Origin of the sequence: Siccirubricoccus deserti (assembly GCF_014283215.1) — a bacterium.
Classification (GTDB): domain Bacteria; phylum Pseudomonadota; class Alphaproteobacteria; order Acetobacterales; family Acetobacteraceae; genus Siccirubricoccus; species Siccirubricoccus deserti.
This window is the reverse complement of record NZ_JACOMF010000001.1, coordinates 277,555-332,384: the sequence shown is the minus strand read 5'-3', so window position 1 is coordinate 332,384 and position 54,830 is coordinate 277,555. Positions and strand designations below refer to the sequence as shown.

Below are 54,830 nucleotides of genomic sequence, written 5' to 3'. Positions count from 1 at the left end.
GCGGCGCTGAGCCGGCGGCTCGGCTCCAACGCCTATGGAGAGACGGCATGAGTGACAGGCTGGCGACGCGCATCGGCGACCTCGCCCTGGCGAACCCGATCATCTGCGGCTCGGGGGAGCACACCATGACCGCGGCCGGGCTGCGCGCGGCGCTGGCCAGCGGCGCGGCCGGGGTGATCTCGAAGTCGATCAACGAGACGGCGGCGGCGGCGGCGCAACTCGACATCGCCGACTACGCGCTGGTCTCGCCCGACAACCGGGTGGTGCCCTGGGGCGCGCCCGAGGCGGGGGCGGCAGGCCTGCTCTGCCGGTCCGGCCTGCAGCAGATCCCGGTCGATGAATGGCTGGCGACCGTGGCCGTCGCCGACCGGCTGGCTGCGCAGGACGGCCGCTTCGTCGCCGCCAGCATCGTCTATGGTGGGCTGGAGGGCGCGCTGGAGCTGACGCGGAGGATCCACCGCGCCGGCATCCGCGTGCTGGAGTTCAACGTCGGCTCGCCGCAGGCGACCGAGGTGAAGCCCGGCGTCGTCACCATCGAATCCGATGCGGCGCGGTTGCGTGCCATCGTCGCCGCGGTCAGGGCCGAATTCCCCCGCACCCTCTGGGTCAAGCTGCCCGGCATCGGCGGCGACATCCTGCCGCTGGCGCGCGCTGCACGCGAGGGCGGGGCGGAGGCGGTGGGCATGGTCGGCCGCTTCGTCGGGATGCTGCCGGATGTCGAGACCCTGGCGCCGGTGCTCGGCACCGCGGCCGGGTTCAGCGGACCCTGGGCGCTGCCGATCTCCTGCCGCTGGGTGGCGCAGGCGCGGGCGGCGCTGGGCGGGGATTTCCCGATCATCGGCACCAATGGCGCCCGCAACGGCCTCGATGTCGCGCGCTTCCTGCTGGCCGGGGCGACCGCGGTGGAGATGACCTCGGCGGTGCTGCAATCGGGCTTCGGCGCGCTCACCGCGGCGCGCGACGAACTGGCCGCCTATCTGGATCGCAAGGCGCTGACCGCGCCAGCGCTGGTCGGCCAGGCGGCGGATCGGATGCAGGGCTATGCGCAGCAGGTGGCGCGGCCCGGACATTGGCGGGGCTTCGTGCCCCAGGAGACGCTCGCACCATGAGAACCACACGCCGCACGTTGCTGCTCGGGGCGCTGCCCGCGCTGTCCCTGCCCGCATTGGCCCTGGCGCAGCCTGGCTGGCGGCCGGACCGGCCGGTGCGCCTCGTCGTCGCCTTCGCGCCCGGCGGCAATGTCGATTTCACCGCCCGGCTGCTGGCGCCGATCATGGCGGAGCGGCTGGGCCAGCCGGTGGTCATCGAGAACCGCGGCGGCGCCGGCGGCGTCATCGGCCTCGACCTGGTGGCGAAGGCGCGGCCGGATGGGCTGACCTTCGGCATCGGCTCCTCCGGCACGCTGACCATCAGCCCGCTGACCACGGCGCGGATGCCGTGGGACACCTGGACCGACTTCACCTTCATCGCCCTGGCCTATCGGGTGCCGATCGTACTGGCGAATTCGGCCACCCTGCCGGCGCGGACCCTGCAGGAGTTCCTGGCCTATGCGAAGGCGAACCAGGGCAAGGTCTCGGCCGGTTCCTCCGGCATCGGCACCGGGGCGCATCTCGGCATCGAGCTGTTCAACCATGGCAGCGGCGCCGGGCTGACGCATGTGCCCTACCGCAGCAGCGGCGCGGCCTATCCGGACCTCGTCGCCGGCCATTTGCACTGCATGTTCGACCAGCTTTCGGCGGCGCTGCCGCTGCACCGCGACGGCAAGTCCCGCATCCTGGCGACCGGTTCGGCGGTGCGCTCGCCACAGGTGCCGGAGGCGCCGACCCTGCGCGAGGCCGGCATCATCGATGCGGAGCTGTCCACCTCGATCGGCCTGCTCGGCCCGGCCCGGCTGCCGCCGGAGATCCTGGAGGCGCTGCGATCGGCGATGGCCGCGGCGGTGGGAGATGCGACGGTGCAGGCGCGGCTGCTCGACCTCGGCGCCGAGGTCGCCACGCCAGCGCAGATGAATGGCCGGCATTACCTGGCGGTGACGCAGGAGGAACTCGCGCTGTCGCGCCAGGCGGTGGAGATCGCCGGACTCAAGCCGGAGTAGTGCGTGGTTAGGCGGCCGGCCGCGCCGGATCACGTCCCAGCAGCCGCAGCACCGCCAGCCCCGCCAGCGTCACCACGGCGAGATGCGCGAAGCCGAGGCCCCAGCCCACCACCGCATCCTCGCCGGCCAGGTCGAGCGCCATGCCGACACCGAGCGGCCCGAGGAAGCCGCCGGCATAGCCCACCATGCTGTGCAGCCCCATGGTCGCGCCGCGCAGCCCCGGCCCCGCCGCCTGCACCGTACCGGCGGTGAGCGCCGAGCTGTCGAGGTAGATCGCCGCGTTCCAGGCCAGCACCAGCAGCAGCGCCAGCCAGAAGGACAGCCCGACCATCCAGCCGGTGAGCAGCGACAGCACCGCCGCCACCGACATTGCCCAGGTCACCACCCGCTGCCGCCCGTAGCGCTGCGCCGTCTCGTTGCCGGTGATGGAGACGGCGATGCAGATCAGGCCGATCGCGGTGATCAGCACCGTCGGCCCCGGCACCCAGAAGGGCGGCGCATTCCTTGTCGCGGCGATGGCGAGGAAGGTCACGCCCCAGGCCCGCAGCGCCGCAAGCTCCCAGGTATGCACCGCATAGCCGGCGATCCAGGCCATGGCGCGGCGGTTGCGGAACACCGGGCGGAAATCCAGCAGCGCCCGTGGCGGTCCGGCCACTGGTGCGGGGCGGGTGTCGGGCATGATGATCAGCGCGATCAGCACCGCGCCGCCACCCGCCGCCGCGCCGAACAGGAAGGCGGCGGCCGGGCCGCCCAGCGCGGCGAATGCGCCGGCGGTGGCGAAGGAGGCGGTGCCGGCGATGCCGACGCCGGCCGCGTGCCAGGAGACGGCGCGCGATTGCGCGTCGCCGGACAGCGGATCGGCGATCGCCTTCAGCCCTGGCATGTAGCAGCCGGCCCAGCCGATGCCGGCCAGGGCGCGCAGCGCCAGCCCCGACCAGAAGCCTTCCGCGATGGTGGCGAAGCCGAGGTGCGAAAGCGCCGTCAGCCCGGCGCCGGCCAGATAGATGCGGCGCGCCGGCAGCCGGTCGGTCAGCGCCACCAGAACCGGTACGACCAGGACATAGGCAGCGTAGAAGATGCCGATGAGCCAGCCGGCTTCCGTCGCGCTGAGCGCCCATGCAGCCAGGTAGTCCGGCAGCAGCGCCGGCAGGGTGAAGGCGCCGATCTGCACCAGCACCTGCGCCGCAACGATGGCGGCGACGAAGCCGCGGCTGCCGGGAGTCATGCCGCGCCGCGGATCCGGTCGGCCAGCGCCAGCGGCACGCCGCGCTGCCGCGCCGCTGCCAGCGGCTGCACAGGCGGCGTGCGGCATCCAGGCACGGTGGACGAGGTGAAACCGTACATCGAATAGGCCGGCGCCGGGCCATCATGGGCGCGGATGGCATCGCCCACCGGCTCCGGCATCTCGATGTCCGGCGGCACCGCGCCGCGCTGCCGGGCGACGGCGATGGAATGGTTCATCGCGTCATGCGAGACCTGCGCGGTGATCGGCAGCCGCTCCGCCTCATGCGCCTCCAGCAGGCGGGGGCCACCCCAGCCCTGGAGTGTGGCGGCGCGCAGCCAGCCGAGGTTCGCCGGGTCGCGCACCGCCGGGCCGGCGGATCGGCAGCCCGCTTCACGCCTCCGGTGCCCGGCTCCGCCTGCGCCCTCCCGCGATCGGGTCGCTCACCCGGCAAGCTTGTAGAACCGCTGCGCCGTGCCGCTGAACAGCGCCGCCTTCTCCTCGGCCGAGGCGCCCGCTGCCAGCTTCTTGCAGGTGTTCCAGAACACGCCGTAGCTGTAGCTGCCCTTGTCCACCGGGAAATTGCTCTCGAACATGCAGCGCCGCGCGCCGAAGAGGTTGATGGTGGTGTCGATATAGGGCTTCCAGGCGGCGGCCAGCATGTCGGAGGACGGCGGCTCGGCCGCATCCTCGAAGCCGAAGCCGTTGATTCGCATGCCGAGCCCGCCAAGCTTCACGTGCACGTTCGGGCAGGTTGCCAGCTCCGCCATCGCCGCGCGCCAATCGGCGAACACCTCGTCGCGCTTGCCGGCATAGCCGCGGATGCCGAGCGGCCCGCCGACATGGTCGAGCACGATTGGGGTTTCCGGGAAGGCCCGCGCCAGCGCCGTCAGGTCGGGGATCTGCGGATGGTACAGCCAGGCGTCGAAGCTGAGGCCGAGCGGCGCGAGCTGGGCGAAGCCGGCGCGGAAATCCTCGCGGAACAGGATGTCCTGCGGCGGCTGGTAGGCCGGGTTCATGATCACCGGGTCGGGGTTCCAGGCGGTGATGTGGCGGATGCCGCGGAACCGGCCGCCGCCAGCCTGGATATGCGCTTCCAGCACCTGCCGCGCCTCGGTGCCGATCTGCAGGTTCACATGACCGACGATGCCCTCGCAGACCCGGGTCGGGCCGTAGCCGCCGGAGGCGCTCATCGCCGCGATGCCGTTGACGAACTCCGTCTCGCCCACCGGCTTGAAGGCTTCCGGCCCGGCGGCGCGATGCATGGCGCGGCATTGCACGAAGACTGTGGCGACGATGTTGTGGCCCTGGTTGGTGTCGGCCAGGAGATCCGGCAGCAGGTAGCGCCACTCCGGCCGGTCCCACAGGTGGTGGTGCGGATCGACGATCGGCAGCCCAGGCTCAAGCGCATCCTCGACCCGGCGTGCGAGCCATTCGTCGCGGACCGGGACGTAATGCGCCGATGCGGTGCTGGTGCTCATGGCGTCTCTCTCCCCTGGAGTTTCCGGGCCGCAGGATACCCGTCTGGCCAGCCCGCGCCAGCCGCCCCTATGGTGGCGCCAACCACGCGGAGGAACCGATGACCCTGCCTCTTGAAGGATTGGTCGTGATCGAGGTGGGCCAGGCCCTGGCCGGGCCGCTGGCCGGGGTGATGCTGGCCGACATGGGCGCCGACGTCATCAAGGTCGAGAAGCCGGAGGGCGGCGACGATGCCCGCGCCTGGGGCCCGCCCTTCGGGCCGGATGGCGAGACCAGCCTCTATTTCCACAGCCAGAACCGCAACAAGCGCAGCGTCACGCTGGACCTGAAGTCGCCGGCTGACATCGAAGCGCTGCACCGGCTGTGCGAGGGCGCCGACATCCTGATCCAGAACCTGCGCCCCGGCGTGGTGGATGAGATCGGCATCGGGCCGGAGGCGATGCTCGCGCGGCATCCGCGGCTGATCTACTGCTCGGTCTGGGCCTTCGGCTACCAGGGGCCGCTGCGTCTGAAGCCCGGCTTCGACCCGCTGCTGCAGGCCTATGGCGGCATGATGAGCGTCACCGGGAGGCCGGAGGATCCGCCGACCTTCTGCGGCGCCTCGATCAACGACAAGGCGACCGGGATGTTCTGCACCATCGGCGCGCTGGCGGCGCTGCGCCAGCGCGACCGCACCGGGCGCGGCTGCATCGTCGATACCTCATTGTTCGAAACCGCGGTGCATTGGGTGGAGGGCCAGGTGAACAACCACCTGGCGACCGGTGATGTGCCGAAGCGCCACGGCACCGGCGGCGCGGTGATCGTGCCCTATCAGGTGTTCGAGACTGCCGACCGGCCGATCTGCCTTGCCGCCGGCAACGACCGGCTGTGGGTGCGCTGCGCCCGGGCGCTCGGCCGGCCGGAATGGGGCACGGACCCGCGCTTCGCGGTGGGGCGGCAGCGGGTGGCGAACAAGGCCGAGCTGATCCCGATGATCGCCGAGGTGCTGCGCGGCAACACCCGCGCGCATTGGCTGGCGGCGCTGGAGGCGGTGGGGGTGCCCTGCAGCCCGGTGAACGACATCGGCGAGGTGGTGGCGACCGAGCAATTCGCCGCGGTCGACCTCATTCAGACGCTGCCGGAGAGTGGGGTGCAGGTGGTTGGGCTGCCGATCAGCTTCGACCGCCAGCGCCCACGCTCCGCCCGCCCGGCGCCGAGCCCAGGGCAGCATACGGCGGAGGTGCTGGGCGGCCTGAAGGGGTGAAGCCGCCCGCCCGCGCGCCGGTCGGAACTGTCGCCTCCCGATACCCTTCGCGGCTTTGCCGCGGAAGGCTGTGCCGAAGCGCCGATCGGGAGGGACCGTCCGCGGTCCCCGCAAAACCGAGAAGCGGTTTTGCGGGGAGTAATCAGCCGCCCTCGAAGCTGATGCCGAGGCGGCGGATCAGCTCGCGCTCCACCGGAATGCGCGCAGCGTTCCAGGCGCGGTAGTCCTCGCCGGTCATGTACAGCACCGGCATGTCGTAGCGCTCCAGCACCGCGAGGTGCTGCGGGTCGAACAGCGCCGCCTTGAAGGCGTCGTGCAGGATGCGGGTGACCTCCGGGTCCATGCCCTTCGGCCCGGCCAGCCCATAGGGCGCGATGCCGCCGACATCGATGCCGAATTCGCGGATCGAGGGCGCGTCGGGGAAGCGCTTCGGCCGTTCGTTCGCCCAGACGGCAAGGATGCGCATGCGCCCCGCCTCGACATGCGGCGCCCAGCCGCTGCTGTCGGCGATCGCCTGCACCTGGCCGCTCAGCAGCGCCGTCGTCGTCTCGGCGACGCCGCGGTAGGGAACGTGCAGATAGGTCACCTGCTCCCGCCCGAAGATCTGCGAGATCACCAGGTGGCTGGCGCCGCCGACCCCGGAGGTGCCGATGGAGACGCTGCCGGGATTGGCCCGCATGTGCTCCATCAGCGACTTCCAGTCCTGCCAGGGCGCGTCGGCCCGCACCACGAGGCCGGAGAGATAGCCGGTGATGCCGAGGATGTAGGTGAAGTCGTTCACCGAATCCCAGGTGGCGGAGCGGGTCATGAAGGGGTGGCTCAGCACCCCGGCGTGGATCTGGCCGATGGTGTAGCCATCCGGCTTCGCCTGGCTGTGCAGGATGCTGGCGGCGAAGGTGCCGCGGGCGCCGGGCTTGTTCTCGATGACGACCGGCTGACCCAGGTGGCGGCTGGCGATCTCGCCCATGATGCGCATCTGCGTATCGGTGGAGCCGCCGGCAGCCCAGGGGATGATGAGCCGGATCGGCCGGTCCGGGAAACCGGCGGCGCGTGCTGAGCCGGTGTGAAGAAAGGGGCTGGCGAGGCTGGCGGCGGCAAGGCCCAGCAACGGGCGTCGTGTCGGGCGGGCAGCATCCTGCATGGCGTCTCTCCCATGGCCGGCCGCTTCCATGGCGCCGTGCCGTGGCGAGGATAGGCCAGGGTGATCGCAGGCGGAAACCGGCCGCGTGCGGGATGGCCGAAACCGGCCGATTCTGCTTCATCCTGTCCTTCCGGCGAACCCGCCCCGCCAACCCCTGTCCGGAGCGCCTGGATGAGCGATGCATCGCCCGATCTGGAACTGATCGGCATCGACAAGGCCTTCGCCGGCGCGCCGGTGGTGCGCGACATGAGCCTCGCCGTGCGGCCCGGCGAGTTCCTGGCGCTGCTCGGCCCCAGCGGCTCCGGCAAATCCACCCTGCTGAAACTGATTGCCGGCTTCGAGGCGCCGGACCGCGGCGTGGTGCGGCTGCAGGGCCAGGACATGGCCGGCGTGCCGCCCTGGCGCCGCAACGTCAACACAGTATTCCAGAGCTACGCACTGTTTCCGCACATGACGGTGTTCGACAACATCGCCTATGGCCTGCGGCGCAAGGGCGTGGCGAAGCCGGAGATCGCCCGGCGGGTCGCGGCGATGCTGCGGCTGGTGGCGCTGGAGGATTTCGGCCCGCGGATGCCGGAGACGCTGTCGGGCGGGGAGCAGCAGCGCGTCGCGATGGCCCGCGCCCTGGTCAACCGCCCCGCCGTGCTGCTGCTGGACGAGCCACTCTCGGCGCTCGACCTCAAGATCCGCCGACGGATGCAGCTGGAGCTGAAGCGCATCCACCAGGAGGTTGGCACCACCTTCATCCATGTCACCCATGACCAGGAGGAGGCGCTGGTGCTGGCCGACCGCATCGCCGTGCTGCGCGCCGGGCGCTGCGAGCAGATCGGCAGCGGCGAAGCGATCTACGGCGCCCCCGCTAGCCGTTTCGTCGCCGATTTCATCGGCCAGACCAACTGGCTGGTCGCCACCTACGGCGCCGCTGGGGGGCTGTTGCTGCCCGATGGCACGGTGCTGCGCGCCCCGCCGCAGAAGGGCTTCGTCGCCGGGCGTGTGGAGCTGGGAGTACGGCCGGAGCGCATCGGCCTGGCCGATCCCGCCACGCCGCCGGCGCCCGGCGTGAACCGCCTGCCGGCGCGGCTGCGCAAGGTGATCTTCGAGGGGCCGAGCCTGCTGCTGGAGGCCGAAACCGCCTGGCAGGCGCCGCTCGCAATCCGCCGCCAGCTCGCCGCGGCCGGGCCGCCGGCCCCCGGCCTCGTCCCCGGCGATGCGGTGCTGCTGGAATGGGAGGTCGCCTCGACCATGGTGTTCGCGGCTGGTTGAGTCAGCCGGCGGTGCCGGGCACCGATGGTTCCGGCGCGAAATGCGGGATCGCCGCCAGCAGTTCGGCGGTATAGGCGGCGCGAGGGGCGGCGAAGAGTGCATCGCTCTTCCCTTCCTCCACCACCTTGCCGGCCTGCAGCACGATGATGCGCTGGCACATCATCCGCACCAGGTTGAGGTCGTGGCTGACGAAGAGGAAGCTCAGCCCTTCCTCCCGCCGCAGCCGGTCGAGCAGCGCCAGGATCACCGCCTGCACCGAGACATCCAGCGCCGCCGTGGGCTCATCCAGCACCAGCAGCCGCGGCCGGGCGGCGATGGCGCGGGCGATCCCGACGCGCGCCTGCTGCCCGCCGGAGAGCTGGTGCGGGAAGCGTCCGAGCAACTCCGCCGGCAGCCCGACCCGCTCGGCGCATTCGCCGACCCGTCGCTGCAGCGCCTCGCCTTCACCGAGGCCGGCCAGCAGCTTCAGCGGGTCGGCGATGGACTGGAAGGCGGTGAAGCGCGGGTTGAGGCTTCCGCCATGGTCCTGAAAGACGAGCTGGATGTCGCGGCGATGCGGGTTGCGGTGGAAACCGCGCGCCGGGACGGCGCCGATGTCGGTGCCGTCGAAGCGGATGCTGCCCGCGGTCTGGTCCAGCAACCGGCAGACCAGCCGCGACAGCGTGCTCTTGCCCGAGCCGGACTCGCCGACGAGGCCGAGGCTCTCCCCGGCATCAAGGTGGAAGGAGACGTCATCGACGGCGGTGGTGCCGGCGAAGCGCTTCACCAGCCCCCGCACCTCCAGCAGCCGTCCACCGCGCGGCACGGCAGGCGCCGCGGGCGGTGCGGCCGATGCTTCCGGCAGCAGGCTGGCGATGGTCGATTGGCGGGTCGGCGAGGCGGCGACCAGGCGGCGCGTGTAGGCGTGGCGCGGCGCGCCGAACAGCTTGTGCGGCGGCGCCTCCTCCACCACCAGCCCCTGCTGCATCACCGCGATCCGGCCGCAATACTGCGCCGCCAAGCCAAGGTCATGGGTGATCAGCACCATCGCCATGCCGCGCCGCGCCGTGGTCTCGGACAGCAGATCCATCACCGTCTTCTGGGTGGTGGCGTCGAGGCCGGTGGTCGGTTCGTCCGCGATCAGCAGCGCCGGCTCGCAGGCGATGGCCATGGCGATCATCACCCGCTGGCACATGCCGCCGGAGAGCTCATGCGGATAGGCATCGAGCCGGGCCAGCGGATCGCGGATGCGCACCGCCTCCAGCAGCACCCCGGCGCGGTCCCGCGCCTCCCGCGCCGAGAGCGGTTCATGCGCCCGCAGCACGTCGGCGATCTGCAGCCCGACGGTACGGATCGGGTTCAGCGCGGCGCGCGGGTTCTGGAAGATCATCGACATCGCCGCGCCACGCAGCGGCTGCAACACATGCCGCGGGGCATGGGTGATGTCCTGACCGCGAAAGCTGATGCGGCCGGCGCTGATGCGCCCGGCGCGGTCCAGCAGCCGCATCACCGCCAGCGCCGTCACCGACTTGCCGGAGCCGCTTTCGCCGACGATGCCGAGCGTCTCCCCCACGTGCAGGCCGAGGGAGATGCCGCGCAGGGCTTCCACCAGCCCGTGCCGCGTGGAGAAGCCGACGCGCAGATCCTCGATGGAAAGCAGCGGCGCGGTCATGTGCGCAGCCGCGGATCCAGGATGTCGCGCAACCCATCGCCGAGCAGGTTGAAGCACAGCACCGCCAGCATCAGCGCCAGCCCGGGAAAGGTCACCAGCCACCATCTGCCGGCGGTGATGAAGCGCGCGCCTTCTGCGACCAATATCCCCCATTCCGGCGTCGGCGGCCGCACCCCGAGGCCGAGGAAGGACAGACCCGCCACGTTCAGAATGGCCCAGCCGAGGTTGAGCGAGATCTGCACCGCCATGGCCGGCAGCACATTCGGCAGCAGGAAGCGCAGCACCACCTGGGCATGGCTGTTGCCCGAGGCGCGGGCCGCCTCCACCCAGCCGACATTGCGGCGGATGTTCACCTCGGCGCGGGCGAAGCGGATGTAGAAGGGCAGGTTGATCAGCGCCGTGGCGATGACGATGTTCTCCACCCGGTTGCCGAAGGCGGCGACCATCGCCATGGCCAGGACGAAGAGCGGAAAGGCCATCAGCAGCTCGACGAGGCGGCCGACCCAGCGGTCCAGCCTGCCGCCGACGTAGCCGCAGAAGGCGCCGATCGGAGCACCGGCGGCGAAGGAGAGCGTCACCGCCGAGGCGGCGATCAGCAGGTCGAGCCGGGTCGCCACCAGCACCCGGCTGAACACGTCCCGTCCAAGCTGGTCGGTGCCGAACCAATGCGCGGCGGAGGGTGGTCGCAGCGCGACCGGCACGTTGGACGCCACCGGATCGTAAGGCACGAGTGCCGGGCCGAAGACGGCAAGCAGCACCATCAGGGTCGCGCCGAGGCCGGCGGCCAGGGTCACCGGATTGCCGCGCAGCACCCAGCCGGCGTGGCGCAGGGTCGCGCTCATCCGACATTCACCCGCGGGTCGGCGACGCCGTAGAGCACGTCGATGGCAAGGTTCACCATGACGAAGATCATCGCCATCAGCAGCACGAAACCCTGCACCGGCGCGTAATCCGAGGCCAGCAGCGCATCCAGCGCATAGGAGGCGACACCAGGCCAGGAGAACACCTTCTCAACCAGCACATTGGCGCCGAGCATGGTGGAGAAGACGATGCCCATGATGGTGATCACCGGCAGCAGCGCGTTGCGCAACGCATAGACCAGCACCACCTGCCGCCGCGACAGACCAAGCGCATCGGCCGTACGGATGAAATCGCTGGTCAGCACCGCGAGCATTGAGGCACGGGTCATCCGCGCCAGCGGCGCCAGCACGAACAGCGCCATGGTGGCGGCCGGCAGCACCAGCTGGCTGGCGGCGGCGAGCCAGGCTTCGGCATCGCCGGCGAGCAGCGCATCGACCAGCAGGAAGCCGGTCACCTCCGGCGGCTGGGAGACGAAGACATCGATCCGCCCGCTCGGATCCGGCGCCCAGCCCAGCAGGGTGTAGAAGGTGTAGATCAGCAGCAGGCCGGAGACGAAGGTCGGCATGCAGACCCCAAGCGTGCAGAGCAGCCGCACCGCATGGTCGGTCAGGGAGTTCGGCCGAAGCGCGGCGAGGATGCCGAGCGGCAGGGCCAGCGACAGCGCCAGCGCCAGGGCGCAGAAGGTCAGCTCCAACGAGGCCGGCATCCGGCGCCGCAGGTCGTCCACCACCGGCTGGCCGGTGGACAGGGAGCGGCCGAGATTGCCCCGGGCGACATCGCCGAGGTAGTGCAGCAACTGTACCGGAATCGGCTGGTCGAGCCCCATCTCCCGGCGCAGCGCCTCCACCTCCTCCGGCCCTGCATTGGGGCCGGAGGCGAAGAAGGCCGCCGGATCGCCCGGCAGCACCCGCATCAACAGGAAGGTGAAGACCACCACGCCGAACAGCGCCGGCAGCGAGGCCAGCAGTCGCTGCCCGAGCCGCCGGGCAATACCATGGAAGGCACGCATCCGTGGCGCGGCGCCAGATGCGGATGAGGTCGCGGAAGTCGGTCTGCGGATCGTAACGATAGGTATAGTCCTCGACCGCGCATTCATCACCGCCTCTTGGTACGGCGGAGCGGGTACGGCGAAGCCGACTACAGCGGATTGCATTGCGTCTCAACGCCAGTCCGCTATCGCCTGTCGTTTGCAGGGCGGCTTCACGCCCCTCCGCGATCCGCCCTAATCCTTGAGGAATTCCAGCAGCTTCGCGCTGACCGCCTCCGGCTGCTCCTGCTGCACCCAATGGCCGGCGCCCTCGATCAGATGCACCGCCGCCATCTTCGTGCAGGCCTCTCGCCGCATCCGCTCCAGCGCGCCGGGGGTCTGGTGGATGCCCCAGTCGCTGGCGCCGCCGATGAATACCGCCGGCACGTCGATGGTGCGGCCGGCGAAGACCTCGGCCTCGGCATCGAAGCGGCCGGTGGTGCGGCAGCGGTACCATTGCAGCCCGCCCTGGAAGCCGGTGCGGGAATACTCGCCGCTGTAGACCCGCAGCTCGCCCTCCGGCAGCCAGCGGCAGGCGGCGATGGCGTCGGCGCCCGGCATCTCAGGCGCCACCTGCGCCGCCATGGTGCGGTCGAGGTCCATGACGTAGTAGCCGGGCAGCTTCGCCAGTTCCTCCGCGCTCCAGGATTGCAGCGGGGCCGGCTTGTTCTCCGCCCAGTCGGCGCTCTTCACGTGGTAGTAGGCGCGCAGGAAGTCGTGCACGCCCTGCGGCGCGCGCCACATGTCCTCATTCGCCGGCCGGGTCGAGTAGTACCATTGGTAGTGCTTGCGTGGCCGCGGCAAGGCGGCGAGGGCGGCATGCACATCGGCCGGCGCGCGACGCGGCGCCCTGCCCAGCGGGAGCGGCGGCACACCGGTGAAGGGCGCGCTCATCAGCGCGACGCGGCGGAACACATCCGGCCGCAGCAGCGCGCACCAGGCGGCGACCGGGGAGCCGAAATCATGCCCGACCACCGCCGCCACCTCCCGCGCACCGAATGCGGCCACCAGCCCCAGCACGTCGCGCACCAGGTTGAGCATGCGGAAGGGCGCAAGATCGGCATCGTAGTCGGCATCCCAGCCGGTGGTGCGGCCGTAGCCACGCTGGTCCGGCGCGACCACATGGTAGCCGGCCGCGGCCAGCGCCGGCATCACCTTGCGCCAGGAATAGGCGAGTTCCGGGAAGCCATGCAGCAGCAGCAGCAGCGGGTGGCCCGGCGTTCCGGCTTCCAGCACATGCATCCTCAGCCCGTTGATGCCGGGGATGAAGCCGGCGCGGATGCCGGCGGGCAGGGCGGTGGCGTCGAGTGGTGCGATCATGGAGTCCTCCAATCCTCCGCCATGATGCCCGGGGGCAGGGGCGCCGGCTACGGCAGGGCAGGGCGCCGCCGGGGAGCGTCAGCCCGGCAGGCTGAAGATCCGCCCGAGCGCCGCCGCCGGCGCCGGATCGAGGCCGAGTGCGGCGAGGCAGGCCCAGACGCCGACCGCGGCGGAATCCAGTACCGGCACGCCGAGCTCCGCTTCCAGCGGCGCCATCAGCATCCAGCCGGGCAGGTTGGTGCTCCAGATCAGGATGGCATCGGGCCGCGCCTCCGCCGCCACCTCCCGCACCAGCGCGGCAATCCGCCCGGGCGGCACAGCGCTGGCCGCGAGATTGTCGGTCAGCCCCAGCCCGCGCATCGCCACCGTCTCCAGCCCCAGTGGGTCGAAGCCGGCGCCGGAGGCCCGGGCATATTCGGTGGCGCCCGGCACGACGAGGCCGATCCGCTGCGCGCCGAGCCGTTGCAGCAGGGTACCGGTGGCCAGCGAGGTGGTGGTGGCCGGCACCCCGGCTGCCTCCGCCATCATCGTGCAGAGCGCCTTATCCACCGGCAGGCCGAGCCCGGCGCCCTTGGTGCCGTTCCAGCACACCACCTCGACACCGGCATGGCCGAGCAGCCAGGCCGCCTGCCGGTAGCTCTCGGTGGCATAGGCGTCAGCCGGCTGGCCGAGCCCGTCGCCGTAGTAGGGAACCCGGGCGAAGCAGGAATCGAGCTGCGGGAAATGCCGCAGCACGGCCTGCACCACGCGCTCCACCGTGCGGTTGGAGGAGGGTGTGATGGTCCCGATGGCGCGGCGGTTCATGACGTCCTCACCACCGTGATGGCGACGGCACGCGGACCATGTGGCCCTGTGCCGAAGCCGGGGTGCAGGAGATGGAATACCAGCGTCATGGCGGCTCTCCACGCAGCGCCGCGGGCGAGCGGCGTGGCGTGGTGGAGCAAGCCGCGTGCCGTCGCCGAAGGCATGGGCGCGTGAGATGGCCCGCACGGCGCTGCCGCCGAATTGGGCGGGGCAGGGCCAGGACTGCGTCCCGCCGGCGCAGCCTACCCGGCGCGGGGAAAGTAGCCGCCGCGCGACAGCCCGTGGGCTGACTTGCGGGCCTTGATCTCGGCCCGGGCGACGGTGCGCAGATGCACCTCATCCGGCCCGTCGATGAAGCGCAGCGCCCGGCCCCAGGCATAGAGGTAGGCGAGAGGCGTATCCGGCGTCAGCCCCATGGCGCCGAACACCTGCATGGCGCGATCCACCACCCGTGTCTGCAGCCGCGCCGCCGCCAGCTTGATGGCGGAGACATCGACACGCGCCGCCTTGTTGCCCTCGCGGTCCATCAGCCAGGCAGCGCGCAGCACCAGCAGCCGCACCTGGTCGATCTCGATGCGGCTCTCGGCGATCCAGTCCTGGACATTGCTGTATTCCGCCAGATGCTTCCCGAAGGCGACGCGTTCCAGCGCGCGGTCGGTCATCAGCTCCAGCGCCAGCTCGCATTGGCCGATGGTGCGCATGCAATGGTGGATGCGCCCGGGGCCGAGCCGCGCCTGCATCAGCGCGAAGGCCGCGCCTTCCTCGCCGAGCCGGGCCGAAAGCGGCACCCGGGCGTCCTGGAACAGCACCTCGCAATGGCCCTCCGGCGCGTGATGGCCCATCACCGGCACGTTGCGCACCACGGTGACGCCTGCCGTGCCCTTCGGCACCAGCAGGATGGTGTGGCGTTCATGCGGGCCGAGTGCGGCGCGATCCTCCTGCCGCCCCATCACCAGGAAGACCGCGGCATTCGGGTGGATGGCGCCGGTGGTGAACCATTTGCGGCCGTTGATGACGTAGCCTTCCGCCTCGCGCCGGATGCTGGTGGCAATGTTGGTCGGGTCGCTGCTGGCGGTGTCGGGCTCGGTCATCGCCACGCAGCTTCTGATCTCGCCGCGCAGCAGCGGGTCGAGATAGCGCTCCCGCTGCTCTGGCGTGGCGAAGAGATGCAGCACCTCCATGTTGCCGGTGTCGGGGGCGTTGCAGTTGAACACCTCGGAGGCCCAGGGCACCCGGCCCATGATCTCGGCCAGCGGGGCGTATTCCAGGTTGGTCAGCGCGGTGCCGGGCTCGTCATCCTTCAGCCCGGGCAGGAAGAGGTTCCACAGCCCCTCCGCCTGCGCCTTCGCCTTCAGATCGTCGATTATGGCCAGCGGGAACTCGCCGCTGTCGGCGATGCGGCGGAACTCCGCATCGGCAGGCAGCACCTGGCGGTCCATGAAGTCGAGCAGCCGCGCCTGCAGCGCCCGCACCTTGTCCGAATAGGCGAAATCCACCCTAGCCTCCGATGCTGTCCAGGCCACGCCGCGCCAGCGCCACCGAGAGTTCGCCGACCGAAGCCGCATTCGCCGCCGCCGCCGTGCCGGCCCGCGCCCGGGCGGCGATGCCCTCGAAGATCACCGCGAAGCGGAACATCGCGAAGGCGACGTGGAAGGTCGCCATGCGCGGCGCCGGGCGCCGCCGGCTGGCGTAGTAATGCGCGACGTATTCTGCCTCGGTCGGGATCCCGAGGCCGGTAATGTCGAGACCGAGCATCCCGCCATATTCATCCGGCGCGCTGCGCCAGGGGATGACACTGAAGGCAAGGTCGGCCAGCGGATGGCCGATGGTCGAAAGCTCCCAGTCCAGCACCGCGACGACGCGCGGCTCGGTCGGGTGGAACAACACGTTGCCGGGGCGGTAGTCGCCATGCACCACGGCGGTCTCGCCGTCATCGGCCGGGATGTGCGCGCCGACCCATGCCGCCAGCGTCGTCAGCTCGGGGATGTCACGGAAGCGCTGGGCCTCCCACTGCTTCGTCCAGCGGCCGACCTGGCGCTCGAAGTAATTGCCCGGCCGGCCGAAGCCTTCGAGGCCCGCCGCCCGCCAGTCCACGTCATGCAGCTTCGCCAGGGTTGCGGCGAAGGAGAAATACATGGCGCGGCGCTCGGCGACGGCCGCGCCCGGCAGGTCGCAGCTGTCGAACACCCGGCCCTCGACCCGTTCCATGACGTAGAAGGGGGTGCCGACCACCTCCTCCCCGGCGTGGAACAGCACCACCGGCGGCACCGGCACGTCGGTCGCGGCCAGCGCCTGCAGCACCCGCGCCTCCCGGTCCACGGCATGGGCGGAGGGCAGCACCTCGCCGCCCGGCTTCTTGCGCAGCACCAGCCGGCGATTGGCGTAGGTGACGAAGAAGGTCGGGTTGGACTGGCCGCCCGAGATCCGCGTCAGCGCCATCGGGCCGGCGAGGCCGGGAATGGCGTCGCGCAGGAAGGCGTCGAGTCGCGCCGGTTCGAATCCTGCCGCGTCCTGCACTGGCTCGGCCACGGTTCCTCCTCCTGGCGGTCAGGGCGCCACCATGGCGGCGGAAGCGCCCGCGGGCAACCGCGCCGCGTTGACTTCCTGCCCCACGGGGCGCGAGGATCGTCGTAACCAGAACCATTGGGGAGGATTTCGTGAGCGATGCGCCCGCGGTGCTGTTCGAGCTTGCCGAGCCGCATATTGCCCTGGTCACGCTGAACCGGCCGGCAGCGCGCAACGCCGTGAACGGCGCGGTGGCGGAGGCGCTGGAAGCCGCTGTCGCCCGGGTCGAGGCGGACCCCGAGATCTGGGCCGCGGTGCTGACCGGTGCCGGGCCGCACGCCTTCTGTGCCGGCGCCGATCTGAAGGAGGTTTCGGCCGGCCGCGTCGCCACCCTGGCGCGGCAGGGCACCGGCTTCGCCGGCTTCGTCCAGGCCCCTCGCAGCAAGCTGTGGATCGCCGCGGCCCAGGGCCATGCGCTGGCCGGCGGGCTGGAGATCCTGCTGGCTTGCGACCTCGCCGTCGGCGCCGAAAGCGCCACCTTCGGCCTGCCGGAGGTGAAGCGCAGCCTGGTCGCGGGGGCGGGCGGCGTGTTCCGCCTGCCGCGGGCGCTGCCGAAGTCGATCGCGCTGCAGATGATCGCCACCGGCGAGCCGATCAGCGCCGCGCTGGCGCATCAGCACGGGTTGCTGAACGCGGTGGTGCCGCAGGACCAGGTGCTGGAGGCGGCGTTGGCGCTGGCTCGCAAGGTCTGCGCCAACGCCCCCATCGCGGTGCGGGAGAGCCTCGCCATCGCCCGGCAGGCGGCCGATCTCGACGAGGCGGCGCTGTGGCGGCTCAGCCGCGAGGCCAGCGCCCGGATCCGTGACACCGAGGATTTCCAGGAAGGCCCGCGGGCCTTCGTCGAGAAACGCGCGCCACGCTGGACAGGACGCTGATCATGCATCGCAGGAGTTTCTTTGCCGCAGCCGCGTTGGCCGCCCCCGCCTTCGCGCCCGCCCTGGCACAGGGCCGCTGGCCGGCGCGCGAGCTGCAACTCGTCACCGGCTTCGGGCCGGGCGGCGGCACCGATGTGGTGGCGCGCGCCATCGCCGCGCATATGGAGAAATCCCTCGGCGTGTCGGTGGTGGTGCGCAACACCCCAGGCGCCGGCGGCACGCTCGGGCCAACCCGCATCGCCCAGTCACGGCCGGATGGCTACACCTTCGGCCTGGTCGGCTTCTCCGCCCTGGTGGTGGCGCCGCTGACAATGGACCTGCCCTACAAGCCTTGGGAAAGCTTCGACTTCCTCGCCTGCACCTCGGAGCTCAGGATCGGCGTGCCGGTGGGCCCCTCATTGCCCAATGTGCGGACCTTGGCGGATTTCATCGCCGAGGGGAAACGGCGGTCGCTCAACATCGCCAGTACCAACCCGGGCTCGGCGGTCAGCTTCTTCGACCTGGCCCGGCTGACCGGGATGCAGATGACCTATGTGCAGATTCCGAGCATCACCGAGGCGGCGGCGCAGGTCGCCGGCGGCCATATCGACAGCTACACCGGCACTTCGGAGATGATCGGGCTGGTGAAGGGCGGCAATCTGCGCATGCTGGCCAGCGCCAGCGTCGACCGCTGGCCGGAGTTCCCCGAGGTGCCGACCCTGATCGAGCAGGGATTCGAGACGGCGACGCGTCAGCTCATCATCTGGGCCGGCCCGGCCGGGCTGCCGGCGCCGATCCGCGAGCGGCTGGAGGCGGCGCTACTGGCCGCGGCGCGCGACCCGGAGGTGCTGAAGCGTCAGGAGGCCACCAGCATCGCCCCGCGCCCGCTCAACCGCACCGATCTGATGCAGGTGGTGCAGGAGGTGCGGCCCGGGGTGGAGGCGGCGCTGACCGCCTCCGGCATGGTGCGCCGGCGCGGCTGAGGCGCCGCGCCCATGACTCAGGCGCGGATCCAGGTTTCCGAGAAGGCCAGCATCGCCGTGCTGATCCGCTTGCCGGCGACATCGCGCGGCGCCGGCTTGCCCGGCAGCGTGCGGCCGTTGACGCTGATGCTGGCGGCGTCGCAGCCGACGAAGAGGCTCGGCATGGCATGCTTGCCGGTGGCCGATTGCGCCGGGGTCAGGGCGAAGCAGAAGGGTGCGCCGAGGCCGGACCAGTTCAGCGCCACGGTCAGGTCGCCGGCCTTCACCGTCTCGGTGTAGCTGCGCGCCGGATCGCCGGAAGCGACCACGCTGTCCAGCTTGCGGTAGGTGATGCCGGCCAGCCCCGGCAGCCCGCGCCAGGCGCCGAAATGCGAGACGAAATCGCTGATGAGGTAGCGCGCCAGTGGCTCGTTGTCAGTCAGCACGACATTGCCCGGCGCGCCGTTCTGCTGCGGGTTCTCCAGCAGAACCAGCGCATGGCCGCGGCCATGCGGCGAGAGTACCACGCGGAAGAAGCTGGCGAGCGCGGTGAACGGCCCGTCCGGGTCGGTCTTCAGGCTGATGCCGGGGTTCTCCCCGGACCATTCGACGGTGCCGGGAAACAGGATCGGTTCGGCCATGTTGGGTTCCTCCCTCAGTGTGAATGGATCATGTGCCGCCGACAAAATCCAGGATCTCGCCGAACAGCCGCTCGGGCGCGTCGACGCGCATGGAATGGCTGCTCTCCTCGACGACCGTCAGCCGGGAGCCCGGCAGCAGCGCGTGGATCTCCTCGGAGAATTCCGGCGGGCAGATCCAGTCGTGGCGCCCGGCCAGGATCAGCACCGGCGCGGTGATGCGCGGCAGCTCCGGCCGCAGGTCGAAGCCGCGCAGGAAGCCGTCCGGGCGGAAGGCGCGGTTCAGCGCCTCCGGCGAATGCACGGCGCGGGCGATACCGGCTTCCGCCGCCTCGGCGTTGAAACGCACCGAGTAGAGCGGGCCCATCACCCGGTAGTAGTGTTTCAGCTCGGCCTCGTCGGCAAAGCCGCCGGACCAGACCTTGGCGCAGAGTGCCTGCTGCTCCGGCGTGCCGCGTTCCGCCAGGATCTCCTGCGCCCGCGGGATGAAGCCGCCATGCGCGGCGGTGACGACGAGGACGAGGTGGGAGACGCTGGCGGGGTAGCGCGCCGCATGCGCCATCGCCACCATCCCGCCGTAGCTGGTGCCGATGGAGACGATCGGGCCGCAGCCGAGGTGACGGCGCAGCGCCTCCATATCCTCGACATTCTCGTCGAGGTTCCAGCGCGCCGGATCGCCGCGGCCGGAGCGGCCCTGGCCGCGATGGTCGAAATAGACCACCTGCATCGCCTCGGTCAGCGCCGTGTAACCGGGCTTGAAGCCGGTGTGGTCGGAGCCCGGCCCGCCATGGATGGCGAAGGCGATGGGGCGCTCCTGCATCCGGGTGCCTTCGACCACCAGTCCGGGGCCGTCGATATCGAAGTAGATCTCGGTGTCGCGGACCGCGGCGCGCATGGCGTCAGCGTCTCGGCGCGCCAGGCTGGCGCAGCGGATGCGCTGCGGTGAAGCACGGGTCGGCCTCGCAGGCGGCGACCACGCGGGCGATGTTGGGCATGCCGTCGAGGCTGCCGCCGCGCTGCTCATAACCGGCGTAGAGGCTGTAGAGGAAGAGGTCGGCCAGGGTCGGCGCCCCGCCATGGCTCCAGGGGCCGGGCACCGCGTCGCGCGCCAGATGGGCTTCGGTGGCACGCAGGCCGGTCGCCATCCAATGCACCGACCAGGCGGTGATGGCAGCCTCCCCGGCGCCGAACTGCCGGGCCAGCCGGTCTCGCACGCGGGGTACCAGCAGCGGGTGGCTGTCCGCCGCGCTGATCAGGGCCAAGGCCCGCACCCGCGCCCGGCCGCGCGCATCCTTCGGCAGCAGCGGCGGTGCCGGGTGAGTCTCCTCCAGCCATTCGAGGATGGCGAGGGACTGGAACAGCGGTGGCCCGTCGCCGGCCTCCAGCGCCGGCACCGCCGCCTGCGGGTTGAGCGCCAGGAACCCGGGCGCGAATTGCCCGCCGCCCAGAATGTCGATGCTGCGCTCCTCATAGGCCAGCCCCTTCAGGGCAAGGGCGATCCGCACCCGCATCGCCGCCAGAGATCGCCAATGGCCGTAGAGGATCATCGCCCCGGTCCTTTGCCACAGGAGAGGGCCGGACGTCCGGCGATGCCGATGCGTGCCATGGGCAACCCTTTCCTGGACCGCAGGCAGGCTAGTGTCCTGTCCTTGCGGTTCGCAAGCGGAGTTCATGCTCGGCAGGCGCGGGGGCCGCATTGCCGGCATCGCGGTTCGGCGCGACGCTGCCCTGCTGCGCCGCCGCGCCCCGGACCGGGCGGACGGCGGCGGCACCGCGGCACGGTGGCGATGGTCGCGCCTGTGCCGCCGGAGCAGCGTCACGGCGACAACGGAGTGAGCAGGCATGCCCGAAGAGACCAACCACTACGGCGCCACCGTTGCCCGCGCCCATGGCAGGCCGGGGCGCGAGACGCGCCCGACGAGCACCACCATCGACATCCATGCCCATGTCTTCGTACCGGAGGCAGGCGCCTATGTGGCGCCGCACCTCGACCCGGCCACCGTTCCGCTCGGCCGCTTCGCCACCCCGGCGACCCAGGCGCTGAACCGCAAGCAGGATGCCGACCGCCGGACCGTCGGCACCCGGCATGGGCCGCGGCTGGCCGAGCTGGATGCGATGGGCATCGATATGCAGCTCTGTGCCCCGGCGCCGGGGCAGAGCTACTACACCGTCGCGCCGGAGCATGCGGTGGTGGCCAACCGCATGGTGAACGATGGCATCGCCGCCTTCTGCGCGGTGCGGCCTGACCGCTTCCTCGGCCTCGGCACCGTGCCGATGCAGGAGGCCGGGGAGGCGGTGCGGGAGCTGGAGCGCTGCATGGGGCCGCTCGGCTTCAAGGGCGTGCAGGTGCTGACCAATGTCGCCGGCCGCGAGCTTTCCGACCCCGCCTTCGCGGCCTTCTGGGCGACGGCGGAACGGCTCGGCGCGCTGGTGATGATCCATCCGAACGGCTTCACCGAAGGCCAGCGGTTCCGCGAGCACTACTTCAACAACGTCATCGGCAATCCGCTGGATACCACCGTCGCGCTGCACCACCTGATCTTCGACGGGGTGCTCGAACGGCACCCCAGCCTCAAGATCCTGGCGGTGCACGGCGGCGGCTACCTGCCGGCCTATTCCGGGCGGATCGACCACGCCTGGGGCGCGCGGTCCGACAGCCGCGGCAACCTGCCGAAACCGCCGACGCATTATCTGCGGAAGCTCTATTTCGACACCATCGTCTTCACCCCGCACCAGCTGGAATATCTGGTGAAGGTGTATGGCGCCGAGCGCATCCTGATGGGCACCGATTTCCCCTTCGACATGGCCGACAGCGACCCGATCGGCCACATCTGCTCGGTCGAGAGCTTCGACGAGGCGACCCGCGCAGCGCTCGCCGGCGGCAATGCGAAGCGGTTGCTGGGACTCTGAGCGCGGCGGACGGCGGCGGATCACCGGCCCGCCGCCGCGCCTGCAGGAAGCATCCTTCCGCGGCCTTGCCGCGGAAGGCATGCCGAAGCGCCGGTTGGAAGCGACGATCCGGGGCCCCCGCAGAACCGCGCAGCGGTCCTGCGGGGAATTCTCAGACATGGATGCGGTCGAGGTCCTTGCCGGCATTCTCCGGGCTGTACCACCACACCACCGCCGCCTGGCCCAGCATCACCACCGGGATCAGCAGGAAGGCGATCTGGAACGACCCGGTCGCCTCGCGGATCCAGACCGAGACGAAGGGCCACAGCACATAGCCGATGAAGAAGGCCACGGCCCAGGAGAAGCCGTTGCCGACACCCCGGACGCGCGTCGGGTACATCTCCGTGGTGTAGGTTGTCGCCGGGCCCCAGACGCCGAGGAAGCCGATGCTCCAGAGCAGGCCGTAGACCCAGAGCAGGGTGTTGCTCTGGGTATAGGTCCAGAGCGTCAGGAACAACGCGCCCTCGGCCAGCATCAGCACGAAGCCGAGGCGGCGGCCGAATCTGTCGATGATCCAGCCGGCGCCGGCGATGCCAACCACGCCGATCAGCCCCCAGGCGACGTAGAAGCTGCCGTATTCCGCCGCCGACCAGCCATGCGCCTCCTTCAGGAACAGCGGCATCCAGAGGCCGACGGTGGAGAAGGCGATCAGGTTGGTGGTGGCGACGAAGGTCGCAAGCAGGGTGTTGCGGCGCATGTCCGGCAGGAACAGCTGCCGGACGCCGACCTTGCCCGCCTTGTCGATCCAGCGCCGGTCATCCTCGGAGATCATCCGGCCGGCGGCGAGTTCGTCCTTGATCCGCTGCTTGCGGTCCATGGTCCGCACCCAATAGGGCGATTCCGGGCAGAGCAGCCGGACATAGACCGCCAGCAGCGCCACCACCGCGGGCAGCACGAAGGCGGCGCGCCAGCCCCATTGCGCCGCGACCACGGCGGTGATGGTGCCGGCCAGCGCCGCGCCGACGCCCCAGGCGGAGCGGTCGGCGCAGACGATCACCCCGCGCAGCCGCGCCGGCCAGGTCTCCGCCACCAGCATGGAGCCGATCGCCCATTCGCCGTTCAGCGCGAAGCGCACGATGGCATAGGCGGCGACGAAGAAGCCCCAGCTCGGCGCCAGCGCCACCAGCGGCATCATCAGCGAGAACATCGCGATGTTGATCGCCAGCAGGTTGCGACGGCCGAAACGGTCCGCGAGCCAGGGCCAGAGATAGAGGCCGATGATGCCAACCAGCATCGCGATCTGCACGCCGGTGCGGTACTCCGGCAGGCTGACGCCGAACTCCATGATCACCATTGGCGCGACCAGCGCGAAGATCGCGCCATCCATGCCGTCGAAGCCCCAGCCGAGGCCATTGGCCCAGGCGATGTGCCAATGCGTGCTGGTCAGCTTCTCCTGCTGTGCGGCGTTGCGATAGGCGGCGGAGCGCATGTGCCGCGCTTCCAGCGGGCCGCCGGCTATCAACGGCGGCGCGGCAGTGTCGGGCGCAGGTGGAGCAGTGGACGCGCCGAGTGCCGATGAGCTCATGGACGAATCTCCCCTCTGGTTCCGGAGCGCATCGCCAGGACGTGCGCGGTGGATGGCGGGCGGTTGGTCCGACCTCGCCGAGGGATGCTGCAACCCGTGCGGGTGTCGTGCAATCGATTTTGTGTCAGTCCGCCGTTGCACCGGATGCGCGGATGATCGGGATCCACAGCGCGAATTGCTTGTCCCAGAATGCGGCGAGCGCCGCCGCGCCGTCGCCGCGCGGCTCCACCCCGGCCGCTGTCAGCCGCGCCGCGCCGCTGCGCACCGCGGCGATGCCGGCGGCTTCCAGCCGTGCCCTGAGCGGGGCCGGCATTGCCGCAGGGGCGAAGACCGCGTGCCAGTTATAGGTCTCGTAGCCAGGCAGCCCGGCTTCCTGCGCCGTCGGCACCTCCGGCAGCGCCGGGCTGCGTTCCAGGGTGGTGACGGCAAGCGCGCGCACCTGGCCGCTGCGCACCGCGGGGATCACGCTTGCCATGGTGTCGACCATCATGTCCACCGTGCCGGCCAGCAGGTCGGCGAAGGCCGGGCCGGAGCCGCGATAGGGCACATGCGTTGCCTCGGCGCCCGCCATGGTCGCCAGCAGCTGCGCCGACAGATGGGTGATGGTGCCGGCGCCGGAAGAGGCGTAGGTGATCCGCCCCGGTCGCGACTTCATCAGCGCGATCAGCTCCGGCAGGCTGCCAGCCGGCACGCGCGGATTGACCATGATGATGTTTGGCAAGGTGCCGATCAGCGCCAATGGTGCGAAGGCGCGGCGCACGTCGAAGGAGAGGTTGCGGTAGAGCCCGGCGTTCAGCACCGCCGAGGACAAGGTATGGAAGACGAAGGTGTAGCCGTCCGGCGCCGCCGCCAGCGCCGCCTCCGAGCCGATGACCCCGCCCGATCCGCCGCGGTTCTCCACCACCACGGGCTGGCCCAACGCCTCCTGCATGCCGAGGGCGGTGATGCGCGCGACGACATCGGCGGAGCCGCCGGCGGCGAAGGGCACGATCATGCGGACGGGCCGGCTCGGGTAATCGGCCTGGGCGCGGGCGAAGGCCGGCAGGGCGAGGCCGGCAAGCAGGGTGCGGCGGAACATGGACGTGGTCCCTCATTTTCTTGTTGTGCGGAGGCTAGAACGGTTTCATCCCGGCCGGGAACGGCCGATGCAATGTAACCGTTCCGAGGCCAAAGATTTTCGGCATGGGCCCGGCCTCCTGCCCGGGTTGATCAATCCACGCCGCTGCCGGAGACTGCCGTCCGAACCGAGCGGGCCATCGCCCGTGGGAGGAGACCGCGCATGAGCGCAGCCGCCACACCGGCGATCGACGCCGTGGCCTATCGTGCCCGGCAACGTGCCTGGCTTGCCGAGAACCTGCCGCCGCACTGGCGGGCCGATGCGGTGGACTACCGGCCGCCCTCGCTGGATGAAGCCAAGGCGTGGGAAGCGACCCTGCACCGCGAGGGATTCTGGGGCATCGCCTGGCCGCGCGACTATGGCGGCCATGGGCTGACGCTGCGCGAGCACCTGATCAGCAACCAGGAGATCGGCCGGCTGCCAATGCCGGAAAGCCAGAACTCCATCGGCAAGGAGCTGGCCGGGCCGATCATCCTGGCGATCGCCACCGAGGAGCAGAAGCGCCGCTACCTGCCGGCGATCCTCGAGATGCGGGAAATCTGGTGCCAAGGCTTCTCCGAGCCCGAGGCCGGCTCCGACCTCGCCGGGCTCCGCACCCGCGCGACACGGGACGGCGCCGCCTGGCGGATCAACGGCCAGAAGGTCTGGACCAGCGGCGCGCACCGTGCCCAGCGCTGCCTGCTGCTGGCCCGCACCGGGACCATGGAGGAGCGCCACAAGGGCCTCTCGCTGTTTGCGCTGAAGCTGGACCAGCCCGGCGTCACGGTGCGGCCGCTGCGCCAGATCACCGGCGACGCCGAATATTGCGAGGTGTTCTTCGACAATGCCCTGGTCGAGCCCGAGGATGCGCTCGGCGAGCCGGCGAAGGGCTGGGCCGCGGCGGTCAGGGTGCTGGAGGTGGAGCGCGGCACCAACCGCATGTACCGCGGCTGGCGATTCGAGGAGCAGCTGCGCCATCTCGTCACCACCTGCCGCGCCGATCCGGCGCTGGCCCGGTTGCTGGAGGACAGCAGCATCCGCCAGCGCATCGCCCAGGTGCAGGTGGACATCGAGGTGCTGAAGCGGCTGGTCGAGCAGACCGTGGAGGTGCTGGTCGGCGGCGGCAGCATCGGCGGCCACGGCAGCCTCTCGAAGCAGCATTGGAGCGAGGCGCACCAGCGCTTTGCCGCCCTGGCGGTGGAGCTGCTGGAACAGGCGCCCTATCCGGCCTCGCCCGAGGTGGAAGCGGCGCAACGGCGGTTCCGCAAGGCCTATCTCCAGTCCCGGGCGCAGACCATCTATGCCGGCACCACCGAAATCCAGCTCGGCATCATCGCCGATCGGATCCTGAAGCTGCCGCGGGGAGAGGCGCGATGAGCGAGCATTCGGATATCGCGGCGGAGATCGCCCGCACCGCGCAGCGCGTCGTCGCCGAATGCGACGGCCTCGACACCGCGTCGGTGGCGGCCCGTCTGGGCGAGGCCGGGCTGCTCGGCGTGCTGGCGCCGGAGGCGGTGGGCGGGCTTGGCCTGCCGCTCTCGGCGGTGGCGCCGGTGGTGGAAGTGGCGGAGGCCGGGCTGCTGGCCTTCCCGCTGGTCGAGACCCTGCTCGCCGCCCGGCTGCTGGCCGAGACCCAGCCGGATCTGGCCGCGGCGCTGGTCGCGGGGGAGGCGGTGCTGACCATCGCCGGGGCCGGCAGCCTTTCGCCGGGCGTCTCCGGCGTGGTCGGCCGGGCGCCGCTCGGGACGGCGGCGCGATGGCTGCTGGCGCCGCTCGGCGAGGGCGCGGTGCTGCTGGCGCTGGATGCGCCGGGGGTGACGGTGGCGGAGGATCCGGGATTCGACCTGGAACGCCCGGCGGCGCGGGTGAGCGTGTCCGGCGCGACTCCGGCCGCCACCATCCCCGCCGCCGCCTGGGCGACACTCCGGGCCGATGCGCTGCTGCTGCGCGCCGCCGGCGCGCTGGGCGCGGCCGGGCACTGCATGGACCGGGCCATCGAGCACCTGACCGGGCGGCGGCAGTTCGGCCGGCCGCTTGTCACCATGCAGGGGCTGCGCTTCTCCCTGGCCCGGCAGAAGATCGCGCTGGAAGGCGCCCGGCACGCGCTGGAGCACGCCCTGGCCCTGGCCGGGCAGGACCCGCAGGGGGAATCCGTCCCCCGGCTGGTCGCCCGTGCCACCTGCGCCGAGGCCGCCCCGGCGGTCATCGAGAGTGCCATCCAGCTGCATGGCGGCATGGGCTTCACCTGGGATCTCGGCCTGCACCGCCAGCTACGGCGGGCGAAGGAGGCGGCGGCGGCGCTGGATGCGGTGGCGGCCCGCGCCGCCCTGGCCGGGCGGCTGGAGGAGGCCTGGGCGCTCTGAGCCGGGTCGCCGGCTCAGGGTGATCAGGTCGGGAGACCGGCCACAGCCTGTGTCGCCGCAGGGCAACGCTTCCGCTTCCTGTCCCGGCTCCTGCGCGGCGCAGCGTAGCGGGCCGGTTTTGCCCCGGGCGCTTCGGCTGTATGAAGGCCGTTCGAGGACGGAGACCCGAATGGGTGAGGCGCAGGACCGGCCCGCCGGCGACGACATCGCAGCGAAATCCTTCGAGGATGCGCTCGCCGAGCTGGAGGAGATCGTGAAGTCGCTGGAGGGCGGCAGGGGCAGCCTTGCTGAGGCCATCGACAGCTATGCCCGTGGCGACGCCCTGCGCCGCCATTGCGAGCGCAAGCTGGCGGAGGCGGAGGCGAAGGTGCAGGCGGTGGTCGACGCGCCGGGCGGCCCGACCTTGCGCGATGTGGAATGAGGCCCGTCAATCGGATGAGGCCGAGGGGATGGGCATGACCACGACAGCGCCGAGCCTGCAGGGCGCCATGGCGGCCGCCGCGGCCGAAATCGACCAGGCGCTCGACCTCCTGCTGCCGGCCGAGGAAGGCCCTGAGGCGCCGCTTTTCGCGGCCATGCGCTACGCCGCCATCGGTGGCGGCAAGCGGCTGCGCGGCTTCCTGGTGCTGGAAGGGGCGCGGCAATTCGGCGTCTCCCGCAGCGCCGCGCTGCGGGTCGCCAGCGCCATCGAGATGGTGCACGCCTATTCCCTGGTGCACGACGACCTGCCGGCGATGGACAACGACGACCTCCGTCGCGGCAAGCCGACGGTGCACAGGGCCTTCGACGAGGCGACCGCGATCCTCGCCGGCGATGCGCTGCAGACCCATGCCTTCACCGTGCTGGCGGAGGAGGACACCCACAGCGACCCGGCCGTACGGACGGAACTGGTGCGCTGCCTGTCAAAGGCCGCCGGGCCGCGCGGCATGTGCGGCGGGCAGATGCTCGACATGCTGGCGGAAGCTGCCGGGGTGCCACTGGATGAGCCGGCGGTCGGCCGGCTGCAGACCCTGAAGACCGGCAAACTGATCGAATTCTCCGCCGAGGCGGGCGCCGTGTTGGGCAAGGCGCCGCTGGCGCAGCGGCATGCGCTGCTGGCCTATGGTCGCGACCTCGGCGCCGCATTCCAGATTGCCGACGATATTCTTGACGCCACTGCAAGCACCGAGGAAACCGGCAAGCGCACCGGCAAGGATGCCGTGGCGGGCAAGGCCACGCTGGTCGGGCTGCTTGGCCTCGACCGCGCCCGGCTCCAGGCGGAGCGACTGGTGACCCAGGCCAGGGCGCACCTTGACGGTTTCGGTGAACGGGCCGACCTCTTGCGTATGTTGGCCGATTTCGTGATCGAGCGGAGGAGCTGATGTCCCAACCACCCTCCACCCCGCTCCTCGACCGGGTGCGCGTCCCGGCCGATCTGCGCAATTTCTCCGGTGAGCAGCTCAAGCAACTGGCCGATGAGCTGCGGGCGGAAACCATCCACGCCGTCAGCCAGACCGGCGGCCATCTCGGTGCCTCGCTCGGTGTGGTCGAGCTGACCGTCGCGGTCCATGCGGTGTTCGAGACGCCGAAGGACCGGCTCATCTGGGACGTCGGCCACCAGGCCTATCCGCACAAGATCCTGACCGGGCGGCGCGACCGCATCCGCACGCTGCGCCAGGGCGGCGGCCTCTCCGGCTTCACCCGCCGCAGTGAGAGCGAGTACGACCCCTTCGGCGCGGCGCATTCCAGCACCTCCATCTCCTCCGGCCTCGGCATGGCGGTGGCGAGCGACCTGCAGGGCAAGCCACGCAACGTCATTGCGGTGATCGGCGACGGCGCGATGAGCGCCGGCATGGCCTATGAGGCGATGAACAACGCCGGCGCCAACAAGTCGCGGCTGATCGTCGTGCTGAACGACAACGACATGTCGATCGCCCCGCCGGTCGGGGCGATGAGCGCCTATCTGTCGAAGGTCGTCTCCTCCCGGCCCTTCCTCTCGATCCGCGAGATGATGGCGAAGCTGGCACGCCACTTCCCGGCGCCGATCGAGCGCGCCGCCAAGCGTGCCGATGAATATGCCCGCGGCCTGCTGACCGGCGGCACCTTGTTTGAGGAGCTGGGCTTCTACTACGTCGGCCCGATCGATGGGCATGACCTCGACCATCTGCTGCCGGTGCTGCGCAACCTGCGCGACACCGAATTGCAGGGGCCGATCCTGCTGCATGTGGTAACCAAGAAGGGCAAGGGCTATGCCCCGGCCGAGGCCAGCGCCGACAAGTATCACGGTGTGGTGAAGTTCAACGTCATCACCGGCGAGCAGGTGAAGGCGCCGCCCGGCCCGCCGAGCTTCACCAAGGTCTTCTCCAACGCGCTGATCGCCGAGGCCGAGGCGGATGAGAGCATCGTGGCGATCAACGCCGCCATGCCCTCCGGCACTGGCCTCGACGCCTTCGCCAAGCGCTTCCCGAAGCGCAGCTTTGATGTCGGCATCGCCGAGCAGCACGCCGTCACCTTCGCCGCCGGCATGGCGACGGAGGGGATGAAGCCCTTCTGCGCGATCTATTCCACCTTCCTGCAGCGTGCCTATGACCAGGTGGTGCACGATGTGGCGCTGCAGTCCCTGCCGGTGCGCTTCGCCATCGACCGCGCCGGGCTGGTCGGTGCCGATGGCGCGACCCATGCCGGCAGCTTCGACATCGCCTATCTCGGCTGCTTGCCGAAGATGGTGCTGATGGCTGCGGCCGATGAGCAGGAGCTGATGCATATGGTGGCGACCTCCGCCGCCATCGACGACCGGCCCAGCGCCTTCCGCTACCCGCGCGGCGAAGGCTTCGGGCTGGAACTGCCGAAGCGCGGCACGCCGCTCGAGATTGGCCGCGGCCGCATCGTCAAGGAAGGCACCACCGTCGCCATCCTCTCCTATGGTGCGCGGCTGCGGGAATGCCTGAAGGCGGCCGAGGAGCTTGGCGCCCGTGGGCTGTCCACCACCGTCGCCGATGCCCGCTTCGCCAAGCCGCTGGACACCGCGCTGGTCGAGCGGCTGGCGCGCGAGCATGCGGTGCTGATCACCATCGAGGAAGGCTCGGTCGGCGGCTTCGGCAGCTTCGTCATGCAGCACCTCGCCTGGAAGGGGCTGCTCGACAACGGGCTGAAGCTGCGGCCGATGTGCCTGCCGGACTGCTTCATCGACCATGAGAGCCCGAAGAAGCAGTATGATGAGGCCGGGCTGAACGCGGCGCAGATCGTCGCCGCCGCCGTTGCCGCCCTCGGCAGCGACGCCGTGGCGCACCGGCCGGCGCGGGCCTGAGGCCATCGCCAAGGAACGCGCCGACCAGGCGCTGGTCGACCGTGGCTTGGCCGAGAGCCGGACGCGGGCGCAGGCGCTGATCCTCGCCGGCAAGGTGTTTTCCGAGACCCGCCGGATCGAGAAGCCGGGGCAGATGCTCGCGGCCGGCCTGCCGCTGGAGGTGCGCGGGCAGGACCACCCCTGGGTGTCGCGTGGCGGGGTGAAGCTGGCGCATGCGATCGGGCATTTCGGCCTGTCGCCGGCAGGGCGGATCTGCCTCGACATCGGCGCCTCCACCGGCGGCTTCACCGATGTGCTGCTGCACCATGGCGCGGCGAAGGTCTATGCCGTGGATGTCGGGCATGGACAGCTCGCCTGGAGGCTGCGCAACGACCCGCGGGTGGTGGTGCTGGAACGGGTCAATGCCCGCTACCTCGATGCGGCGCAGGTGCCTGAGCCTCCCGGGGTGCTGGTCTGCGACGCCAGCTTCATCGGCCTGCAGACCATCCTGCCGTTCCCGCTCGGCCTCTGCTCCCCCGGCGCCTGGGCGGTGGCGCTGATCAAGCCGCAATTCGAGGTGGGACCGGCCATCGCCAAGGGCGGCGTGGTCCGGGATCCGGCGGTGCATGGCGCGGTCTGTGACCGCATCGCCGCCTGGTGGGCCGCGTTGCCGGGTTGGCAGGTGCTCGGTGTCGAGCCGAGCCCGCTGCTGGGCCCGGAAGGCAACCGGGAGTTCCTGATCGTCGCCAAGCGAACGATATGACGCGGCGCAGCAAGGCCGCTATACCCTGCGCATGAACGAGATTTCGCCCCCCGAGGCCCGCTTTCCCGGGCTGCAGACCGCCGCCACCATCCCCGCCGCGCTGCAGGCCGGTGGCTGGAAGCCCGTGCCGGCCAAGGATTACCCGGCCATGGTCGGCCCTTTCCTCGCCCGCCGCGCCGGCGATGCGTGGGAGTATGCCTTCCTGCCGGAGCAGCGCCACCTGAACATCGGCGGCGTCGTCCATGGCGGCATGCTGATGAGCTTCATGGATGACGTGCTCGGCATGACGGTGTGGGAAAGCGCCGGCCGCAAGCCGGTGACGACCGTGCAGCTCAATCACCACTTCATTGCGCCCGGCAAGCTCGGCGAACTCGTCATCGGCCGTGGCGAGGTGCTGCGCGCGACGCGCAGCGTCGTCTTCATCCGCGGCACGTTGATGTCCGGCGATCGGGTGCTGGTGCATGCCGATGGCGTGTGGAAGATACTGGGAGCCTAGACGCGACACGCGGCGGCGGAGGCCGGCCAGGCCGCGACCCGTCGCGGAACACCGGAGGAAGCGGAAATGCGCAGTGCCGTCATCGTCTCGACCGCGCGGACGCCGATCGGGCGGGCCTACCGCGGCGCCTTCAACGACACCCCGGCGCAGGCGCTGGGCGGCCATGTCATCGCCGAGGCGGTGCGGCGCGCAGGCATCGACCCTGCCGAGGTCGAGGACGTGGTGATGGGTGCCGCGCTGCAGCAGGGCAGCCAGGGCTCGAATTTCGCCCGGCAATGCGCCCTGCGCGCCGGCCTGCCGGACAGCATCCCCGGCATGTCGGTGGACCGGCAGTGCTCCTCCGGGCTGATGGCTATCGCCACCGCGGCAAAGCAGGTGATCGCCGATGGCATGCAGGTGGCGGTCGGCGGCGGGCTCGAATCCATCTCGCTGGTGCAGAACGACAAGATGAACCGTTATCGCACCCGCGATCCCTGGCTCGTGGAGCATGTGCCGCAGCTCTACATGTCGATGCTGGAGACCGCTGAGATCGTCGCCGAGCGCTACCAGGTGACGCGCGAGGCGCAGGATGAATACGCCCTGCGCAGCCAGCAGCGCACCGCCGCTGCCCAGGGCCTCGGCCGCTTCGGCGCCGAGATCGTGCCGCTGCCGAGCATCATGGCCGTCGCCGACAAGGCGACCGGCGCGATCTCCCACAAGGAGGTGACGCTGGCGAAGGATGAGGGCAACCGCCCCGACACCACCCTGGCCGGCCTCTCCGGGCTGAAGCCGGTGCTGACCGAGGGCCAGCGGATCACCGAAGGCCGCTACATCACCGCCGGCAATGCCAGCCAGCTCTCGGACGGCGCCTCGGCTGCGGTGGTGATGGAGGCGAAGGAGGCGGAACGGCGCGGATTGCAGCCACTCGGCATCTATCGTGGCATGGCCGTCGCGGGCTGCGACCCGGCGGAGATGGGTATCGGCCCGGTCTTCGCCGTGCCGAAGCTGCTGGCGAAGCACGGGCTGAAGATGGACGACATCGACCTGTGGGAGCTGAACGAGGCCTTCGCCTGCCAGGTGATCTACTGCCGCGACCGGCTCGGCATCCCGGATGAGCGGTTGAACGTCAACGGCGGTGCCATCTCCATCGGCCACCCCTATGGAATGAGCGGCGCGCGGATGACCGGCCATGCGCTGATCGAGGCGAAGCGGCGGGGCGGCAAATACGTGGTGGTGACGATATGCATCGGTGGCGGCCAGGGCGCCGCCGGCTTGTTCGAGGTCGCCTGAAACGAGACGCCCCGGCCACGGAGGTGGCCGGGGCGTTCTGCTGCCCTCGCCATTGGCAGCGTCAGGCGGCGGGCCGCATGTCCCGCGCGCTGATCTCGGCCAGCAGTGTCCAGACCCGATCGGGATCCATGCGGATCTCAGGGTCGTTCAGCAACCGGTCCAGCTCTGCCAGCTTCGCCTGGAACTCACGTTCGGTCATCGGGGTCCTCATCCTCGTAGCCGCGCCCGCGCAGGCGGGAGCGGCCATTCGCCAGCGGGAACGTGGCAGGAACCCGACAGTTGCAGCACGTTACACGGAAAGCCTGCGGTCACAGGGACGAGAGCACGGCCGGCGCCAGCCCCGGCAGCCTTGCCGCCGGATGGGCCTGGTTGCGAAACCGCAGTTCGCCCTCCGTTGCCCCGAACATCTCGAAGCGGGAGGTGCAGGAAACCGCCACCACCCGCTTCGCCGCCGGAGTGGTCAAGAAACGGCGAACCGCGCCCTCCAGTTCCAGTGCCTCGCGCAGCACCCGCCATTCGCTGCGGTCAAGCTCCTCGAGGAAGACGGCAAGGATGCCGGGATGCCGCCCGGTCAGCCGGGCCCCTGCGGCCAGCGCCAGGCGCCGGCAGACCGCGGCGCTGATCTCATTCTCCCGCCCCGCCCGGGCGGCCATGGCGAAGACGCTGCCGCTGCTGACATCGGCGGTGACCGCCAGATGCGCCTCCGGCCCGAATAGCGCCCGCAGCCGCGCCGGCAGCCCGCCGGGCAAATCCGGCAACTGCGCCCCGGCCAGCACCAACGGGTCCAGCTTCAGGATCGCCTGTGCTCCGGCGTCCTGGCGCTTCTCCGCCGCCAGCATGTCGCTGATGCGCTGGTGCAACTCGGCCAGCTGCTCGGGGCCGGAGATGCCCTCCGGCAAGGTCATCTTCAGCAGGTAGCGGCCGGGGTGGGCGGCCAACCAGCTCAGCAGCTCCGGGTTGATGCGGTCGACCAGGGAGAACCAGTCGCCGCGGTGCACCGGCCGGCCCTCTTCGGCGGAGGCGGTTTCGCACACCACCTCGGCGGTGGCGCCGTCACGCCGCGCCAACAGGTCGAAGGGCGCGCCTTCGGCCAGCCCGGCGAATTCGATGTTGAAGCCGCGGGCCCGCAGCCCTGCCGCGGTGCGCAGCAGGTGGAACAGCGGGATCAGGGTGCGCTGGCCGGTCAGCCCGGCGGTGAGGTCGGCGCGCAGCCGGTCGCGCGCCGCCGCCGGCAGGCTCTCGGCAAGTTGCACCGCGTCCCGCGCGAAGCCGCAGAGCCGGCGCTCCGCCGGGGTGGCGCGGGCCAGCGCGCGGCGATCACCGAGCCGGGCGAGGGCGAGTTCCAGCGCATGCCGGTACTGCGCCGCCCGGCTGCTGAGCGAGCCGGACTGGGCTGGGTTGGTCAGCGCCACAACCCGGCTGGACCAGGCATTGGCGCCGCAGAGGGTGAAGAAGTCAGCGAGCGACGTCGAATCATCTGACAGGTCGGCGATGGGCATGGCCACGTCTCGTCTTCCTCGTTGATCCCGGCTAAGCGCCTTGGTGCCGCTGCCGTCAAGGGCCGGTCGGCCAGGCTGTCTCGGCGCGACGGGCTTTCAACCGCCGGCCGCAACGAATTGGTAGTGCAGCGTCAGTAGAAGACGGCGAGCCATGATGCCGGCGAGGGGTGAGGCAGGTGAGCGTATTCGATCCTCTCCTGTATGTTCTGGAAGACTCCGGCCGCTCCGCCCGCTGGAACTTTCCGCTCGCGGTCAACACGCCGCTGCTGGACTTCGCCGGCATCGGCACCGCGGTCTCGGTGACCTACAGCTTCATGGCCGGCGTGCCGGCCGGCTATGAGTCCCCGGGCGACCACCCCGGCTTTGCCGTCTTCGACACGGGAATGCAGGCCGGGGCGCGACAGGCCCTGGCGGAGTGGGCGGCGGTCGCCAACCTGACCTTCACCGAAGTGTCGGATGCCGGCGACGGCGGCCAGATCCGCTTCGGCCAGGAATCCATGACCGGCATCGGCGGCTATGCCTATCCGCCGAATTTCGCCTATGGCTTCAACCCGCTGACCTCCATCGTCACCAACTACAATCCGGTGCCCTGGATGGGCGACATCTACATCAGCACCGATTCCAACAACGACGCTGTGGCGGAAGGCGCATATGGCTATTACGTGCTGGTGCATGAACTCGGCCATGCGATCGGGCTGCAGCATCCCTTCGAGGGCACCGACCCCCTGGCGGCCGCGCAGGACAATCTGCGTTACACCATCATGGCCTATCAGATCCCGGCAGACCTCGGGATCGTCACCGTCACCGGCGATGCCAGCAGCTACGCCTGGAGCATCTCCAATCTCTATCCCAGCACGCCGATGCTCTACGACATCGCCGCGGCACAGTATCTTTACGGCGCCAACACCGCGACCAACGCCGGTGACACGCGCTATGCCTGGGCGCCGGATGCGCGGCTGCTGGAGACCATCTGGGATGGCGGCGGCAGCGACACCATCGACACCAGCAACCAGACTCTGCCCAGCATCATCAACCTGAAGGATGGGCATTTCAGCAGCATCGCGATGCGGCTGACCGATGCCGACCGGCGGCTGGAAATCCCTGCCTTCGCCACCGCCGTGCCGACGCCGAGCTACGCCGGGGTGGACAACCTCGCCATCGCGTTCGGCGCGGTGATCGAAAATGCCAGGGGCGGCGCCGGCCATGACCGGCTGATCGGCAATGCCGCGGCGAACCGGCTGGAGGGTGGCGCCGGCAATGACACGCTGGAGGGCGATGCCGGCGCCGACACCCTGAGCGGCGGCACCGGCGACGACAGCTACGCGGTGGACAGCCAGGCGGATGTGATCCTCGAGAATGCCGGCGAAGGCTCCGATACCGTCAGCTCCACCGCCAGCTATTCCCTCTACGCCAATATCGAGGCGCTGGTCCTCGCCGGCGGCGCCGGCGACATCTTCGGCGTCGGCAATGAGCAGGCCAACACCATCACCGGCAATGAAGGCGCCAACCTCATCATCGGCCTGGGCGGCGACGACAGTGTCCTCGGCAATGCCGGCAACGACATCCTTAACGGCGGCGATGGCGACGACAGCATGGAGGGCGGCGCCGGCCTCGACCACCTGCTCGGTGGCGCTGGCTGCGACACGCTGACCGGCGGCGAGGATGCCGATGTGCTCCATGGCGAGGCTGGCGACGACCACCTGACCGGTGGTGCCGATCCCGCCTTCGACCTGCTGTTCGGCGGCGCAGGCAACGATACGCTGGACGGCGCCTCCGGCCTCGGCGAGTACGACCACCTCCACGGCGGGACCGGCGACGACGTCTTCTACGTCGATACCCCGGCCGACCTCATCTTCGAATTCGCCGGCGAGGGCAACGACACGGTCTTCGCCGACATCCCCGGTGCCGGCTTCCACCTCGGCCAGGAGATCGAGAATCTCACCCTGCTGGGCGCCATCCTCTTCGGCGTCGGCAATGCGCTCGACAACCGGGTGACCGGCAGTGCCACGGCGAATTGGCTGTTCGGCGGCGCTGGCGCCGACACGCTGAACGGCATGGCCGGCAATGACGTGCTGTACGGCGAGGCCGGCGCCGACAGCTTCGTCTTCGAGCGCGGGACCGGCAGCGATGCCATCGGCGATTTCACTTCCAACCTGGACCATATCCTGCTGGTCAACCTCGGCTTCGCCTGCTTCGGCCAGGTGCAGGCTGCCTTCTCGGTGGTGGGCGGCAGCAGCGCCATCGACCTCGGCCAGGGCGATGTCATCGTGCTGCTCGGCGTCACCAGCCTGGTCGAGGCGGATGTGCACTTCGCCTGAAGCTTGCGGTTCCGGCAGGCCCCGATCGGCCTGCATCAGGTGAATGATCGCTTTGGTCGGTATCAGTTGCCACTGGCCCTGCTCCGACCCACCGGGGATGAAAACCCGGCGCGGCTTTCAGCCTGACGGCGCGGTTTCCGTCTGGTTGGCGTGGGCGCCGCGCCGCGCCCAAAGGGTCAGCGCCGCCGAGCCGATGGCGGCGACGATGAAGGTGCCGCGGTAATCGAGCACCAGCAGCCCCAGCCCGAAGGCGAGCGACCCGGCGCCCTGGCCAAGGAACAGCGCCATCGCAAAGGCCGACATGGCGGTGCCACGGGCCTCCGGCAGGGCCTCGCTTGCCATGGTCAGCAGCACGCCATGGAACATGTAGAACATCAGGCCGAGCCCGAGCTGCAGCAGCCCCACCACCCACCAGTTCGGCGCCAGCGCCAGGGCCGTCAGCCCGACGGCGAGGCCGGTGCCGCCGATCGACAGCAGCCCACGCTCGCCGAAGCGCCGCACCAGGCGGCGGGCGAAGCGGGTGTAGAGGAAGGCGCCGGCGCCGAAGCCGGCCACCAGCAGGCCGGCCTCGGCAATGCCGCGGTCGAAGCCTTCCACCAGGAAGGCGCCGACGAAGGGAAAGGCACCGCCGAACAGGCAGAAGCCGTCGAAGAAGGCGATGGCCAGGAGCCAGCGACCCGAAGGACGGCGCAGCAGCACGCCATAGCCCGGAGCGCCGGTCCGCCGCGGCGGCGGTCGCCACAAGGATTGCCGGAGGCGCAGCGCCAGGGCCGTGGCCACGCCGAAGGCCAGCAGCCCAAGCAGGATCAGCGGCAGGCGCCAGCCCTGGAATTCCGCGATGATGCCGGCGATCGGCCCGGCCAGCATCTGCGCCATTACCATCCCGGTGGAAAACCGCGCCAGCGCGCCCTGGCGTTCGGCATAGGGCACGGTGTCGCCGAGATGCGCCATCAGCAGCGGAATTACCGCGCCCGCCCACATCCCGGCCAGGACCCGGTAGCCCACCAGTTCGCCAAGGTCGGCTGCCATGGCGCTGCCAATCAGCGTCGCGCCGTAGAGCAGCAGCGCGAAGAAGGCGATGCGCGGCTTGCCCAGGCGGTCGCCGAGCGGGCCGGCGACCAGCTGCACCATTCCATAGGCGACGACGAAGGCGGCGACCACCGGAGTGGTGGCCGCGACGGTGACGCCGAGATCCGCCGCCAGCATCGGCAGCAGCGGATCCAGCATGCGCATGCCCGATCCAGTGGTGAAGCCGGCGAGCGCGAACAGGGCGATGGGAGGGGCGGGAGACATTGGGCGGCGCATTGGTGCCTGCGGACCCTATTACGTCAAGCACCCGTAACGTGAGCAACCACTGCGCGTCGTCGTATCCGGCCTGGGCCGGGGTCAGCTCAGCGGGTCGAGCGTCTCCGCCACCGCCACTTTCTGCTGCCGCGGCAGTAGCTTCATCACCAGGATGAAGGCCGATAGCGCCAGGCAGATGCCATTGGTGACGATCAGCGGCAAAGCACCGAGCAGCAGCCCATAGGTCAGCCATAGCGCGAATCCGACCACCGTCACCGCGTACATGCCGGCGGAGATCGCCGCGGTGTCGCGGGTACGGATCACTTTCCACGCCTGTGGCAGAAAGCTGGTGGTGGAGGCGAGGGTGGCAGCCGCCCCCACTAGGGTGGCAACATCCATGGTGGTCTCCGAGGCAGGCGGCCTCACGGCGGCGAACCGACAGGCCAAGCCGCTGCAACCGCCGGCGCCGCGCGTGGTTCCGTGGCGGATTGATATTAGTCTGCCGTAATGACCCAGGTTCGCAGACCATGGCCCCGGTTGGCCCAAGGGAGGGAAGGACCAAGACATGATGCTTCGTCGCAATGCATTGGCGCTGGGCGCCGCGGGGCTGCTCGCAGCGCCGGCCCGTGCCCAGGCCTTCCCGCAGCGGCCGGTCCGGTTGGTTGTCGCCTTCCCGCCGGGCGGACCGACCGATGTCGTCGCCCGCATCCTCGCCGAGCGCATGGCCCGCGACCTCGGCCAGCCGGTGGTGGTGGAGAACCGTGGCGGCGCCAATGGCAACATCGCCGGCGAGGCGGTCGCCAAATCCGAGGCGGATGGCCATACGCTGCTCTACAACACCTCCTCCATCGCCATCAGCCGGGCGCTGTACCGCCGGCTGCCCTACGACGTGCTGCGCGACCTGGCGCCGGTGGCGCTGACCGCCGCCTCGCCGCTGGCGCTGGTGGTCAACCCGGCGATGCTGCCGCGCGACGCCGCCGGCTTCATCGCCTGGATCAAGGCGAATCCCGGCAAACTCAGCTATTCCTCCGGCGGCATCGGCAACATCTCCCACCTCGTCAGCTTCCTGGTGCTGCGGCACATCGGCGGCGAGGCGGTGCACGTGCCCTACCGCGGCACCGCGGCGGCACTGATGGATACGGCGGCGGGCAATGTGCAGTTCACCTCGGATACCGTGGTCACCGCCCTGCCGGTGATCCAGGACGGCCGGGTGCGGGCCATCGCGGTGAGCAGCGCCGAGCGCACGCCTCTGCTGCCCGAGGTGCCGAGCATGTCGGAGGCCGGGCTGACGCCGCCGGGCTTCGACCTCGGCGCCTGGCAGGGGATCATGGCGCCGGCGCAGACCCCGCCGGCGGCGATCGCCCGGCTGAATCAGGCGGTGGCCGCGGCGCTGACCGATGCCGAGGTGCGGGCCAAGCTGGCTGCCCAGGGCGCCAAGCCGACCGGCGGCAGCGCGGCGGATTACGCCCGCTACCTGCAATCCGAAGTGACGCTCTGGACCCGGGTGGTGGCGGAGAGCGGGGCGACGGCGGAGTAGGGCAGTCGCCGCTCAGCCGGCCTCGCCGTGGCATCTGCTTGCGGCGAGGGGCGGCGATGCCGAAGTGTGAAGCACGCGTCCCGGCAAGGCCGATCGGCCTTGCCGGCTAGAGCAGATCGCGGAGGGGCGTGAAGGCCCTTGAACGTGAAACTGCTCTGGGGATCAGCCTGATCCTGGCCGGCAGGCCACGTGCTTCAGCCGCCGCCGGCTTTCGGCAGGGCGCCGCAGTTGCTGGCCGGTGCCTCTCCGGCGAAGCGCGCCGCCACCCAGCCATGCGCTTCCATCGCGCCCGCGACCATGACCCCGTTGTGGTCCGACCCGCTGACGGGCCGGTAGGCGAGGCTGGTGCCATTGCTGCAAAGCTGCCCGGCCAAGCTGTCGGTCCAGCCCGGCGGCACCGTCACATCCGCGGTGCCCTGCATGATCATGGTCGGGGCGGCGATGCGCAGCATGCCCGGCTCGTTCTTCGCCGCCATGCTGCTGAAGGCGGTGAGATCGGGCTGCGGCAGGAATTGATCCCTGGCGACGGCGGTGGACCAGTAGCCGGTGGTCAGCGCATGGGTCATGCATTGTTCGTGCAGGTCCGGCAGATGCACCAGTGCGCCCGGCGCCAGCATGCGCCGCAGGTCGATGGACTGATTGGTGCCGGCATAGGATTGCAGCGCATAAAGCACATAGGGCACGGCAAGCTGCACATCCGGCGCCTGCCGCACCGAGTTCAGCCGCCCCATGATCTGCGAGCCCGGCGCGAAGGCCAGGGTGCCGACCTGTGTCAGCTCCGGCACATACGCCGGCCCCTCGGCCCCGGCGAACAGCGCCGCGTGACCTCCCTGCGAATGGCCCATCACCAGGTAACGGGTGCCGATGGCGGCCTCGATCCGGCGCGCCGCGCGCAGCATGTCGAGCACGTTCCGGCCATTCGGCTGACCCTGCAGGAAGGGATGCGGCCCCGGCGTGCCCAGCCCCTGGTAATCCGTCGCCACCACCGCGTAGCCACGCTTGACGAAGCCGTCCAACAGGGTGCGGAGGCCGGCGAGGTAGGGATGCTCGGGGCCGGTCGGCGTATCGAGCGAGGGGGCGCATATCGGTGCCAGGCCGGTGGTGCCATGGGCCCAGGTGATGACCGGCCAGCCACCAGCCGGCGGCGTGCCGGCAGGAATGGCAACCGTGCCGGAGACGGCGACGCTGTTCCCCGCCGGATCAGTGGAGCGATAGAGGACCAGAAGGTTGCTGGCCGCGCTCGGCAGGGAGGCCTCCGCCGCCAGGGGGCGGGCCCAGATCACCGAACCGCGTTCCCCCCGCGGCAACGGGCTGGGTGCCTGGTAGAAGGCCGCACCGGCAGGGCCGGTCCGCACCGGTTGCGCGGCTGCCTCATGGTGCGTGGCGAGGCCGGTGACCATTCCACCCAGCAGCAGGGCGATACGCAGCAAGGCTGGCAACATGGAAGCTTTTCCCCCGGGCCAAGGTCGCGCCGTGGGCTGCTTGACGCCGGCGGTGACGATGCAGCGGCGCGACCAGAGGCAACCGCTATCAAGGAATAGTTACTAAAGATCAACCACTGCGCGATTGCGATTGTCGTGCTGATCTTCAGGCGGCTGGCTGCCGAAGCCGCTCGCTCTCGGTCCTCAGCTGCCCGCAGGCTGCCAGGATGTCCCGCCCGCGCGGCCGGCGGATCGGGCTGGAATAGCCGGCGTCGTTCAGGATGGAGGCGAATTTCGCCGTCTGCTCATGGGTGCTGGTCTGGTAGGGGCTGCCCGGCCAGGGGTTGAAGGGGATCAGGTTGATCTTGGCCGGCAGGCCGCGCAGCAGCCGCACCAGCTCCCGCGCCTCGGCCTCCGAGTCGTTCACTCCGCGCAGCATGACGTATTCGAAGGTGATCCGCCTGGCGTTGCTGGCGCCGGGGTAGCGGCGGCAGGCGGCCAGCAGCTCGGCGATCGGGTATTTGCGGTTCAGCGGCACGATCTCGTCCCGCAGCTCATCCGTCACCGCATGCAGCGACACCGCGAGGTTCACCCCCAGCTCCTCGCCGCAGCGGTCCATCATCGGCACCACGCCGGAGGTGCTGAGGGTGATGCGCCGGCGTGACAGGCCGATACCCTCGCCATCCATGATGATGCGCAGCGCCTTGGCGGTGTTCTCGTAGTTGTAGAGCGGCTCACCCATGCCCATGACGACGATGGTCGAGAGCAGCCGCGGCTTGTCGTCCTTCGGGCTGGGCCATTCGCCGTAGCTGTCGCGCGCCGCCATGAACTGCCCGACGATCTCGGCGGCGCCGAGGTTGCGCACCAGCTTCTGCGTGCCGGTGTGGCAGAACCGGCAGGAGAGGGTGCAGCCGACCTGGGTCGAGATGCAGACGGCGCCGCGATCCTCCTGCGGGTCGGGGATGTAGACCGTCTCCACCTGCTGGCCGTCGCGGAAGCGGAAGAGAAATTTCCGGGTCTCGTCGCGGCTGGTCTGCACCGTCGCCGCTTCCGGCCGGCCGATGACGAAGCGCTCCGCCAGCTTCGCCCGCATTGGCCCGGCGATGCTGGTCATGGCGGCGAAATCGCTGGCGCCCTGGTGGTAGATCCAGTGCCAGAGCTGCTTGGCGCGGAAGGGCTTCTCGCCCATCGCCGCCATCTCCGCCACCAGTTCCTCGCGCGACAGCCCGACTAGCTCCCGCCTGCCGTCCGGCAGCACCGGCGGCGGCGGGTTGAACAGCGCCTGCTTGGCCAGGACGCGGTCGCGCTCGGCGGTGCTGAGGTCGGCGGTGTCCTGGCGTGGCTGATCGAGCGGGCTCATCGGTGCACCGGGCATTCGCGGGAGATGGCATCATAGGCGGCGCTGAAGCCGGCGAGCGGGAAGGTGTCGGTCACCCGGCCGCGGCCGTTCGGGCCGGGGGCCTTGGCCACCGCATCCCGCCCGGCGCGCATCGCCCGGATCGCCGCAGCGCTGTTGCGCGCCGCCGCGGTGCTGCCGGCGGTGTAGAAGGGCAACTCATGCGATCCCACCGTCACCTCCACATCGGTGACGGTGCGCGGATAGGTGTAGCCGGCCGAGATGGTCACCGTGTCCCGCGCGGCGGGGCGGTGGGTGACGGTCAGCATCACGTTCTGCCGGCTGGCGCCCTCGCTGCGGCTGGCCCGGGCGAAGGCGTAGCAGATCTTCTGCCCGCCCTCGGTGTAGGTCGCGGCGATCCAGGACTGGAACTCGCCGAGCTTCTTCGGTCGCTCCTGTTGCGCCTGGGCAAGGACGGGGCACAGCAGCAGGGCGGTGAGCAGGGCCGGGCGAAAGAACATGCGCATGGCGTCTAGATACGGGCGGGCCCCGCCGGCAGCAACCGCCGGGCGGCGGTTGATCCGGTCGTGGCGACGCGGCGCCTGCTTTAACACGGCCGCGCGGCTTTCGGATAAATCCCCGGCGGGGCAGGGCGGCGGCCTGCCCAACCGTCGCCGGCTCAAGCCGCAGCGCCATCGGCCCCTCCCGCCCAAGCCGCCCAGGGCCTATGCAGCCTGGCATGACTGATCCGACCGATGCTCGTCTCGCCGACCAGTACGAGGCCTTCCCCTATCCCGCCCGCGACCCGCGGGAGGAGGCGAAGCGCCTGATCGTCGGCAGCCCCAGCCATCTGCGGGAGATCGACCACTGGATCTTCGGCACAAGCCGCCCCGCCTCCCGGCCGCTGCGCGCCCTGGTGGCCGGCGGCGGTACCGGCGACGGCACCGTCATGCTGGCGCAGCAGATGGCCTGGACCAGGCGCCCGGGGCAGGTCACCTGGCTGGACCGCAGCGCCGCCGCCCGCCGCATCGCCGAGGCCCGTGCCGCCACCCGTGGCCTCGACAACATCCGCTTCATCGAGGGCTCGCTGCTGGAATTGCCGGGCAGCGGCCTCGGGCCCTTCGACTACATCGATTGCTGCGGCGTGCTGCACCACCTGCCGGACCCGCTGGCCGGCCTCCGCGCGCTGGTCTCGGTGCTGGCGCCGGGCGGCGGCCTGGGGCTGATGGTCTATGCCCCGCATGGCCGCACCGGCGTCTATATGCTGCAGGATGCGCTCCGGCTGCTGGCGCCGGCGGAGCAGCCGCCGCCAGCGCGGGTGGAGACCGCCCGCCGGCTGTGGAAGCAGGTGCCGGAGACCGCCTGGCTGCGCCGCAACCCCTGGCTGACCGACCACCTCTCCGGCGGTGATGCCGGGCTCTACGACCTGCTGCTGAACCCGCGCGACGCCGCCTTCACCGTGCCCGGGCTCGCCGCTCTGGTGGCCGCCGCCGGGCTGCGCGTGGCCTGCTGGGTGGAGCCGGTGCGCTACGACCCGGACAGCTACCTCAGCGACCCGAAGCTGCGTGCCCGCACCGCCCGGCTTTCGCCGCTGGACCGCGCGGCCCTGGCCGAGGCGGTCACCGGCAACATGGGCATCCACATCGTCTATTGCGTCCGCGCCGAGGACCCGGAGCCGATGCGGGCCTGGGACGACCCGGCCTCGGTCCCGGTGCTGCGGGAGATGGATGGCCCCACCCTGGCGAAGGGGCTGCCGCGCGACGGCACCATCGCCGTGACCTTCGACGGGCTGCGGGTGGTGCTGCCGATGCCGCGGCTGGCCGGGGCCATCCTGCAACGGGTGGATGGCAGCCGCAGCCTCGGCGCCATCGCCGACGAACTGGCGGCGAACGGCGTCTCGCGGGAGGCATTCTGGCGCGACCTGGCGGCGCTGCGGACGACGATGGAGCCAATGAACCGCCTGCTGCTCGCCGCCCCGACGTGAAACCGCAAACGGCGATCATCATCTTCGGTGCCGCGGTCCGGCCGGACAATACCCCGAGCCCGACCCTCCGCCGCCGGGTGGAGGCCGCGGCGCGCCACGGCGAGGCCCTGGTCCCGCCGCCCATCTACCTGCCGACCGGCGGCCGCGGCCGGCATGGCGACGCCGAAAGCACCATCATGGCGCGGCTGCTGCGGCAGGCCGGCGTGCCCGCTGCCCGCATCCGCGAAGAGCCGACCGGGACCGACACCCTGTCCTCGGTCCGCGCGGCGGTGGCGATGCTGCGCGGCCACCCCGGGCCGGTGCTGGCCGCCACCAGCCGCTACCACCTGCCGCGCTGCCTGCTGCTGCTGCGCCTGGCCGGCCTGCCGGCCCAGTCGGTGCCGATCGGCGCCTCCGGCACCCCGGGCTGGGCGCAGCGCTGGTGGTGGCGGCTGCGGGAAGTGCCGGCGCTGCCCTATGACGCCGCGCTGATGCTGTGGCACCGCGCGCGGGGTGGGTAGGTCGGGTACTGGGCAGAACAGGACGTCGGACGGAGGCGCTGTCCCCGCATCCCTGCTGGGGGAACAAGCTCCCGTGCGAGTCGCTGCCCACGAGGATCAATATACAGGCCGTCTGGAACAGCGGCTGGATGACGGGGCCGGGCAGCTCAGGGTTCCCGGAACGGCCGATCCAATGCGGTCTCAACGAGGTGCCATGGGCTGCCGGATGTTCGATCCTTACCTGCTTCGTTGGGGATTGGTCCCCGATGGTGATCCGATCACAACCCCGACCGCACGGTTGCTGCCGGTCCTGTTGAGCGGTGAGCCAGCCATGCTCAAGCTGTCCCATGCGGAGGACGAGCGCCTCGGCGGCGTGCTGATGGAATGGTGGGACGGAGACGGCGCGGCGCGGGTGTTCGCCCGGGACGATGCGGCCCTCCTGCTGGAACGCGCCATGGGCTCGGCCTCTCTGGCCGACATGGCCCGTACGGGACGCGATGACGAAGCCTGCCGCATCCTGTGCGACGCAGCCGCCCGGTCGCACGCTCCGAGGACGAAGCCGCTTCCTGAACTGACCCCTCTGGCACACTGGTTCCGGCAGCTGGAACCAGCAGCCGCTCGTCACGGTGGCATTCTTGTCCGCTGCGCCGAGACGGCCCGAGCGTTGCTCTCCGAACCGCGCGAATGCCGGGCGTTGCATGGCGATCTGCACCACGGCAACGTTCTCGACTTCGGAGCGCGGGGCTGGCTCGCCATTGATCCCAAACACCTGGTCGGCGAGCGCAGCTTCGATTTCGCCAACATCTTCACCAATCCCGATCTGGCCGACCCGACGTGGCCGGCCGCGACCGAGCCCGGCCGTTTCGCCCGACGCCTTGAGGTCGTCGCCAAGGCCGCGAAGCTGGAACGGGAGCGCCTGCTGCGTTGGATCCTTGCCTGGACCGGTTTATCGGCGGCTTGGTTCCTGCCCGACGATGACCCCATGGCGGCCATAGACCTGCGGATTGCCGAGCTGGCCGCCGCTGAACTGGATCGGTAATCCATGGCGGGAGCCGATCGCAGCTCGGCCGGGATCTGCAGCGTCGTCCGTAGAGCCTATCGGCGCTCCAGGGCATTCCCGCTGTTCCGCGATTTGCTCGCACCGCATCCAGGCAGCTTCACGCTTTCAGGCTTCAACCCTGTGAAAGCCGCCTCCTGCGGCTAGCCTTTGGAGTTGAGGGAGAATTAGGGATTCCATCCCTGGCGGTGCCACAGCTTGCCCATCCGGACGGCGTACCGGCGGGCTGAGGCTGGGGTCTGAGGGACGCTTGTGTTTCCAGCGGGAGTTCGGGGGTGGAGCCACCGGTCCTGCCGCCCGAGGTACCGCCTCCGAACTCCGCATCCTGGTCAGAACGGCATCCGCAGAGTCGCGCCCGGCGAGGGCAGGCGCAGCCCCTGCCCTGGAGGCTGTCGGCGGTCCGGTGATGGGTCGTTGCCGCCGAAGGTCTGGCCCTGGAAGGGCTCCGGCGGGGTTGGCACGCCGAGGGACAGGCTCGACTGCGGCCTGGTATCGCGTAGCGGCGGCAGCACATTGGTGGAGGGCACCGGGGCCGGCTCCAGCCCGGGCCGGGTGGAGGGCGGCGGCGGGCCGTCGATGTCCGGAATCCGCGACGGCTCGGGCGGCGGCTGCGCCGGAGGGGGTGCCGCCGCCTTCGGCCGCGGGCGCGGCCGTCGCCTCCGGGACGGCTCGGCCGCGGCGGCGCCCTGCAGGAATCCCATCCCCAAGCCCACCCCCAGCCCGATGAGCCAGCCCCTGCGCGCCACCTCGTTCTGCATGAGAATGAGACGTCCCATCCGCCGCCGGGTTCAATCCAGGCCGAGGTTGCGGCCCAGCAGCCGCGTCAGCCCATGCACCCCGGCAAGGGTCGGCGCCGGCATCTCCAGCCGCTGTGTCAGCTCCACCAGGCAGCCCAGCACCGGGCCGAGCTCCAGCGGCCGCCTCGCCTCCAGGTCCTGCAGCATGGAGGTACGGAAGGCGCCAAGCCGCCGGGTCACCTGCAACCGGGTGGGGATGTCCTGGGCAATGGGCAGGCCGATGCGCTCCCCGATCGCCGCCATTTCCCGCATCATTGCCTCGATCAGGCCGGCGACGCCGGGGTCGTCCAGCATCGCCAGCATGTCGGCGCGCGACAGCGCGCTCAGCGGGTTCATGTTGGAATTGCCCCAGAGCTTCAGCCAGATCTCCATGCGGATGTCGGGGGCGGCGGAGGCCGGGATGCCACCGCGGGCCAGCGCCGCCACCAGCGCCGCCAGCGGCCCGGGGTGGCGGCCGGAGGGGTCGCCGAACAACATGCGGTCCTGCTGGATCAGCCGGATGACCCCCGGCGCCTCCACCCGGCTGCCGACATGGGCGACGCCGCCGAGCACCCGTTCCGCCGGGATGGCGCGGGCCAGCGCCCCGCCGGGATCGACGCTGTCGAGGATGGCGCCCTCCGCCGGGCCGCCGAACCCCTGGAAGAACCACCAGGGCAGGCCATTCTGCGCCGGGGCGACCAGGGTTTCCCGCCCGATCAGCCGCCGCACCAGGGGCAGGGCGGCGGGCAGGTCATGGCTCTTCAGCCCGAGCAGCAGGATATCGGCGCCGGCCAGCGCCGCCGGGTCGTCGGAGGCTGGCAGGCGGAACACCTCCTCCGCCTCGCCGTGGCGGAAGACCAGACCGCGCCCGCGCAGCGCAGCGAGGGTGGCGCCGCGGGCGAGGATGGAAACCTCCACCCCGGCCCGCGCCAGGCCCGCGGCCAGCCATCCGCCGACCGCGCCGGCGCCGAGGAGGGTGACGCGCATCAGGGGGTGTCCTTCGAGAGCAGGCCTGCCAGCACCGCGCGGAAGCTGCGGGGGATGAGGTCGTCGAGCGGCGACATGGCGGCAGGATAGACACCCTATGGCCAGCTGTTCCACGGAGATCCCGATCCCGGTGGTGACCGCCGGTAGACTGGTCCCTCCCGCGCGATGCGCTCGGTCATGGTGCCGAGTGGCCCGCCGAGGCGGACGATGCCGAGCCGCGCCATCGCTTCCTGCGTATCCGCCGCGTCCAGTGCCGCATTCACCCCGGCGTTGAGTGCCGCGATGGACGCCGCCGGCGTGCCCGCCTGCGCCCCGGGGCCGATCCAGGAAGTGAGGTCGAGCTGGCCGCGACGGTTGCAGCCGGGCGAGGAGGCCGGCTGGCGGCGATGTCAAGCCGCACCGCCTCGGCCAGCGGGGCGATGGCAATATCAGCGATGACGGCCGGGTTCACCTCAGCGGCCGGGTCGCAGCGGCCAAGGATTTCGGCATGGTACTCGGGCGGGCAGGGCGGCGCCGGTTACCACAATGCGCCAAAACGCCAGCTCATGCGGCTTGCCCGTGGCCCAGGTCCCGGCGACGGGTGGTTCGTTGTCGTTGGGTGTCGCCACGGCTCCGCTCCGTCCTTTGCGGCGGTGTGCTGTAAAGCAGGCGCCGCGCGGGTGGAGGCGCCGGGCAGGAGTCAGCCGGCCCGGATCACCGCCACCACATCCTCCTCCGCCACCGCCTCGCCCTCGGCGACGCGCAGCTCCAGTACCGTGCCGGCCCTGGGCGCGACGACGGGGATTTCCATCTTCATCGATTCCAGCAGCAGCAGCGTCTCCTCCGCCGCCACCGCCTCGCCGGCCTGCTTCATGATCTTCCAGACCGAACCGGCGATCTCGGATTTGACGCGAATATCGGGCATGCACGCTGCCTTTCTGAACGTTGCGCGCATTGCAGACGCCGCGCCGCGCGCGGTCAACCCCACCGCTTCGGCACCCCGCCCGCTGGACGCCGCCCGCCGCGGATGCTGCCATGGCGGCGGAGGAAACCGCCATGCCCGCACCCGCCCTCGTCAACCCCGTGAAGCAGAAGCTCGCCGCCGGCGGCGTTGCGCTCGGCCTTGGTGTGCGCATGTCGCGCTCGGCCGAGATCGCCCGCATCGCCAAGGCGACCGGCCATGACTTCCTGTTCATCGACGTCCAGCACAGCCTGTTCGGGCTGGAGACCATCGGCCACATCGCCCAGGCGGCGCTGGCCATCGGCATCGCCCCTTTGGCGCGGGTCCGCAGCGTGCATGACCAGGATGTGCAGGCGCTGCTCGACAATGGCGTCACCGGCATCGTCTACCCCGATGTGAACACCCGGGAGGATGCCGAGCGCGCCGTCGCCGCAGTGCGGTTCGGCCCGCTCGGCCGGCGCAGCGTCACCGGCGGCTATCCCTATTTCGACTTCCGCGCCGTGCCGCCGGCCGAGGCGCTGCCGGCGGTGGATGCCGCGACCCTGCTGGCCTGCATGGTGGAGACGCGGGAAGGGGTGGAGAACATCGAGGCTATCGCCGCGGTGCCGGGGATCGACGTCATCCACATGGGCATGAACGACCTGCTGACCAACATGGGCAAGCCCGGTCAATACGCCAACCCCGAGCTGCAGGCGGCGGTGGACCGGGTGCTGGCCGCCTGCCGGGCGAATGGCAAGCATTTCGGCTGCGGCGGCAACCGCGACCCGAAGGCGCAGGCCGCCGTCATCCGCCGCGGCGCCCAATTCCTGACCACCCAGACCGACATCGGCCTGCTCTCGGCCAGCGCCGGCGCCTGGACCCGCGGCATCGCCGAGGCCCTGGCCACGGCGGGTTGATAGGCCTCGACGCGGCTGCACTTGCGGCGAGGCCATCCGCAGATTTGCCCGGACCCTGGATTCAGCGGCGGCATGAATCTCCCATTCATGCCGCTGACACGACACCCCCGCAGCGGATTGGGCGCAGATGCGCAGCATCGGCGCTTGACCCGGCGGCCCATCGGCGGCAAACGGGGCCGCCCAACCGGGAAGGTACCCCCGTGGTCGCATTGCGCGTCATCCCCTGCCTCGACGTGAAGGACGGCCGCGTGGTGAAGGGCGTCAATTTCGTCGCCCTGCGCGATGCCGGAGACCCGGTGGAACAGGCCCGGGCCTATGACCGCGAGGGTGCCGACGAGATCACCTTCCTCGACATCGGCGCGACGCATGAGAACCGCGCCACGATGTACGACGTGGTCAGCCGCACCGCGGCCGAGGTGTTCATCCCGCTAACCGTCGGCGGTGGCGTCCGCAGCGTGGAGGATGTCCGCCGGCTGCTGCTGGCCGGCGCCGACAAGGCCAGCATCAACAGCGCCGCCGTGGCCGAGCCCGAGCTAGTCTCCCGTGCTGCCGAAGCCTTCGGCAGCCAGGCGATCGTCGTCGCGGTGGATGCCAGGCAGACGGCGCCCGGGCGGTGGGAGGTTTTCACCCATGGCGGGCGGCGCGGCACCGGCATCGACGCGGTCGGCTGGGCCCGGCGCATGGCCGCGGCCGGCGCCGGCGAGATCCTGCTGACCAGCATGGACCGGGACGGCACCAAATCCGGTTTCGACCTCGAACTGCTGCGGGCGGTGCGGGCCGCGGTGTCGGTGCCGCTCATCGCCTCCGGCGGCGTCGGCACAGTCGGGCATTTCGTTGAGGGCGCCCGGGCCGGGGCCAGCGGCCTGCTGGCCGCCAGCGTGTTCCACTACGGCGAGTTCAGCATCGGCGATGCCAAGGCGGCGCTGGCAGGGGCCGGGCTGCCGGTCCGCCCGCTGTCCCGTCCACTGCCAACGGAGGCGGCCTGAATGGCCAGGACCGAGAAGAAGAAGCCGGCCAAGGGCGCCGCTCCGGCGTTGCCGCTGGACGCATCGGCCAAGGCCAAGGCGAAGAAGCCGGCCAGGGGCGCCGATCTGCCGCTGCCGCAAGGCGTGCCGGCAAAGGCGAAGAAGCTGCCGAAATCCATCCGCCAGGTCGAGGATCGGGTGCTGAAGCCGCTTGCCGTCGCTCCGGGCGCCGGCGACGCCACGGTGCTCGACCAGCTGTGGGAGACGGTGGAGCAGCGCCGGATCTCCGGCGACATCACCCAATCCCATTCCGCCCGGCTGATGGCGCGCGGCACCGCCAAGGTGGCGCAGAAGCTGGGCGAGGAGGCGGTGGAATGCGTCATCGAGGCGACGCTGGGCCACCGCGCGGAAACCATCCTCGAATCCGCCGACCTGCTGTACCACCTGGTGGTGGTCTGGGTGGATGCCGGCATCCGCCCGGACGAGGTCTGGGCCGAGTTGCGGCGGCGGGAGGGAATCAGCGGCCTGGTCGAGAAGGCCGCCCGCCCCAAGGGCATCGTCCGCGCTGCCCGCACCAGCAAGCTGCCATGACCAGCCACGGGGAGAAGCGCCATGTCCACCTCCGGTAGGCCGCCCTACGACGACGCCAACATCTTCGCCCGCATCCTGCGCGGCGAGATCCCCTGCGACAGAGTGGCGGAGGATGCGCATGCGCTCGCCTTCCACGACATCAACCCGCAGGCGCCGGTGCATGTGCTGGTGATCCCGAAGGGCCGCTACGTCAGCTCTGCGGATTTCCATGCCACGGCGCCGGATGCGGCGATTGCGGGCTTCTGGCGCATGGTGGCGGCGGTGGCGAAGTCGCAGGGGCTGGAGGAGGCGGGCTACCGCGTCCTCTCCAACATGGGGCCGGATGCCGGGCAGGAGGTGCCGCATTTCCATGTCCATATCTTCGGTGGCCGTCGGCTGGGCCGCATGATCGCGCAACCACCCGCAGGGTGATGGTGCCGCCGCCGGGTTGATCCGGCGGCCTCCCTTGCGGTGCCGCCCTGCCGGCGCGACAGTGCGGCATGGCCAGCACCCCCCAGGATGAGGCGCGTGCCGCGCTCGACGCCGCCGGCACCCTGCCCGATGCGGAACTCGACCTCGGCAGCGTCGCGCTCCAGCTCGCCCGGATCGATGCGCCGGAAGCCGATTGGCGCGCCGCCGCCGCGGCGCTGACCGAGCTGGCACAGGCGGCGGTGCGCGCCGCCGCCGCCGATGCGGCGGCCGATGAGGGTGACCCGGACCGTCGCCGGGCGGTACTCGCCGAGGTGATCCACGGCCGCTTCGGCTATTCCGGCGACACCCGCAACTACGAAGATCTGGCCAATGCCAATCTGATCCGGGTGGTGGAGCGGCGGCAGGGGTTGCCGGTCGCCCTCGGCATCCTCTGGCTGCACGCCGCCGAGGCCGCCGGCTGGGTGGCGCATGGCGTCGATTTCCCCGGGCATTTCCTGGTGGCGCTGGAGGGCGGCCGCGCCCAGGCCATCGTCGATGTCTTCGGCGGCGGCACCGGCCTCGCCGCGCCCGAGCTGCGGGTGCTGATCAAGCGGATCGAGGGCGAGCGGGCGGAACTGCGGCCGGGCCTGCTGCGGCTGATGGACAAGCGTGCGGTGCTGCTGCGGCTGCAGAACAACATCAAGCTGCGCCGGCTGCGCAGCGGCGACCTGGTCGCGGCATTGGCCTGCACCGAGGACATGCTGCGGCTGGCGCCGGGCCTTGCGCCGCTGTGGCGGGAGGCCGGGCTGATGAACCAGCGGCTGGACCGGATCGGCGCGGCGCTGAACTGCCTCGACCGCTCGCTGGCGCTGGAGCCGGAGGGCGAGACGGCGAAGCGCACAAGGATGGTGATCGAGGAGTTGCGGCACCGGCTGAATTGAAAAGGGCGCCGAACCCTTCCAGGTTCAGCGCCCCAGGTCGAATGCCCGGCCGGTGCCGCTCAGGCCGCCTGGCTCTCCGCCCGCTTCGCGTGCTTCTTCCGCTCATTCGGGTCGAGGTAGCGCTTGCGCAGCCGGATCGCGGAGGGCGTCACCTCCACCAGCTCGTCGTCCTCGATGTAGGCGATGGCCTGCTCCAGGCTCATCTTCCGCGGCGGGATCAGCAGCAGCGCCTCATCCTTGCCGGCGGCGCGGATGTTGGTGAGCTTCTTCTCCTTGATCGGGTTCACATCCAGGTCGTTGTCCCGGCTGTGCTCGCCGAGGATCATGCCGACATAGACCTTCACTCCCGGGTCGACGAACAGCGTGCCGCGTTCCTGCAGGTAGAACAGCGCGTACTGGATCGCCTCGCCATCGGAGTTGGAGATCAGGCTGCCGTTGCGGCGGCCCTCGATCGGCCCGGCCCAGGGCTGATAGCCGAGGAACAGCCGGTTCATCATGCCGGTGCCGCGGGTGTCGGTCAGGAACTCGCCATGGTAGCCGATCAGGCCGCGCGAGGGGATGTGGAAGGTCAGCCGGACCTTGCCGCCGCCGGAGGGCCGCATGTCCTGCATCTGGCCCTTGCGCTGCGACATCTTCTCGACGACCACGCCGGAATAGCCCTCATCGACGTCGATCAGCGCCTCCTCGAAGGGCTCCTCGCGCTCGCCGGTCTCCGGGTTCTCGCGCGTGAGGACGCGCGGGCGGCCGATGGTCAGCTCGAAGCCCTCGCGGCGCATCTGCTCGATCAGCACGCCGAGCTGGAGCTCGCCACGGCCGGCCACCTCGAAGGCGTCCACTTCCTCGCTGATGCGGACCTTGATGGCGACGTTGCCCTCGGTCTCCTTCATCAGCCGGTCGCGGATCTGCCGCGAGGTCACCTTCTTGCCCTCGCGGCCGCCGAGCGGGCCGTCGTTGATCCGGAAGGTCATGGCGAGGGTCGGCGGATCGACCGGAATGGCGGGGACTGGCTCGACCACCTCCGGGGCGGCGATGGTGTCGGGGATGGTGGCGTCCGACAGGCCGGCGATGGCGATGATGTCGCCCGCCTGCACCTCCTCGACCGGCACGCGGTCGAGGCCGGAGAAGGTCATCAGCTTGGTCAGCCGGCCGGTCTCGACCACGCTGCCGTCCTGGCGCAGCACGCGCACCGGCATGTTGACCCGGCCGATGCCCTGCTCGACCCGGCCGGTCAGGATGCGGCCGAGGAAATTGTCGCTCTCCAGGATGGAGGCGTTCATCGCGAAGGGCTTGTCGAGCTCGACCTTCGGCGCCGGCACATGGCTCAGGATCAGGTCGAACATCGGCGCCAGATCCTTCCGCGCCCCGTTCAGCTCCAGATCCGCCCAGCCTTGCCGGCCGGAGGCGAAGAGGGTGTGGAAGTCGAGCTGCTCATCGGTCGCGCCGAGGGCGGCGAAGAGGTCGAACACCTCATTGTGGACCTCGTCCGGGCGGGCGTCCTGACGGTCGACCTTGTTGATGACGACGATCGGCTTCAGCCCGCGGGCCAGCGCCTTGGTCAGCACGAATTTCGTCTGCGGCAGCGGGCCCTCGGCGGCGTCGCACAGCACGATGGCGCCATCCACCATGGAGAGGATGCGCTCCACCTCGCCGCCGAAATCGGCGTGGCCAGGGGTATCGACGATGTTGATCTTGACGCCCTTCCACTCGACCGCGGTGGATTTGGCGAGGATGGTGATGCCGCGCTCGCGCTCCAGGTCGTTGCGGTCGAGCGCGCGCTCGGCCACCTGCTGGTTGGCGCGGAAGGCGCCGGCCTGCTTCAGGAGCTGATCGACAAGCGTGGTCTTGCCATGGTCGACGTGCGCGATGATCGCGACGTTGCGGAGTTCCATCGGGGTGGTGTTTCCCTAGCGGCCGCAACGCAAAGCGTCGCCGGTCCCGTCGGCACCCTGAAGCGGGCGGCCGAGGGCCAGGCGGAGCAGGCAGGCGGCGTGTTGCAGCGCACACATAGGCGCTTGGCGCCGGGAATGCGAGCCTTGCGTGCGAATGGCGGGCATTTTGCCTGGCCGGGTCCCTATGCACGGCGCTCAGGCGGGGCCGGCGGAAGGTTGCCCGACCGGCCCCAGGGCTGGTTTTCCTGGTCGCCCGGCCGCCGGCGCATCCGGCGCCGGCGGCCTGGCCTCCTACCGGGTGCCGGTGGTGCCGCCGCTCGGGCCGCCGCCGGGGCCGGCGCCGGTGGCGGGGGGCATCATCGTGCCGCTGCCGGTCATACCGGGGTGCGGGGTCAGCGAGCCGGGTGGCGGCGCGCCTTCCTGATTGGTGGCAACGCCGGGCTGGGCCGGGCGCATCGCCGGCTGCTGGGGCGATCCCCGCGTCGGCCCCGGCGTGCTGCCCATGGAGCCCACGCCGGGCGAGCCGGGGCTGCTGCCGGAGAGGCCACCGCTGGCGCCTTCGCCACCGCCGCCCTGCACCCGGATGATGGCATCCGCCCGGCTCATCGAATGCGAGCCCATTCCGTGGTCCCGCATCATCATGGTGCCGCTGCCCTGCATCGGCGCCATGCTGGTGCCGCTGCCGGTCG

At 70.7% G+C, this 54,830-nt stretch carries 54 protein-coding genes (2 of these 54 only partly in view); 26 read left to right on the top strand and 28 right to left on the bottom strand.

Annotated features, from left to right (window positions below):
* The 3 genes in view from H7965_RS01580 to H7965_RS01570 are tightly spaced (each overlapping or abutting the next) and all read left to right on the top strand, a layout consistent with a single transcriptional unit that may run on beyond the window.
* Nucleotides 1–51 carry the 3' end of an IclR family transcriptional regulator gene (locus H7965_RS01580; RefSeq protein ID WP_186768758.1) on the top strand. The gene continues 768 nt to the left of window position 1, outside the view, so the window shows 51 of its 819 coding nt (coding positions 769–819); the start codon falls outside the window, past its left edge; it ends in the stop codon at nt 49–51.
* Nucleotides 48–1,109 (top strand): dihydroorotate dehydrogenase, encoded by a 1,062-nt coding sequence (locus tag H7965_RS01575; protein WP_186768757.1) that lies wholly within the window; start codon nt 48–50, stop codon nt 1,107–1,109. The genes H7965_RS01580 and H7965_RS01575 overlap by 4 nt, the downstream gene beginning before the upstream one ends.
* A complete protein-coding gene (locus H7965_RS01570) occupies nt 1,106–2,095 on the top strand; it encodes a Bug family tripartite tricarboxylate transporter substrate binding protein (protein WP_186768756.1) in 990 nt (329 codons plus the stop codon). Before H7965_RS01575 ends, H7965_RS01570 begins: the two co-directional genes overlap by 4 nt.
* 7 nt (nt 2,096–2,102) lie before the next feature.
* Here H7965_RS01570 and H7965_RS01565 read toward each other — a convergent pair whose 3' ends face one another.
* The 3 genes from H7965_RS01565 to H7965_RS01555 form a co-directional block, all read right to left on the bottom strand.
* Nucleotides 2,103–3,320 carry an MFS transporter gene (locus H7965_RS01565; protein ID WP_186768755.1) on the bottom strand — a complete coding sequence of 406 codons (1,218 nt, stop codon included), beginning with the start codon at nt 3,318–3,320 and terminating at the stop codon, nt 2,103–2,105.
* The gene (locus H7965_RS01560; RefSeq protein WP_186768754.1) at nt 3,317–3,682 is read right to left on the bottom strand and encodes an FAD-dependent monooxygenase; all 366 of its coding nucleotides are present in this window, start codon (nt 3,680–3,682) and stop codon (nt 3,317–3,319) included. Before H7965_RS01560 ends, H7965_RS01565 begins: the two co-directional genes overlap by 4 nt.
* Before the next feature lie 78 nt (nt 3,683–3,760).
* Nucleotides 3,761–4,798, bottom strand: a complete 1,038-nt coding sequence (locus tag H7965_RS01555) for an amidohydrolase family protein (protein WP_186768753.1) — start codon at nt 4,796–4,798, stop codon at nt 3,761–3,763.
* Nucleotides 4,799–4,896: 98 nt separating this feature from the next.
* On the opposite strand from H7965_RS01555, the gene H7965_RS01550 reads away from it, so the two are divergent.
* The gene (locus H7965_RS01550) at nt 4,897–6,039 is read left to right on the top strand and encodes a CaiB/BaiF CoA transferase family protein (RefSeq protein WP_186768752.1); all 1,143 of its coding nucleotides are present in this window, start codon (nt 4,897–4,899) and stop codon (nt 6,037–6,039) included.
* Between the two features lie 142 nt (nt 6,040–6,181).
* Here the strand turns inward: H7965_RS01550 and H7965_RS01545 are convergent, their stop codons facing one another.
* The gene (locus H7965_RS01545; RefSeq protein WP_186768751.1) at nt 6,182–7,180 is read right to left on the bottom strand and encodes a tripartite tricarboxylate transporter substrate binding protein; all 999 of its coding nucleotides are present in this window, start codon (nt 7,178–7,180) and stop codon (nt 6,182–6,184) included.
* Between the two features lie 171 nt (nt 7,181–7,351).
* Here H7965_RS01545 and H7965_RS01540 point away from each other — a divergent pair, with 171 nt between their 5' ends.
* Complete coding sequence (locus H7965_RS01540; RefSeq protein WP_186768750.1) at nt 7,352–8,443, top strand: ABC transporter ATP-binding protein; 1,092 nt, start codon at nt 7,352–7,354, stop codon at nt 8,441–8,443.
* Nucleotide 8,444: 1 nt separating this feature from the next.
* Here the strand turns inward: H7965_RS01540 and nikE are convergent, their stop codons facing one another.
* The 7 genes from nikE to H7965_RS01505 all read right to left on the bottom strand — a co-directional run bounded on the left by nikE (nt 8,445) and on the right by H7965_RS01505 (nt 16,635).
* Entirely contained in the window at nt 8,445–10,094 is a 1,650-nt protein-coding gene (nikE, locus tag H7965_RS01535; RefSeq protein WP_186768749.1) for a nickel ABC transporter ATP-binding protein NikE, read from the bottom strand.
* The gene (locus H7965_RS01530; protein WP_186768748.1) at nt 10,091–10,936 is read right to left on the bottom strand and encodes an ABC transporter permease; all 846 of its coding nucleotides are present in this window, start codon (nt 10,934–10,936) and stop codon (nt 10,091–10,093) included. Before H7965_RS01530 ends, nikE begins: the two co-directional genes overlap by 4 nt.
* A complete protein-coding gene (locus H7965_RS01525) occupies nt 10,933–11,964 on the bottom strand; it encodes an ABC transporter permease (RefSeq protein WP_186768747.1) in 1,032 nt (343 codons plus the stop codon). Before H7965_RS01525 ends, H7965_RS01530 begins: the two co-directional genes overlap by 4 nt.
* Nucleotides 11,965–12,177: 213 nt before the next feature.
* Entirely contained in the window at nt 12,178–13,302 is a 1,125-nt protein-coding gene (locus tag H7965_RS01520; protein ID WP_186768746.1) for an alpha/beta hydrolase, read from the bottom strand.
* Nucleotides 13,303–13,380: 78 nt separating this feature from the next.
* A complete protein-coding gene (locus H7965_RS01515; RefSeq protein ID WP_186768745.1) occupies nt 13,381–14,106 on the bottom strand; it encodes a maleate cis-trans isomerase family protein in 726 nt (241 codons plus the stop codon).
* A 242-nt stretch (nt 14,107–14,348) separates the two neighbouring features.
* A complete protein-coding gene (locus H7965_RS01510; protein WP_186768744.1) occupies nt 14,349–15,602 on the bottom strand; it encodes an acyl-CoA dehydrogenase family protein in 1,254 nt (417 codons plus the stop codon).
* 1 nt (nt 15,603) lies between these two features.
* Nucleotides 15,604–16,635: a phosphotransferase family protein gene (locus H7965_RS01505; RefSeq protein ID WP_229682431.1), complete on the bottom strand. Its 1,032-nt coding sequence runs from the start codon at nt 16,633–16,635 to the stop codon at nt 15,604–15,606.
* 128 nt (nt 16,636–16,763) lie between these two features.
* Here H7965_RS01505 and H7965_RS01500 point away from each other — a divergent pair, with 128 nt between their 5' ends.
* Complete coding sequence (locus H7965_RS01500) at nt 16,764–17,546, top strand: enoyl-CoA hydratase-related protein (RefSeq protein ID WP_186768743.1); 783 nt, start codon at nt 16,764–16,766, stop codon at nt 17,544–17,546.
* 2 nt (nt 17,547–17,548) lie between these two features.
* Complete coding sequence (locus H7965_RS01495) at nt 17,549–18,508, top strand: tripartite tricarboxylate transporter substrate binding protein (RefSeq protein ID WP_186768742.1); 960 nt, start codon at nt 17,549–17,551, stop codon at nt 18,506–18,508.
* A gap of 17 nt (nt 18,509–18,525) precedes the next feature.
* On the opposite strand, the gene H7965_RS01490 is transcribed toward H7965_RS01495, so the two are convergent.
* The 3 genes from H7965_RS01490 to maiA are packed head-to-tail and all read right to left on the bottom strand — an operon-like array spanning nt 18,526 to nt 20,672.
* Nucleotides 18,526–19,128, bottom strand: coding sequence for a hypothetical protein (locus tag H7965_RS01490; RefSeq protein WP_186768741.1), 603 nt, complete (start codon nt 19,126–19,128; stop codon nt 18,526–18,528).
* Nucleotides 19,129–19,156: 28 nt separating this feature from the next.
* Nucleotides 19,157–20,020, bottom strand: a complete 864-nt coding sequence (locus H7965_RS01485) for an alpha/beta fold hydrolase (protein WP_186768740.1) — start codon at nt 20,018–20,020, stop codon at nt 19,157–19,159.
* A 4-nt stretch (nt 20,021–20,024) separates the two neighbouring features.
* The gene (gene maiA, locus H7965_RS01480; RefSeq protein ID WP_186768739.1) at nt 20,025–20,672 is read right to left on the bottom strand and encodes a maleylacetoacetate isomerase; all 648 of its coding nucleotides are present in this window, start codon (nt 20,670–20,672) and stop codon (nt 20,025–20,027) included.
* A gap of 295 nt (nt 20,673–20,967) precedes the next feature.
* Between maiA and H7965_RS01475 the strand changes: the two genes are divergently transcribed.
* The gene (locus H7965_RS01475) at nt 20,968–22,035 is read left to right on the top strand and encodes an amidohydrolase family protein (RefSeq protein ID WP_186768738.1); all 1,068 of its coding nucleotides are present in this window, start codon (nt 20,968–20,970) and stop codon (nt 22,033–22,035) included.
* 151 nt (nt 22,036–22,186) lie between these two features.
* Here the strand turns inward: H7965_RS01475 and H7965_RS01470 are convergent, their stop codons facing one another.
* Nucleotides 22,187–23,599 (bottom strand): MFS transporter, encoded by a 1,413-nt coding sequence (locus H7965_RS01470; protein WP_186768737.1) that lies wholly within the window; start codon nt 23,597–23,599, stop codon nt 22,187–22,189.
* 124 nt (nt 23,600–23,723) lie between these two features.
* Nucleotides 23,724–24,677 carry a Bug family tripartite tricarboxylate transporter substrate binding protein gene (locus H7965_RS01465; protein ID WP_186768736.1) on the bottom strand — a complete coding sequence of 318 codons (954 nt, stop codon included), beginning with the start codon at nt 24,675–24,677 and terminating at the stop codon, nt 23,724–23,726.
* A 201-nt stretch (nt 24,678–24,878) separates the two neighbouring features.
* Between H7965_RS01465 and H7965_RS01460 the strand changes: the two genes are divergently transcribed.
* The 8 genes from H7965_RS01460 to H7965_RS01425 all read left to right on the top strand — a co-directional run bounded on the left by H7965_RS01460 (nt 24,879) and on the right by H7965_RS01425 (nt 32,851).
* Complete coding sequence (locus H7965_RS01460) at nt 24,879–26,072, top strand: acyl-CoA dehydrogenase family protein (RefSeq protein ID WP_186768735.1); 1,194 nt, start codon at nt 24,879–24,881, stop codon at nt 26,070–26,072.
* Nucleotides 26,069–27,058 (top strand): acyl-CoA dehydrogenase family protein, encoded by a 990-nt coding sequence (locus tag H7965_RS01455; RefSeq protein ID WP_186768734.1) that lies wholly within the window; start codon nt 26,069–26,071, stop codon nt 27,056–27,058. The genes H7965_RS01460 and H7965_RS01455 overlap by 4 nt, the downstream gene beginning before the upstream one ends.
* A 169-nt stretch (nt 27,059–27,227) precedes the next feature.
* Nucleotides 27,228–27,479 (top strand): exodeoxyribonuclease VII small subunit, encoded by a 252-nt coding sequence (xseB, locus tag H7965_RS01450; protein WP_186768733.1) that lies wholly within the window; start codon nt 27,228–27,230, stop codon nt 27,477–27,479.
* 28 nt (nt 27,480–27,507) lie between these two features.
* A complete protein-coding gene (locus tag H7965_RS01445) occupies nt 27,508–28,419 on the top strand; it encodes a polyprenyl synthetase family protein (RefSeq protein WP_186768732.1) in 912 nt (303 codons plus the stop codon).
* On the top strand, nt 28,419–30,344 hold the full coding sequence (gene dxs / locus H7965_RS01440) for a 1-deoxy-D-xylulose-5-phosphate synthase (protein WP_186768731.1): 1,926 nt from the start codon (nt 28,419–28,421) through the stop codon (nt 30,342–30,344). Before H7965_RS01445 ends, dxs begins: the two co-directional genes overlap by 1 nt.
* 4 nt (nt 30,345–30,348) lie before the next feature.
* A complete protein-coding gene (locus tag H7965_RS01435; protein WP_186768795.1) occupies nt 30,349–31,086 on the top strand; it encodes a TlyA family RNA methyltransferase in 738 nt (245 codons plus the stop codon).
* Between the two features lie 31 nt (nt 31,087–31,117).
* Nucleotides 31,118–31,582 carry a PaaI family thioesterase gene (locus tag H7965_RS01430; protein WP_186768730.1) on the top strand — a complete coding sequence of 155 codons (465 nt, stop codon included), beginning with the start codon at nt 31,118–31,120 and terminating at the stop codon, nt 31,580–31,582.
* A 66-nt stretch (nt 31,583–31,648) separates the two neighbouring features.
* A complete protein-coding gene (locus H7965_RS01425) occupies nt 31,649–32,851 on the top strand; it encodes an acetyl-CoA C-acyltransferase (RefSeq protein WP_186768729.1) in 1,203 nt (400 codons plus the stop codon).
* A gap of 61 nt (nt 32,852–32,912) precedes the next feature.
* Here the strand turns inward: H7965_RS01425 and H7965_RS01420 are convergent, their stop codons facing one another.
* Together H7965_RS01420 and H7965_RS01415 are read right to left on the bottom strand one after the other, a co-directional pair.
* Nucleotides 32,913–33,050 carry a peptide chain release factor 1 gene (locus tag H7965_RS01420; RefSeq protein WP_186768728.1) on the bottom strand — a complete coding sequence of 46 codons (138 nt, stop codon included), beginning with the start codon at nt 33,048–33,050 and terminating at the stop codon, nt 32,913–32,915.
* Between the two features lie 109 nt (nt 33,051–33,159).
* Nucleotides 33,160–34,356, bottom strand: a complete 1,197-nt coding sequence (locus H7965_RS01415; protein ID WP_186768727.1) for a hypothetical protein — start codon at nt 34,354–34,356, stop codon at nt 33,160–33,162.
* Between the two features lie 170 nt (nt 34,357–34,526).
* Between H7965_RS01415 and H7965_RS01410 the strand changes: the two genes are divergently transcribed.
* Nucleotides 34,527–36,668 carry a M10 family metallopeptidase gene (locus H7965_RS01410; protein ID WP_186768726.1) on the top strand — a complete coding sequence of 714 codons (2,142 nt, stop codon included), beginning with the start codon at nt 34,527–34,529 and terminating at the stop codon, nt 36,666–36,668.
* A gap of 117 nt (nt 36,669–36,785) precedes the next feature.
* Here the strand turns inward: H7965_RS01410 and H7965_RS01405 are convergent, their stop codons facing one another.
* Nucleotides 36,786–37,961, bottom strand: a complete 1,176-nt coding sequence (locus tag H7965_RS01405) for an MFS transporter (RefSeq protein WP_186768725.1) — start codon at nt 37,959–37,961, stop codon at nt 36,786–36,788.
* Nucleotides 37,962–38,054: 93 nt separating this feature from the next.
* A complete protein-coding gene (locus H7965_RS01400) occupies nt 38,055–38,351 on the bottom strand; it encodes a SemiSWEET family sugar transporter (protein WP_186768724.1) in 297 nt (98 codons plus the stop codon).
* Between the two features lie 166 nt (nt 38,352–38,517).
* Here H7965_RS01400 and H7965_RS01395 point away from each other — a divergent pair, with 166 nt between their 5' ends.
* A complete protein-coding gene (locus tag H7965_RS01395) occupies nt 38,518–39,489 on the top strand; it encodes a Bug family tripartite tricarboxylate transporter substrate binding protein (RefSeq protein ID WP_186768723.1) in 972 nt (323 codons plus the stop codon).
* Nucleotides 39,490–39,683: 194 nt separating this feature from the next.
* Here the strand turns inward: H7965_RS01395 and H7965_RS01390 are convergent, their stop codons facing one another.
* The 3 genes from H7965_RS01390 to H7965_RS01380 all read right to left on the bottom strand — a co-directional run bounded on the left by H7965_RS01390 (nt 39,684) and on the right by H7965_RS01380 (nt 42,767).
* Entirely contained in the window at nt 39,684–40,931 is a 1,248-nt protein-coding gene (locus tag H7965_RS01390; RefSeq protein ID WP_186768722.1) for a lipase family protein, read from the bottom strand.
* 145 nt (nt 40,932–41,076) lie between these two features.
* On the bottom strand, nt 41,077–42,285 hold the full coding sequence (rlmN, locus tag H7965_RS01385; RefSeq protein WP_390624543.1) for a 23S rRNA (adenine(2503)-C(2))-methyltransferase RlmN: 1,209 nt from the start codon (nt 42,283–42,285) through the stop codon (nt 41,077–41,079).
* Nucleotides 42,267–42,767: an invasion associated locus B family protein gene (locus H7965_RS01380; protein ID WP_229682430.1), complete on the bottom strand. Its 501-nt coding sequence runs from the start codon at nt 42,765–42,767 to the stop codon at nt 42,267–42,269. Before H7965_RS01380 ends, rlmN begins: the two co-directional genes overlap by 19 nt.
* A gap of 218 nt (nt 42,768–42,985) precedes the next feature.
* Here H7965_RS01380 and H7965_RS01375 point away from each other — a divergent pair, with 218 nt between their 5' ends.
* The 3 genes from H7965_RS01375 (at nt 42,986) to H7965_RS01365 (ending at nt 45,748) form a co-directional block, all read left to right on the top strand.
* Entirely contained in the window at nt 42,986–44,230 is a 1,245-nt protein-coding gene (locus H7965_RS01375) for a methyltransferase (RefSeq protein WP_186768719.1), read from the top strand.
* Nucleotides 44,227–44,730 carry a YdcF family protein gene (locus H7965_RS01370; protein WP_186768718.1) on the top strand — a complete coding sequence of 168 codons (504 nt, stop codon included), beginning with the start codon at nt 44,227–44,229 and terminating at the stop codon, nt 44,728–44,730. Before H7965_RS01375 ends, H7965_RS01370 begins: the two co-directional genes overlap by 4 nt.
* Nucleotides 44,731–44,935: 205 nt before the next feature.
* Nucleotides 44,936–45,748: an aminoglycoside phosphotransferase family protein gene (locus H7965_RS01365; RefSeq protein ID WP_186768717.1), complete on the top strand. Its 813-nt coding sequence runs from the start codon at nt 44,936–44,938 to the stop codon at nt 45,746–45,748.
* A 347-nt stretch (nt 45,749–46,095) separates the two neighbouring features.
* Here H7965_RS01365 and H7965_RS01360 read toward each other — a convergent pair whose 3' ends face one another.
* The 3 genes from H7965_RS01360 to H7965_RS01350 form a co-directional block, all read right to left on the bottom strand.
* Nucleotides 46,096–46,542 carry a hypothetical protein gene (locus H7965_RS01360; RefSeq protein WP_186768716.1) on the bottom strand — a complete coding sequence of 149 codons (447 nt, stop codon included), beginning with the start codon at nt 46,540–46,542 and terminating at the stop codon, nt 46,096–46,098.
* 12 nt (nt 46,543–46,554) lie between these two features.
* Complete coding sequence (locus tag H7965_RS01355; protein WP_186768715.1) at nt 46,555–47,529, bottom strand: 2-dehydropantoate 2-reductase; 975 nt, start codon at nt 47,527–47,529, stop codon at nt 46,555–46,557.
* A gap of 679 nt (nt 47,530–48,208) precedes the next feature.
* Nucleotides 48,209–48,433 carry a biotin/lipoyl-binding carrier protein gene (locus tag H7965_RS01350; protein ID WP_186768714.1) on the bottom strand — a complete coding sequence of 75 codons (225 nt, stop codon included), beginning with the start codon at nt 48,431–48,433 and terminating at the stop codon, nt 48,209–48,211.
* 131 nt (nt 48,434–48,564) lie between these two features.
* Here H7965_RS01350 and H7965_RS01345 point away from each other — a divergent pair, with 131 nt between their 5' ends.
* From H7965_RS01345 to H7965_RS01325, 5 genes are all read left to right on the top strand, one after another.
* Complete coding sequence (locus H7965_RS01345; protein ID WP_186768713.1) at nt 48,565–49,365, top strand: HpcH/HpaI aldolase family protein; 801 nt, start codon at nt 48,565–48,567, stop codon at nt 49,363–49,365.
* 200 nt (nt 49,366–49,565) lie between these two features.
* A complete protein-coding gene (gene hisF / locus H7965_RS01340) occupies nt 49,566–50,351 on the top strand; it encodes an imidazole glycerol phosphate synthase subunit HisF (protein ID WP_186768712.1) in 786 nt (261 codons plus the stop codon).
* Nucleotides 50,352–50,921, top strand: a complete 570-nt coding sequence (locus H7965_RS01335; protein WP_186768711.1) for a phosphoribosyl-ATP diphosphatase — start codon at nt 50,352–50,354, stop codon at nt 50,919–50,921. It abuts the gene before it with no gap.
* Nucleotides 50,922–50,942: 21 nt separating this feature from the next.
* Nucleotides 50,943–51,332 carry a histidine triad nucleotide-binding protein gene (locus tag H7965_RS01330; protein WP_186768710.1) on the top strand — a complete coding sequence of 130 codons (390 nt, stop codon included), beginning with the start codon at nt 50,943–50,945 and terminating at the stop codon, nt 51,330–51,332.
* A 68-nt stretch (nt 51,333–51,400) separates the two neighbouring features.
* Nucleotides 51,401–52,252, top strand: coding sequence for a SirB1 family protein (locus H7965_RS01325; RefSeq protein ID WP_186768709.1), 852 nt, complete (start codon nt 51,401–51,403; stop codon nt 52,250–52,252).
* A gap of 59 nt (nt 52,253–52,311) precedes the next feature.
* On the opposite strand, the gene typA is transcribed toward H7965_RS01325, so the two are convergent.
* On the bottom strand, nt 52,312–54,141 hold the full coding sequence (gene typA / locus H7965_RS01320) for a translational GTPase TypA (RefSeq protein WP_186768708.1): 1,830 nt from the start codon (nt 54,139–54,141) through the stop codon (nt 52,312–52,314).
* Between the two features lie 291 nt (nt 54,142–54,432).
* On the bottom strand, nt 54,433–54,830 hold the 3' end of the coding sequence (locus H7965_RS01315; RefSeq protein ID WP_186768707.1) for a hypothetical protein. 481 nt of this gene lie beyond the right edge of the window; 398 of the gene's 879 nt are visible here — the last part of the coding sequence; its start codon lies beyond the right edge, outside the window; the stop codon is at nt 54,433–54,435.

What these genes read in the sequence shown, in the direction of transcription:
- H7965_RS01575 (WP_186768757.1), top strand. Translation starts at nt 48, where the DNA reads ATGAGTGACAGGCTGGCGACGCGCATCGGCGACCTCGCCCTGGCGAAC.
- H7965_RS01570 (WP_186768756.1), top strand. Translation starts at nt 1,106, where the DNA reads ATGAGAACCACACGCCGCACGTTGCTGCTCGGGGCGCTGCCCGCGCTG.
- H7965_RS01565 (WP_186768755.1), bottom strand. Translation starts at nt 3,320, where the DNA reads ATGACTCCCGGCAGCCGCGGCTTCGTCGCCGCCATCGTTGCGGCGCAG.
- H7965_RS01555 (WP_186768753.1), bottom strand. Translation starts at nt 4,798, where the DNA reads ATGAGCACCAGCACCGCATCGGCGCATTACGTCCCGGTCCGCGACGAA.
- H7965_RS01550 (WP_186768752.1), top strand. Translation starts at nt 4,897, where the DNA reads ATGACCCTGCCTCTTGAAGGATTGGTCGTGATCGAGGTGGGCCAGGCC.
- H7965_RS01545 (WP_186768751.1), bottom strand. Translation starts at nt 7,180, where the DNA reads ATGCAGGATGCTGCCCGCCCGACACGACGCCCGTTGCTGGGCCTTGCC.
- H7965_RS01540 (WP_186768750.1), top strand. Translation starts at nt 7,352, where the DNA reads ATGAGCGATGCATCGCCCGATCTGGAACTGATCGGCATCGACAAGGCC.
- nikE (WP_186768749.1), bottom strand. Translation starts at nt 10,094, where the DNA reads ATGACCGCGCCGCTGCTTTCCATCGAGGATCTGCGCGTCGGCTTCTCC.
- H7965_RS01530 (WP_186768748.1), bottom strand. Translation starts at nt 10,936, where the DNA reads ATGAGCGCGACCCTGCGCCACGCCGGCTGGGTGCTGCGCGGCAATCCG.
- H7965_RS01525 (WP_186768747.1), bottom strand. Translation starts at nt 11,964, where the DNA reads ATGCGTGCCTTCCATGGTATTGCCCGGCGGCTCGGGCAGCGACTGCTG.
- H7965_RS01520 (WP_186768746.1), bottom strand. Translation starts at nt 13,302, where the DNA reads ATGATCGCACCACTCGACGCCACCGCCCTGCCCGCCGGCATCCGCGCC.
- H7965_RS01515 (WP_186768745.1), bottom strand. Translation starts at nt 14,106, where the DNA reads ATGAACCGCCGCGCCATCGGGACCATCACACCCTCCTCCAACCGCACG.
- H7965_RS01495 (WP_186768742.1), top strand. Translation starts at nt 17,549, where the DNA reads ATGCATCGCAGGAGTTTCTTTGCCGCAGCCGCGTTGGCCGCCCCCGCC.
- H7965_RS01490 (WP_186768741.1), bottom strand. Translation starts at nt 19,128, where the DNA reads ATGGCCGAACCGATCCTGTTTCCCGGCACCGTCGAATGGTCCGGGGAG.
- H7965_RS01485 (WP_186768740.1), bottom strand. Translation starts at nt 20,020, where the DNA reads ATGCGCGCCGCGGTCCGCGACACCGAGATCTACTTCGATATCGACGGC.
- maiA (WP_186768739.1), bottom strand. Translation starts at nt 20,672, where the DNA reads ATGATCCTCTACGGCCATTGGCGATCTCTGGCGGCGATGCGGGTGCGG.
- H7965_RS01475 (WP_186768738.1), top strand. Translation starts at nt 20,968, where the DNA reads ATGCCCGAAGAGACCAACCACTACGGCGCCACCGTTGCCCGCGCCCAT.
- H7965_RS01470 (WP_186768737.1), bottom strand. Translation starts at nt 23,599, where the DNA reads ATGAGCTCATCGGCACTCGGCGCGTCCACTGCTCCACCTGCGCCCGAC.
- H7965_RS01465 (WP_186768736.1), bottom strand. Translation starts at nt 24,677, where the DNA reads ATGTTCCGCCGCACCCTGCTTGCCGGCCTCGCCCTGCCGGCCTTCGCC.
- H7965_RS01460 (WP_186768735.1), top strand. Translation starts at nt 24,879, where the DNA reads ATGAGCGCAGCCGCCACACCGGCGATCGACGCCGTGGCCTATCGTGCC.
- H7965_RS01455 (WP_186768734.1), top strand. Translation starts at nt 26,069, where the DNA reads ATGAGCGAGCATTCGGATATCGCGGCGGAGATCGCCCGCACCGCGCAG.
- xseB (WP_186768733.1), top strand. Translation starts at nt 27,228, where the DNA reads ATGGGTGAGGCGCAGGACCGGCCCGCCGGCGACGACATCGCAGCGAAA.
- H7965_RS01445 (WP_186768732.1), top strand. Translation starts at nt 27,508, where the DNA reads ATGGGCATGACCACGACAGCGCCGAGCCTGCAGGGCGCCATGGCGGCC.
- dxs (WP_186768731.1), top strand. Translation starts at nt 28,419, where the DNA reads ATGTCCCAACCACCCTCCACCCCGCTCCTCGACCGGGTGCGCGTCCCG.
- H7965_RS01430 (WP_186768730.1), top strand. Translation starts at nt 31,118, where the DNA reads ATGAACGAGATTTCGCCCCCCGAGGCCCGCTTTCCCGGGCTGCAGACC.
- H7965_RS01425 (WP_186768729.1), top strand. Translation starts at nt 31,649, where the DNA reads ATGCGCAGTGCCGTCATCGTCTCGACCGCGCGGACGCCGATCGGGCGG.
- H7965_RS01420 (WP_186768728.1), bottom strand. Translation starts at nt 33,050, where the DNA reads ATGACCGAACGTGAGTTCCAGGCGAAGCTGGCAGAGCTGGACCGGTTG.
- H7965_RS01405 (WP_186768725.1), bottom strand. Translation starts at nt 37,961, where the DNA reads ATGTCTCCCGCCCCTCCCATCGCCCTGTTCGCGCTCGCCGGCTTCACC.
- H7965_RS01400 (WP_186768724.1), bottom strand. Translation starts at nt 38,351, where the DNA reads ATGGATGTTGCCACCCTAGTGGGGGCGGCTGCCACCCTCGCCTCCACC.
- H7965_RS01395 (WP_186768723.1), top strand. Translation starts at nt 38,518, where the DNA reads ATGATGCTTCGTCGCAATGCATTGGCGCTGGGCGCCGCGGGGCTGCTC.
- H7965_RS01390 (WP_186768722.1), bottom strand. Translation starts at nt 40,931, where the DNA reads ATGTTGCCAGCCTTGCTGCGTATCGCCCTGCTGCTGGGTGGAATGGTC.
- rlmN (WP_390624543.1), bottom strand. Translation starts at nt 42,285, where the DNA reads ATGCCCGGTGCACCGATGAGCCCGCTCGATCAGCCACGCCAGGACACC.
- H7965_RS01380 (WP_229682430.1), bottom strand. Translation starts at nt 42,767, where the DNA reads ATGTTCTTTCGCCCGGCCCTGCTCACCGCCCTGCTGCTGTGCCCCGTC.
- H7965_RS01375 (WP_186768719.1), top strand. Translation starts at nt 42,986, where the DNA reads ATGACTGATCCGACCGATGCTCGTCTCGCCGACCAGTACGAGGCCTTC.
- H7965_RS01365 (WP_186768717.1), top strand. Translation starts at nt 44,936, where the DNA reads ATGTTCGATCCTTACCTGCTTCGTTGGGGATTGGTCCCCGATGGTGAT.
- H7965_RS01360 (WP_186768716.1), bottom strand. Translation starts at nt 46,542, where the DNA reads ATGGGACGTCTCATTCTCATGCAGAACGAGGTGGCGCGCAGGGGCTGG.
- H7965_RS01355 (WP_186768715.1), bottom strand. Translation starts at nt 47,529, where the DNA reads ATGCGCGTCACCCTCCTCGGCGCCGGCGCGGTCGGCGGATGGCTGGCC.
- H7965_RS01350 (WP_186768714.1), bottom strand. Translation starts at nt 48,433, where the DNA reads ATGCCCGATATTCGCGTCAAATCCGAGATCGCCGGTTCGGTCTGGAAG.
- H7965_RS01345 (WP_186768713.1), top strand. Translation starts at nt 48,565, where the DNA reads ATGCCCGCACCCGCCCTCGTCAACCCCGTGAAGCAGAAGCTCGCCGCC.
- H7965_RS01335 (WP_186768711.1), top strand. Translation starts at nt 50,352, where the DNA reads ATGGCCAGGACCGAGAAGAAGAAGCCGGCCAAGGGCGCCGCTCCGGCG.
- H7965_RS01330 (WP_186768710.1), top strand. Translation starts at nt 50,943, where the DNA reads ATGTCCACCTCCGGTAGGCCGCCCTACGACGACGCCAACATCTTCGCC.
- H7965_RS01325 (WP_186768709.1), top strand. Translation starts at nt 51,401, where the DNA reads ATGGCCAGCACCCCCCAGGATGAGGCGCGTGCCGCGCTCGACGCCGCC.
- typA (WP_186768708.1), bottom strand. Translation starts at nt 54,141, where the DNA reads ATGGAACTCCGCAACGTCGCGATCATCGCGCACGTCGACCATGGCAAG.